This window comes from Cohnella sp. GbtcB17 (assembly GCF_019091135.1).
In the GTDB taxonomy this organism is placed as follows: domain Bacteria; phylum Bacillota; class Bacilli; order Paenibacillales; family Paenibacillaceae; genus Cohnella.
Map to the genome: position 1 here is coordinate 170556 of NZ_JAGXJW010000001.1, position 57671 is coordinate 228226.

Annotated in this window: 43 protein-coding genes and 1 pseudogene (1 of these 44 only partly in view); 38 read left to right on the forward strand and 6 right to left on the reverse strand. The window is 52.9% G+C overall.

Translation table 11 applies throughout. The features are described 5' to 3' along the window. Both KVT38_RS00585 and KVT38_RS00590 read left to right on the forward strand, forming a co-directional pair. Positions 1-604, forward strand: the final stretch of a protein-coding gene (locus tag KVT38_RS00585; RefSeq protein ID WP_217591734.1) for an ABC transporter substrate-binding protein. It extends 692 nt beyond the left edge of the window; the window shows 604 of its 1296 coding nt (coding positions 693-1296); its start codon lies off the left edge, out of view; its stop codon occupies positions 602-604. A gap of 140 nt (positions 605-744) precedes the next feature. Then, positions 745-2340, forward strand: coding sequence for an ABC transporter substrate-binding protein (locus tag KVT38_RS00590; protein ID WP_217591735.1), 1596 nt, complete (start codon positions 745-747; stop codon positions 2338-2340). A 143-nt stretch (positions 2341-2483) separates the two neighbouring features. Here KVT38_RS00590 and KVT38_RS00595 read toward each other — a convergent pair whose 3' ends face one another. Both KVT38_RS00595 and KVT38_RS00600 read right to left on the reverse strand, forming a co-directional pair. Next, positions 2484-3842 (reverse strand): glycoside hydrolase family 28 protein, encoded by a 1359-nt coding sequence (locus KVT38_RS00595; protein ID WP_217591736.1) that lies wholly within the window; start codon positions 3840-3842, stop codon positions 2484-2486. 159 nt (positions 3843-4001) lie between these two features. Next, complete coding sequence (locus tag KVT38_RS00600) at positions 4002-4793, reverse strand: alpha/beta fold hydrolase (RefSeq protein ID WP_217591737.1); 792 nt, start codon at positions 4791-4793, stop codon at positions 4002-4004. Positions 4794-5008: 215 nt separating this feature from the next. Here KVT38_RS00600 and KVT38_RS00605 point away from each other — a divergent pair, with 215 nt between their 5' ends. From KVT38_RS00605 to KVT38_RS00730, 27 genes are all read left to right on the forward strand, one after another. Beyond that, a complete protein-coding gene (locus tag KVT38_RS00605; protein WP_254638866.1) occupies positions 5009-6574 on the forward strand; it encodes a glycoside hydrolase family 43 protein in 1566 nt (521 codons plus the stop codon). A gap of 242 nt (positions 6575-6816) precedes the next feature. Continuing rightward, the gene (locus KVT38_RS00610) at positions 6817-7770 is read left to right on the forward strand and encodes an ABC transporter permease (protein ID WP_217591806.1); all 954 of its coding nucleotides are present in this window, start codon (positions 6817-6819) and stop codon (positions 7768-7770) included. Positions 7771-7794: 24 nt separating this feature from the next. Further along, positions 7795-8676 carry a carbohydrate ABC transporter permease gene (locus tag KVT38_RS00615; protein ID WP_217591738.1) on the forward strand — a complete coding sequence of 294 codons (882 nt, stop codon included), beginning with the start codon at positions 7795-7797 and terminating at the stop codon, positions 8674-8676. Between the two features lie 86 nt (positions 8677-8762). Further along, the gene (locus tag KVT38_RS00620) at positions 8763-10424 is read left to right on the forward strand and encodes an ABC transporter substrate-binding protein (RefSeq protein ID WP_217591739.1); all 1662 of its coding nucleotides are present in this window, start codon (positions 8763-8765) and stop codon (positions 10422-10424) included. A gap of 133 nt (positions 10425-10557) precedes the next feature. After that, on the forward strand, positions 10558-11616 hold the full coding sequence (locus KVT38_RS00625) for a dienelactone hydrolase family protein (protein WP_217591740.1): 1059 nt from the start codon (positions 10558-10560) through the stop codon (positions 11614-11616). Positions 11617-11635: 19 nt separating this feature from the next. Then, positions 11636-15142 carry a hypothetical protein gene (locus KVT38_RS00630; protein WP_217591741.1) on the forward strand — a complete coding sequence of 1169 codons (3507 nt, stop codon included), beginning with the start codon at positions 11636-11638 and terminating at the stop codon, positions 15140-15142. 292 nt (positions 15143-15434) lie between these two features. Next, complete coding sequence (locus tag KVT38_RS00635) at positions 15435-19229, forward strand: putative Ig domain-containing protein (RefSeq protein ID WP_217591742.1); 3795 nt, start codon at positions 15435-15437, stop codon at positions 19227-19229. 75 nt (positions 19230-19304) lie between these two features. Next, entirely contained in the window at positions 19305-21614 is a 2310-nt protein-coding gene (locus KVT38_RS00640; RefSeq protein ID WP_217591743.1) for an alginate lyase family protein, read from the forward strand. A gap of 176 nt (positions 21615-21790) precedes the next feature. Beyond that, on the forward strand, positions 21791-22576 hold the full coding sequence (locus KVT38_RS00645; protein WP_217591744.1) for a hypothetical protein: 786 nt from the start codon (positions 21791-21793) through the stop codon (positions 22574-22576). A 10-nt stretch (positions 22577-22586) separates the two neighbouring features. Next, complete coding sequence (locus tag KVT38_RS00650) at positions 22587-23732, forward strand: hypothetical protein (protein ID WP_217591745.1); 1146 nt, start codon at positions 22587-22589, stop codon at positions 23730-23732. Beyond that, on the forward strand, positions 23650-24246 hold the full coding sequence (locus KVT38_RS00655) for a hypothetical protein (RefSeq protein ID WP_217591746.1): 597 nt from the start codon (positions 23650-23652) through the stop codon (positions 24244-24246). Before KVT38_RS00650 ends, KVT38_RS00655 begins: the two co-directional genes overlap by 83 nt. A gap of 120 nt (positions 24247-24366) precedes the next feature. Further along, entirely contained in the window at positions 24367-26505 is a 2139-nt protein-coding gene (locus tag KVT38_RS00660) for a glycoside hydrolase family 36 protein (RefSeq protein WP_217591747.1), read from the forward strand. 50 nt (positions 26506-26555) lie between these two features. Continuing rightward, a complete protein-coding gene (locus KVT38_RS00665; RefSeq protein ID WP_217591748.1) occupies positions 26556-27713 on the forward strand; it encodes a glycoside hydrolase family 88 protein in 1158 nt (385 codons plus the stop codon). Positions 27714-27830: 117 nt separating this feature from the next. After that, positions 27831-28259: an RrF2 family transcriptional regulator gene (locus KVT38_RS00670; protein ID WP_217591749.1), complete on the forward strand. Its 429-nt coding sequence runs from the start codon at positions 27831-27833 to the stop codon at positions 28257-28259. Positions 28260-28422: 163 nt separating this feature from the next. Continuing rightward, on the forward strand, positions 28423-29106 hold the full coding sequence (locus KVT38_RS00675) for an SDR family NAD(P)-dependent oxidoreductase (protein ID WP_217591750.1): 684 nt from the start codon (positions 28423-28425) through the stop codon (positions 29104-29106). A gap of 28 nt (positions 29107-29134) precedes the next feature. After that, on the forward strand, positions 29135-30208 hold the full coding sequence (locus KVT38_RS00680; RefSeq protein WP_217591751.1) for an LLM class flavin-dependent oxidoreductase: 1074 nt from the start codon (positions 29135-29137) through the stop codon (positions 30206-30208). Positions 30209-30732: 524 nt separating this feature from the next. After that, entirely contained in the window at positions 30733-33024 is a 2292-nt protein-coding gene (locus KVT38_RS00685; protein WP_217591752.1) for a helix-turn-helix transcriptional regulator, read from the forward strand. A 242-nt stretch (positions 33025-33266) separates the two neighbouring features. Then, the gene (locus tag KVT38_RS00690) at positions 33267-34214 is read left to right on the forward strand and encodes an ABC transporter permease (protein WP_254638867.1); all 948 of its coding nucleotides are present in this window, start codon (positions 33267-33269) and stop codon (positions 34212-34214) included. 16 nt (positions 34215-34230) lie between these two features. Next, positions 34231-35109, forward strand: a complete 879-nt coding sequence (locus KVT38_RS00695; protein WP_217591753.1) for a carbohydrate ABC transporter permease — start codon at positions 34231-34233, stop codon at positions 35107-35109. Positions 35110-35327: 218 nt separating this feature from the next. Continuing rightward, positions 35328-36680: an extracellular solute-binding protein gene (locus tag KVT38_RS00700; protein ID WP_217591754.1), complete on the forward strand. Its 1353-nt coding sequence runs from the start codon at positions 35328-35330 to the stop codon at positions 36678-36680. A gap of 72 nt (positions 36681-36752) precedes the next feature. Then, the gene (locus KVT38_RS00705; protein ID WP_217591755.1) at positions 36753-37634 is read left to right on the forward strand and encodes a family 43 glycosylhydrolase; all 882 of its coding nucleotides are present in this window, start codon (positions 36753-36755) and stop codon (positions 37632-37634) included. A 6-nt stretch (positions 37635-37640) separates the two neighbouring features. Then, positions 37641-40127 carry a family 43 glycosylhydrolase gene (locus tag KVT38_RS35305; protein ID WP_306795275.1) on the forward strand — a complete coding sequence of 829 codons (2487 nt, stop codon included), beginning with the start codon at positions 37641-37643 and terminating at the stop codon, positions 40125-40127. A 30-nt stretch (positions 40128-40157) separates the two neighbouring features. Beyond that, positions 40158-43397: an alpha-mannosidase gene (locus tag KVT38_RS00715; protein WP_217591756.1), complete on the forward strand. Its 3240-nt coding sequence runs from the start codon at positions 40158-40160 to the stop codon at positions 43395-43397. Between the two features lie 252 nt (positions 43398-43649). Continuing rightward, positions 43650-44108 (forward strand): hypothetical protein, encoded by a 459-nt coding sequence (locus tag KVT38_RS00720; RefSeq protein WP_217591757.1) that lies wholly within the window; start codon positions 43650-43652, stop codon positions 44106-44108. Between the two features lie 4 nt (positions 44109-44112). Then, positions 44113-44697: a glycosyl hydrolase family 95 catalytic domain-containing protein gene (locus KVT38_RS00725; RefSeq protein WP_217591758.1), complete on the forward strand. Its 585-nt coding sequence runs from the start codon at positions 44113-44115 to the stop codon at positions 44695-44697. Further along, positions 44588-44863 (forward strand): glycosyl hydrolase family 95 catalytic domain-containing protein, encoded by a 276-nt coding sequence (locus KVT38_RS35845; RefSeq protein WP_483298150.1) that lies wholly within the window; start codon positions 44588-44590, stop codon positions 44861-44863. The genes KVT38_RS00725 and KVT38_RS35845 overlap by 110 nt, the downstream gene beginning before the upstream one ends. A 138-nt stretch (positions 44864-45001) precedes the next feature. Beyond that, the gene (locus tag KVT38_RS00730; RefSeq protein ID WP_217591759.1) at positions 45002-45442 is read left to right on the forward strand and encodes a glycoside hydrolase family 95-like protein; all 441 of its coding nucleotides are present in this window, start codon (positions 45002-45004) and stop codon (positions 45440-45442) included. Between the two features lie 169 nt (positions 45443-45611). On the opposite strand, the gene KVT38_RS35480 is transcribed toward KVT38_RS00730, so the two are convergent. Further along, positions 45612-45722, reverse strand: coding sequence for a tyrosine-type recombinase/integrase (locus KVT38_RS35480; RefSeq protein ID WP_368859038.1), 111 nt, complete (start codon positions 45720-45722; stop codon positions 45612-45614). 317 nt (positions 45723-46039) lie between these two features. Between KVT38_RS35480 and KVT38_RS35485 the strand changes: the two are divergent. The 3 genes and pseudogenes from KVT38_RS35485 to KVT38_RS00750 all read left to right on the forward strand — a co-directional run. Further along, positions 46040-46222, forward strand: a pseudogene (locus tag KVT38_RS35485) (alpha-L-rhamnosidase C-terminal domain-containing protein); the annotation flags it as partial. A 202-nt stretch (positions 46223-46424) separates the two neighbouring features. Next, positions 46425-48248 (forward strand): ATP-dependent nuclease, encoded by a 1824-nt coding sequence (locus KVT38_RS00745; RefSeq protein WP_217591761.1) that lies wholly within the window; start codon positions 46425-46427, stop codon positions 48246-48248. Between the two features lie 225 nt (positions 48249-48473). Continuing rightward, positions 48474-49541: a hypothetical protein gene (locus KVT38_RS00750; RefSeq protein WP_217591762.1), complete on the forward strand. Its 1068-nt coding sequence runs from the start codon at positions 48474-48476 to the stop codon at positions 49539-49541. Positions 49542-50701: 1160 nt separating this feature from the next. Here the strand turns inward: KVT38_RS00750 and KVT38_RS00755 are convergent. The 3 genes from KVT38_RS00755 to KVT38_RS00765 all read right to left on the reverse strand — a co-directional run bounded on the left by KVT38_RS00755 (position 50702) and on the right by KVT38_RS00765 (position 52040). Then, entirely contained in the window at positions 50702-51415 is a 714-nt protein-coding gene (locus KVT38_RS00755) for a hypothetical protein (protein WP_217591763.1), read from the reverse strand. 6 nt (positions 51416-51421) lie between these two features. Next, complete coding sequence (locus KVT38_RS00760) at positions 51422-51721, reverse strand: hypothetical protein (RefSeq protein WP_217591764.1); 300 nt, start codon at positions 51719-51721, stop codon at positions 51422-51424. Between the two features lie 124 nt (positions 51722-51845). Next, entirely contained in the window at positions 51846-52040 is a 195-nt protein-coding gene (locus KVT38_RS00765) for a CopG family ribbon-helix-helix protein (protein ID WP_217591765.1), read from the reverse strand. 141 nt (positions 52041-52181) lie between these two features. On the opposite strand from KVT38_RS00765, the gene KVT38_RS00770 reads away from it, so the two are divergent. The 6 genes from KVT38_RS00770 to KVT38_RS00795 all read left to right on the forward strand — a co-directional run bounded on the left by KVT38_RS00770 (position 52182) and on the right by KVT38_RS00795 (position 57493). Beyond that, entirely contained in the window at positions 52182-52778 is a 597-nt protein-coding gene (locus KVT38_RS00770; RefSeq protein WP_217591766.1) for a TetR/AcrR family transcriptional regulator, read from the forward strand. A gap of 144 nt (positions 52779-52922) precedes the next feature. Further along, a complete protein-coding gene (locus KVT38_RS00775; protein WP_217591767.1) occupies positions 52923-53567 on the forward strand; it encodes a hypothetical protein in 645 nt (214 codons plus the stop codon). Then, positions 53560-54720, forward strand: coding sequence for a helix-turn-helix domain-containing protein (locus KVT38_RS00780; protein WP_217591768.1), 1161 nt, complete (start codon positions 53560-53562; stop codon positions 54718-54720). The genes KVT38_RS00775 and KVT38_RS00780 overlap by 8 nt, the downstream gene beginning before the upstream one ends. A gap of 479 nt (positions 54721-55199) precedes the next feature. Continuing rightward, positions 55200-55835, forward strand: a complete 636-nt coding sequence (locus KVT38_RS00785) for a hypothetical protein (protein WP_217591769.1) — start codon at positions 55200-55202, stop codon at positions 55833-55835. Between the two features lie 337 nt (positions 55836-56172). Then, positions 56173-56931 (forward strand): MBL fold metallo-hydrolase, encoded by a 759-nt coding sequence (locus tag KVT38_RS00790; RefSeq protein ID WP_217591770.1) that lies wholly within the window; start codon positions 56173-56175, stop codon positions 56929-56931. Beyond that, positions 56909-57493: a TetR/AcrR family transcriptional regulator gene (locus KVT38_RS00795; RefSeq protein WP_217591771.1), complete on the forward strand. Its 585-nt coding sequence runs from the start codon at positions 56909-56911 to the stop codon at positions 57491-57493. The genes KVT38_RS00790 and KVT38_RS00795 overlap by 23 nt, the downstream gene beginning before the upstream one ends. Positions 57494-57671: the final 178 nt, after the last annotated feature.

A 57671-nucleotide genomic window follows, 5' to 3' on the forward strand; every position in this document is an offset into this window, starting at 1 on the left:
GCTGGAGCGACTTGCGCTGCTGTGGAAACAGGGCGACGTCGCGCCCGGTTATATGGATACGGCGGACAATCAGACCGTTGCCTCACTGCTGTCGGGTCAGGCGGCGATGCTCTACACGGGTCCGTGGATGTTCAACCAGATCAAGGCGGCGGACCCGACGTTCGAATTCGGCTTTTTCGCGCTACCCGACGCGAACGGCAAGGTGAATCTATCGAGCATGGCTGCGCCGATCGGCTGGTCGATCTCGGCCGCCGCCGCCCGAGACCCGGGCAAGCTGGAGGTTCTGAAGCAGTTTCTTCAGTTTTTTTACAGCAGCGAGGAATATTCCAAATACCTGCAAACCGTTAACGGCATTCCGGCGACGCAGCAATCCGCCGCGGTCGTATCCACCCCGCTGCTGCAGGGGATCCTGGACCTGATGGACGATCCGAGTACGGGCCAGTCCGCCTTCATGAACAATTTTTGGGGAGACAATGCGCTGCCCGCGGGCTTTCGCGATTGGTTTTACCGGCGGGTGCAGGATTGGCTCAACGGTAAAACGACGCTGAACGAGCTTACGGCCGCCGCCGACAGGGAATGGGACAGGGCGAAGTCGGGCGGATGAACAGTAGAGGCGAGGCACGCGGAATTCCTTAAGGAATTGCGGTATACGCTTAAATTTGTGACATACCCGGCGTCATTCGGGCATGCTACTGTAAAGTTAAACGCTTTCAAAATTTCGCAGCGGGAGAGGGTGGCCGGTGGATGAAGCGTATTAAAGCGTTGCTGCTGCTTATCTTGCTGCCTTTGATGATATGCGGCTGCGACCGGCTCTTTTCCGCGAGCGGCCAAACAAGCGGGGATTCTTCGGATGCTCCCCCGCCCGTTACGCTTCTTTTTCAGTTTTTCGGAGACAAGCCGACCGATCTGGATCTCGTGATCCAAGAGTTCGAGAAGCGCACCGCGGATTCGCTTCGCGTGAAGCTCGAGACCGAGTGGGACGCACCCGAAGAGTACAAGCAAAAGATCAAGCTTAAGCTGGCGGCGGGCGAATCCGTCGATGCCGTCTTCGATGCCTCTTGGATGAATCTCAATCAGAACGTGGCGCAGGGCTATTATCAAGTGCTGGATAAGTATTTTAACAATGACGACTACCCCGGGCTAAAAAAAGCGTTTCCCGCCGATTATTTGGACGCGAACCGAATGAACGGCCATATTTACGCCTTGCCGCTGACGCAATTGTTTCACGATATCGAACTCGTCTTTATCCGCAAGGATCTGCGGGAGAAATACGGCATGCAGCCGATTCGCTCAATGGCGGGCCTGGAAGAGTATCTGGAGCGTGTCCGCCGGGAAGAGCCGAGCATGATACCGCTGGCGCTTAAGGGAGAACGCGGGTTTTACCGGATGTTCGAGAACCAGGCCAAGCAGACAAATTTTCGTGCTTCGCCGACGGCGCTATCCGGCACGGGCATCGCTTTTAACGTCGTGCTGTCAAATGACGGAAAACAAGTGCTCGGCGCGGCCACCTACGGGGACCCCTCCTCCGAGTACGCCAAATTCCCGGCGCCGCTGAACCAGCCCGATTATTTTACGCAAGTGTTCGATCAGAACGCAGCCTGGAACCGGTTTGTGCAGACCGACGTGCTGAACGAACGGAATGCCTTGCTGCTGCTCGAATCCGGGAAGGCCGCCGCAGCCGAGGGGACGGTCAACGATTGGGCGTCTGCGAGGCAGAAGCTGAAAACTGCCGTGCCGGGCGCCGATCTGGAAGGCTTCGTCTACATCGATTGTCAGCGCAACCGCGAGGCCGGATGCATCGGAACCGATTATCGGGCCTGGAACGATCTCGCCATTCCTGTGACGTCCAAGCATGCGGACGATACGATGCGGTTCCTGGACTGGTTGTTCCAGAGCCAGGAAAACCATGATTTGTTCGAGCTGGGCATCAAGGGCAAGCATTGGACCGAGGGGGCGGAAGGCACTTATCATACCACGTCAGAGTCGTCCGATTATGCCTTCCCGGCCTTCGAGTTGACCTGGAACCCCTATCTGTCCCGTATCGGTGCCGACGCACAGCCGGAAATTCAGGATTTGCTCGCGTATGAAGCCGATCCCGCCAGTTATTACCGCCTGCCCCTGTCGGGATTCCTGTTCGATCCGACCCCCGTCAAAACCGAGATCGCGAAGGTTCAGCCGCTGGCCAATCAGACGATGCAGGTTCTGAACAGCGGCTTGGACCCGAATTGGCGCGATAGCCTGGCGGCCTTGAACAAAAAGCTGAGAGGCTTGGGGCTGGAGAAGATTAGGGCGGAGCTGGTTCGTCAGATTCAAGCCTATCTGGATCAAGGAGGCGCGTAAGGGCATGATCCTGGCGCTAAAACGACTCAGGACGCGTGGCCATTAGAAGCGCTGCTAATATTGAAGGGGCAGGACCTCTAACTGTGGCAATAGGCAAACGATGCGGCCCCGTGGGCCGCATCGTTTGCCAGTGTTGTCGTCCGCTACGAATAAACGATAATATCTTCCTTATGGATGCCACAGTTCTCAATGATATACGGAGCTCTTGTATCTTCTTGCAGGGCATGAAACTTCAGCCCTTCCAACGCGAGACGCTCAACGTTTCTGACATCCATAAAGGTGGTCCGGCTCCAGGTCGGATAATAATTTTCGGATACCTTCGGAGGATGATCGAATCGCATATCCCAAACCTTAGGGTATTCTGCGGGAATATCTTCTTTCTTTACGCCTCCCACAAATGTATAGGTCATATTTTTAATCGTTAAATCGCGAATTGGATAGCTGTCGCAGGCATCGACCCGAATGCCGTTAAAGGAAGGACAGCCCATCACATCATCGGTGAAGCGATAATGCGTGTTCATCATTTCATCGTCATCCGTCGCGATAATGTCCGACAACATGATCCGCGCCATGATGCCGATTTCCGGCATATCGTTCAGGCCGATGGAAGATCCGATCTCGTCCAACCGATTGTTCAAGAGGATAAAGATCGGCCGCGAGACATTTCGCATCAACAGGCCTTGGGCGACAATGTCGGTTATGCTGCCGCCCTCCGAACATTCAATCTTGATTCCTTCACGCCATACATTCTCAAAAGTACAGTTTTGGATCGCTACGTTCGAGATATCGCCTACGGACTTGAGCCCGATCCGGATGCCCGCGCAGATGGACGTAAAATGACAATTCGTAATATGCACGTTTTTCATCGGATAGTCTTTGCTACTTGCTTGCAAGCATAGATTGTCATCCGTCCCGAGGATTTTGCAATTGGAAATAAAGACGTTTCGGCAGCCGTCGTAATCCAGCCCGTCCCCGTTATATCTTCTGTCGTTGCGGATGTCCAAGTCTTCGCACCATATATTTTCGCTGTCCAGGAAGGCGGTTGTCCATGCCGTCGAATTGTAGAGCCGCAGCCCTTTGACGTGAATATTTTTGCACCGCAGGAACCGCATCATCATCGGACGGTAGATGCTGCCCTCGTTCGGAAAACGTTCAGCATTCCCGTTGATCTCACCCTCTCCGACAATACCGATGTTGGAAGCATCCTCTGCATAAATGAAGCATTTGTCCATGTCTGTCTCATTGGTATATCGGTTGTAGTGCGTCCCGTCCGGGTAGTCGCCGATGTCCGGATTGGCCAGCAGAATTGCCGACGGATTCACCTGCAAGTATACATTGGACTTCATAAAGATCGTTCCCGAGACAAAGGTGCCGCCCGAGAGCACGACATAACCGCCGCCGGCGTCAAAACAAGCGTCAATCGCCTTTTGAATGGCTCGCGTGTCGATCGTAGAGCCATCGCCTTTAGCGCCATATTTCTTAACGTCAAATACATCCGACATCTCTCATTTCCTCCAATCCGATGGTCTTCACACGCTATTACGTTGAGCATGTCCAGTTTATTACGTGCCTTGACGGATGGGAATGCGAATTCTTAAGTGGAAAGTATTCTTTTTTATGGACTTGACGGGGACCACGCAAACGAAGCTGTTCGCTGTTCGCTAAGAGCAAGCGCTGCGCAAGAAGGCTAACAACTCCCGGTTGTAGGCAGAGGCATTTTCCAGATTGCAAAAATGGCCTGCGTGCGGAATCGTTTTGAATAGGGCCTGTCTCAGCAGGGATGTCAAGGCCAGACAGGACGCCCGACTGCCGTCCGAGTCCAACTCTCCGAAGAGGACGAGCGCAGGCGTATTGGAGAATCTGGCTTCGGTCAGTCTCTGAGCCGTAGCGGCCCCGCCGATGGGCAAATACGTCTCAAAGCGAGGCTGCCAGCCGGACCAGGACATCACCATCTCCGACAGCTTTTCCCGAAAGGTCTCATCCTCGCCATTGCAGCACGACAACAGGTCCTTCAGCCAGTCGGCCTTGAAAGCTGTCATATCGATCTCCCGGCCTTCAGGCGGGAGATGCTTCGCTGGAAGCTCGGTAGGTCCGTCGAACAGAGCGCCGCTGGACACGACGACGGACAGCGTCCGTTCGGGATGAAGGGCAAGCATGTCCAGCGCCACGAATGAACCGAGCGACAGCCCGACCAGATGCGCGTTGGCGATGCCCATTCGGTCCATCAGACGCTTCAAATCCTCCGCGTGCCCAAACCGCGCGCCAGGAACGGGCATATCGGACAGCCCGTAGCCTCTCATATCGTATCGAACCACATCGTATTCTTGCGCCAATAGCTTGAATTGAAAATCCCACATGCGGCGGTCCACCGAATGGGCATGAATGAGGACGACCGACTCGCCCGAGCCTTCCCGCTCCGCGTATAATTCCGCTTCTTCGACAGAATAGCGCATGCCGTTTCACCTCGCGTTTTCAATATCTCTAAGCCTAACAAATCGTTCCGAACGACGGAACGCAGAAATTGAAGAGGAATTGGCAAGTTTTTAGGCAAACATTGACCGCCTCAAAAGATGTTAAAAAACTGAACATCTGACTAAAGAACCTTCACTCTCGACGAGCTGCAGCGATGATAAGCTGAAGTCAAGAAAAGTTCGAAAGGAGTCTGACGATGATTCGCAATCCCGTGCTGACAGGCTTTAATCCCGATCCGTCCATCATTCGGGTCGAGGACGACTATTATATGGCGGTGTCCACCTTCGAGTGGTTCCCGGGCGTCGGTATCTACCATTCCCGAGATCTGGCGAATTGGCGCCTTCTCACATACCCCCTGAACCGCATATCCCAGCTCGACCTGAGAGGGGATCCCAGCTCCGGCGGCGTCTGGGCGCCGGCGCTCTCCTATCATGACGGTGTTTTCTATTTGCTGTATACGGATGTCAAAGCCAGGAGAGGCGCTTTTAAGGATCTGCATAATTATGTGGTGACAGCCAATAACATCGAAGGGCCGTGGTCGGAGCCGGCCTATCTGCATGCGCGGGGCTTCGACCCGTTCCTGTACCATGACGACGACGGCCGCAAATGGGTCGCGAATATGCGCTGGGACTACAGACCGGGGCGCAGTCGCTTCGCCGGCATTGAGCTGCAGGAATTTTTGCCGGCCGAACGCAAACTGATCGGTCCCGTTAACCTGATCGCAATGGGTTCCCCGATCGGCGTGTCGGAGGGACCGCAGCTGCTGAAGCGGGACGGATGGTATTATCTGCTGCTCGCCGAAGGAGGCACCGGTTATAATCATGCGGCTACGATCGCTCGCTCACGCAGTCTGCTTGGTCCCTATGAATACGATCCGCACTCGCCGCTTATGACGACCGTGAACGATCCGGCGCATCCGCTGCAGAAGGCCGGGCACGGCTCGCTTGTCGAGACGCAGAGCGGCGAATGGTACATGGCGCATATTTGCGCGAGGCCGTTGCCGGGAAGACGCCTGAGTCCATTGGGCAGAGAAACCGCCATCCAGCGCGTGGAATGGACGGATCAAGGCTGGCTTAGACTGGCGGGAGAGGGCAAGCTTCCGGCGCTCGAGGTACCTGCGCCGCGTATGGCGCCTCATCCTTGGCCGGCGAAGCCGGTCAAAGACGACTTCGATACGCAGAAGCTGGGCATCGACTTCCAAAGCCTTCGTATTCCGACGGACAATGTCTGGCTCAGCCTGTCCGAGCGTCCGGGCTATTTAAGACTGCGTGGACAAGAATCGCTGGCTTCCTGGAATCGTCAGAGCCTGATCGCACGTCGCCTGCAGCATTTTAGCGCTGAGGCCGAGACCTGCCTTGAGTTTGAGCCGAATCACTTCAATCAATGCGCGGGACTGGTCTGCTACAGCGACGAGTCGGACTATTTTTATTTGCGGATCGGCTATGACGAGACGAACGGCAGACATGCCCGGGTAGTAACCTGTAAATCAGGCAACTACGAGGAGGCGGAGGACAGCGTTCCTCTTGCAGATCGCCGCTGTTATTTAAAGGCCGTATTCGATCACGACCGTCTGCAATTCAAGATATCCCTCGATGGAGCAGCATGGACAGATATAGGTCCCGAGCTCGACGCGGGACAGCTCGCAGACGACTACGAGGGCAAGCTAGGCTTCGCGGGCACGATGATCGGCATGTGCGCGCAGGACCTGTCCGGCACGATGAAGCATGCGGACTTTGATTATTTCTCATACAGAGAGATCTAAACTAAAGGGGCCTTGCGCCTTCCATTTTAAAGAAGACATCGGCCGAAGGTGTGGGGCGGATGTCTTCTTTAAGTTTATCTCGCTGCCGCAGCTGCATGTGCCATGCGCCTTAAAAAACCGCGATCTAAGCTTAAAAAGCTTCATTCAAGGCGCTTCCGCCGCATGGTAGAGTTAACGCATGCCAACGAAAAGCACCACAATAACTGGAAAAAGGAGGAAGCGCCTTGAAAGAATCTGCACTCATCCAGGCTCCGGCTGCCACGGCCGCGACCGAGAAAAAAAGAGGCACTTTCCGAACCGAGATTCGCAGAAACGGGCTGCTGTACCTGCTGACGCTGCCCGGAATCTTGCTCATATTCGTGTTCTCTTACTTGCCGATGGGCGGCATCGTCGTCGCTTTCCAGAACTTCAACGCAATCAAGGGAATCACGGGCAGCGAATTCGTCGGCTTCAAAAACTTCTCGTTTTTCGTCGAATCGCGCGAAGTGCTCCATGTCATCTTCAATACGCTGTATCTGAACGCGCTTTTCATTTTGTGCGGCACGCTGGCTTCCGTCGGAATTGCCGTCATGTTTTCGGAGCTTGGCGGCAAGTGGTTCAAACGAATCGTTCAGTCGCTGGTCACGCTTCCGAATTTTCTCTCGTGGACGGTCATCGCGATGTTCGTGACCGCGCTACTGTCAAGCGACAACGGCATGTTGAACAAGTGGCTCGAGGCATTCGGCATCGCCCCGATCGCTTATTTTAACGAGCCTCATATGTGGCCGTGGATCCTCGTGCTGATCAAGGTATGGCAGGGGGCGGGCTTCGGATCGATCGTATACCTCGCGACGATCACGGGCATCAACCCTGACATTTACGAATCAGCTTCGATCGACGGCGCGAGCCGCTGGGAGAAAATCCGCTTCATCACGCTGCCGCTGCTGAAGCCGACGATCATCCTCATGATCCTGCTTGCCATGGGCGGCATCTTCTACGGCGACTTCGGCATGATCTACGCGCTGGTCGGCCGGAACGTCATGCTGTACCCGACGACCGATGTCATCGACACATATGTCTACCGGGCGTTGATGGATCTGGGCGATATGGGCATGGCGGCCGCGGTAGGCGTCTTCCAATCCGTCATCGGCTTCATCCTTGTCGTCACGGTCAATCAACTCGCGCGCAGATTCAGTCCCGATTCGGCGCTCTTCTAATCTTCGACGAAAGCTGGTGCAGCCTTGATCAAGGAAAGCCAAGGAGACAGAATTCTCAAAGCCGTCATGTACGTCATTCTGACTGTGTTCGCCGTCTATTGCGTAACACCTTTTCTATCCGTCATCAGCAGCTCGCTGACGTCGGAGGGATCCATCTTGCGCGACGGATACTCCATCATCCCGCGAGCGTTCACGCTGGACGCCTACAAGCTGATCTTTAAGGACGCGACGATCTATCGTGCCTACGGCGTGACGGTGTTCGTGACGATCGTCGGCACCGCGCTTGCGATGCTTGTCACCTGCGCGCTGGCCTACCCGCTGTCGATCCGCGCCCTGAAGTACCGCAACGGCATTAACTTTTACGTGTACTTCACGATGCTGTTCCACGGCGGTCTCGTCGCCAATTACCTGCTCATCTCCAAATACCTCGGCATGCGGGATTCGATCTGGGTGCTGATCATCCCGGCGCTGGTCAGTCCGTGGAATATGTTCCTCATGCGGAATTTCTTCAAATCCGTCGACGAGTCCCTTGCTGAGTCCGCGAAGATCGACGGCGCGAACGACTTGTATATCTTTTTCAAGATCGTGCTGCCGATCTCGCTTCCCGCGCTGGCCACGGTCGGACTCTTCTACGCCATGGGATTTTGGAACAAGTGGTTCGAGGCCATGCTGTTCATCTCGGACGAGCATAAATTCCCGCTGCAATATCTGATCATGCGCATCATGAACAATGCGGAATTCGCCAATCAGCTGTCCTCGCAGATCTCGCTGCCCAACTACGTCGTTCCGACGTTGACGACGCGGCTTGCGACGACGGTCGTGACGATCGGACCGATCATTTTCATCTATCCGTTCCTGCAGAAGTACTTCGTCAAGGGCCTCATGGTGGGCGCCGTTAAAGGTTGATTCCGGCTAAATTCGCCGTCTCACGGCGGCGGTTTGGTATAGATGCACGACAATAAAAGGCACGACAATACAAGGGAGGTAACAAAATGAAAGGCAATCGAACAAGCAAGGTGAAAGGGCTTTCATTGCTGGCGCTGTCCACGGCGCTGACAGCTTCGCTAGCCGCCTGCGGCAACGACGGCAACAACGGCAACGGAAACAATGCCGGCCCGAGCGGGTCCGGATCGAGCGCGTCCAGCAGCGCGGCGACCCAGGCGGCAGGCGGCGTGGATACGTCCAAACCCGTCACGCTAAAGGTCATGCTGTTCGGCGACAAGCCGGTCGACATGGACAAGGTGCTGCAGAAATTCGAAGCCGATACGAAGGATACGATCAATACGAAGCTCGATATCGAGTGGAATCCCAACGCGGACCACAAGCAGAAGCTCACGCTCAAAATGACTTCCGGCGAAGCGGTCGATGCCGCGTTCGACGCGCCGTGGATGTCACTCAACCAGAACGTGACGCTCGGCTATTATCAGCAGCTCGACAAATACTTCAACAACGACGAGTACCCGGGGTTGAAGAAAGCTTTCTCCGAGGATTTCCTGAACGCGAACAAAATCAACGGGCATATCTATTCCATTCCGCTCACCAATGCTTTCTACGATATCGACGTCGTTTACATCCGCAAGGATCTGCGCGAGAAATACGGCATGGAGCCGATCCAGAGCTACGAGGACCTGCAAAAATACCTGGACAACGTCCAGCAGAACGAGAAGGGCATGATCCCGTTTGCTTTGAAGGGAGACCGCGGTTTCTACAAGCTGTTTAATCTCGAGGACAAGATCACGAACGCCAAATTGATCGCCGGCACGAGTCCCGGATTCTACGTCTATCTGTCCGAAGACGGCAAGAAGGTCATCGGCGCCACGACGCTCGGCGACGACGCGTCCAAGTACGCGAATCTGCCGGCTCCTTACACGGATCCGTACTACTTCTATCCGCAATACGACAAGGCGGTGGAGTGGAACAAATACGTGCAGAAGGACGTGCTCTCCGAGAAGGATCCTTCCATCCTGTTTGTCGGCGGCAAGTCGGCAGCCAACGAAAGTACGATCAATGGCGCGGCGCAGATTCGCCAACGACTGAAGTCCGCTTTGCCAAACGCCGATATTGAGGCATTTGTTTACAATTCGCGAATGCGCAACATGGAGCCCGGCGCCATTGGCACGGATTATAAAGCCTGGAACGACATCGTGATTCCGGTCACCTCGAAAAACGCGGACCGGACGATGAAGTTCTTCGACTGGCTGTTCAGCAGCCAGGAAAACCATGACCTGCTTGAATTGGGCATCCAGGGCGAGCATTGGACGCCGGACGGCGACCGCTACTACAAGATGACGGACAAGACGTCGAACTACATCTTCCCGACGTACGAGATGACCTGGACGCCGACGATGTCCCGCATCAACGGCGACAACGACGAAGCGACGCTGAAGCTGCTGGATTATCAATCGAAGGAAGATACGTACTATCTGCAGCCGCTGTCGGGCTTCACGTTCAACGTCGAGCCGGTCAAGTCGGAGCTTGCAAAGCTGTCGCCTATCGCCGCCCAGTTCGACCCGGTATTCAAGAGCGGTCTCTCCAAAGACTGGAAGGAAACGGCGACGAAAATGAACAAGCAAATGGCATCCTCGGGTCTTGAGAAGGTCCGCCAGGAACTGATCAATCAGGTTCAGGCGTTCCTGGATGCCGGTGGTAAGTAATAATCAAGTCAAAGCACGGAATATCGAGGCCGCCGGACACCGTTCCGGCGGCTTTCCGATCGCCAGACAGGCGACCTGCATGAAATATCCTGCTGGGTGATTTTAAGACAGTCCTGGAAATGAGGAGACGACCATGACGCAAGCGGATGCTTATTTGGATAGGATGTACGAGCAAGCCTTGGCGCGGCATCAACAGCGAGCCGAAGGAGAGCATGCCGAAGTCCGCAGAATGAGGCTCCGCGGCTTTTTGCGCGACGCGATCGGTTCGTTCCCGCGAAGCGCCGGCGCCGAGCCGTCGCTGCTCGAGCGCGTCGACTGCGGCAGCTACGTACGGGAGCGGGTGCTGCTGTCCGGCGTGGATGGCATGGATTTCGCCGCCTATGTGCTCGTCCCGAAGGAGCTTAAGGGCAGGGCGCCTGCGGTGCTCGCCATCCACGGCCACGGGTACGGAAGCCGGGAGATCGTCGGGCTGACGCCAGACGGCTCGCCGGATGACGGCGAGCCGACTTGCCACCGCCGCTTCGCCCTGCCGCTCGTGGAGCGGGGGCTGATCGTGATCGCGCCGGACGTGCTCGGATTCGGCGAACGGCGTCTCGCCGAAGACATGGACAAGGATCCCCGCGCGAGCAGCTCCTGCTACAAGCTGTCTACCTCGCTGATGATGTACGGGAAGACGTTGACCGGCCTCCGCGCGGCGGAGCTGGCGGCCTCGCTCGATTACTTGGCGTCGCGCGCGGACGTCGACCCGCACAGCATTGGCGCGATGGGCTTCTCCGGCGGGGCGCTGCTCGCCTGGACTTGCGCAGCGCTTGACGAAAGGCTGCGCGCCGTTCTGCTCACCGGGTTCCCCGGCACCTACAAAGGAACGATCCTGTCGGTCTTTCACTGCGTGGACAACTTTACGCCCGGCATGCTCGCGGAGGCCGAGCTGCCCGAGTGGATCGGGCTGCTCGCCCCGAGGCCGCTCTTCATCGAGTCCGGTTCGGACGATCCGATCTTCCCTTCCACGTCGGCGCTCGAAGCGGTCGCCGAATTGGAGCTTCTGTACCGCAGGGCGGGGGCCGAAGAGCGGCTGGCCTGGGACGTATTCCCCGGCGTCCATGAAGTGAGCGGCCGGCTCGCATACGATTGGCTGCACACGACGCTGTTCGCCCTGTCGGACCCTGTCGCTTCCGATTCCTCGCAGTCCTAACAAGGAGGATCTTCGTTTCATGAACACGTATGCTCACGAAAAAGAGAGTGCAATCGATCTGCTGGATTGGATGCAACGTTCCTTCAGAACGGGGGCTCCGTCCGAAGGAGCGGCGTTCGGGCTGGCTGACGGGATCGAGCTGCATTATCCCGGCGCCGCCGGTCCGAACCACTGGTATTTGCATGGCTTTGTGCCGTGCAACGACTTTTCGGCCGACCTAAGGGACTGGGCGTTCGTCACGATGGATATACATTCGCCGTCCGAGATTCAACTCGTCTTGACCGTAGATATCGGATATCTGGTCGACCGCAGCCCGCAGCCGGAGGAGGTCCGATGGATGTTCGCGCAGGTGTATGTCGTTTGCCGCGGCGACAAGCGCGTATCCATACCGCTTCGCGCGTTCGACGATCTGGCTGCGCAGTCGGGCCATTGGAAATTCATACGGGCCGTTCGCGTCCGCGGCGAGGCGGAGGACGGAGATGCATCCGCCGTCCAATTGCAAGGCTTCCGGTTCGAACGCCGGCAGGGCCTGCTCCTCACCGCGCCCGTCCGTTCGCGTTCGGCCGACGCCGGCAGCGCAGCCGAATACGAATTAACGGTCATCAACTGCGCGGACGAAGCGCAGGGAGTCGTCTTGTCGCAGAAAAAAGAGGGATGGGAAAAGATGACGGCGAACCTGGCGCCAGACCGCTTCATCTTGGGGCCTGGCGAGAGCCGCAGCGTACGTCTCGCGGTAACAGTGCCCGAACGGATCGCGCCGGGCGGCTACGAGATGCAGACCATTATCGCGCTGGGCAACGGCGGCGCGGACGCTGCCGAAGAGGTCGCGTTTACGACGGCGCGCAGTCTTCCGCATCCTTATATCTTGATGACGGAGCCGGAATGGGAGGACGCGCGGAGGAGAATTCAGGCGGACAGCCGCGCGCAGGCACTGCTCGGGCGCTATATCGAGCGGGCGGAGCAATGGACCGTACCGCCCGTCCATCCCGGGCGCTATATGTTCGAGACGCACCATTCCCATGAAGCGCAAAACGCGGCAATCGTCTGGAAGCTGACGGGCGAGCGCCGGTATGCGGAAAAAGCCGCCTTATTCCTGCGCAGGCTGACTGATCCGCTCGACGGATACGAACGGCGGATGAAGGCTTGCAGCCAGGAACTCGTGCACGAGGGCGAGTTTTTCAAGCATACGGCAGCCGTCTATGACTTGCTCTGCGAGTCGGATCTGCTGGACGCGGACGACCGTGCGCGGATCGAGAAGGCATTTCGTCTGTATATGGATCTCATCGACTGGGTGCTGCGCGACGGCCGGATCTCGAACTGGTCATTGGCCGAGCTGGCAGGCGCCGTCTTCTGCGCGCTGGCGCTGCAGGATCTCGAACGAATGAACCGGTTCGTCTTCGGCAGCGGCGGCGCGCTGGAGCATCTGGCCAAGGGAACGCTCGACGACGGCTGGTGGTACGAATGCTCGGTCGGTTACAACCTGATGGCAGCCGGCTTGCTGACCGAATTGGCCCAAAGCCTGCGTCCCTGGGGCATCAATCTGATAGATGCATGGGTGCCCGCAAGCTATTACGATCGGGTATCCGCTGGCGACAAGCCGGAGATCGACGGGCTCGCGCTGGATATCTGGGGACCGAACAAGCGGAATTATCGATCGATCGCCCAGCTGTGGGACAGCCTGCTGCCCTTCGCCGATTATCGCGGCATCGTCTTCGGCATCAACGATTCGGCGGAGACGAATATGCCGGGCATAGCGCCGAGGGGCTATCTGGATGCCCGCTTCGATCTAGCCTTCTATTTGTACCGCAAGCCGGAGTACGCCGAACTGCTCGGCAAGTGTCCGCTCGAGGACCGGGACCTGCTGTTCATGCTCCCCGACGAGCCGTCCGAGGAGCCCTACAAGCCGTATCTCGCTTCCGCGTACGCGGACAATGCCGGCGTCGCGGTCTTGCGCTCGCAGACCGAAGGCCGGCCGCCGCGCGAACGAATCCAGGCCGCCGTCAAATACGGCTCGCACGGCGGGGCGCACGGCCAGTACGACCGGACCGGACTGGTGTCGCTCATGCGGTACGGGCGCAGTTTGTTCAACCCGGAGAATATTTGGTACAACTATCACACGTTCATGTACAAGTTTTACGTGCAAAATTCGATCACGCACAACATGGTGACCGTCGACCTGAAGCTGCAGGACCCTACTGAAGGCAGAGGGCTGCTGTTCCATGCCGGCAGTCTGTTCCAGGCGTTCGCCGCAGAAAATGAGGCGCGATGGTCGAACCCGCCGTACGGCGGCTGGCGGGTGAACGGCGACCGGACGTTCGCGGAGCGTACGTGGAACGAAGGGCGGTACGTGCCGATCCCGCCGGACGCTCCTGCTTATTCCAGCCGCTCGGACTTCACGGAGCCCGTCCTTCAGCGGCGCCTGACCGTCGTGACGGACGATTATGTCGCGCTCTTCGACTACGCCAGGGGCGACCGGGAGCACGCGTACGATTGCCTGTTCCATTTCAAGGGACTCGCGGCGATCGAGGCGCCGGTCCGGCGCGATCTCGGACATACCGCGCAGCTGACGGAAGACCCGCTGAGCAGCGCCCAGTTCGTCACGGACTGCCGTTGGTACGCGGTCGAAGGGACGACGCGCACCCGCTTCGAGACCGGCTTCGGAGACGGCTACGACAACCGGGCGAACCGGACGGCGTTCAACGAGGACGGTCCGCTTCATCTGGACTTGTACGCCGCGTGGCCGCCTGCGCGCACGCTGATCGTCGGGACGGAGCCCGAATATCTTCAGGTGGAAAAGCAGCTTGGGTACGAGGTGAGGGGCGACGGCGGCGAAGCGCTCGCGAGCGGGCAGTTCGGCGCATGGGTGCTCGGCCGGGACGATCTTGACCTGTCCGTAGCAGGCGTGAACCGGCTGGAGCTTCGCGTACGCGTCGCCGCGGTGCAGGGCGAGCATGGCTTCCCGAAGACGACGGAGAAGTCGGTTTTCTGGGGCGATCCGTATCTGGTCACGGCAAGCGGGGAAAAGCGGTACCTGGCCGACCTGCCGCTCGAATGCGACAATGTCGATCCCGGGCACGGCGTCGGCGTCGATTATTTCGGCGGTCCGGTGAAGATCGCGGGAGAACGGTTCGACCGAGCGATCCCCGCCAATCCCGCCGATCTCGGTCGGGAGGCCGTCATCGCCGTCGACCTGTCCGGTCTGGACGCCGTCCGGCTGGTCGCCTCAGTCGGAGGGGACTTCCCGCTCGGCGACGAAACAGCCCGCCGCAAGCTAGTCAGTGCGAGGACGGAAGGCAAGCAGGCGCGATTCGTGCATGTCTTGGAGCCGTTCGAGAAGGACGTCGCGATCGAATCCGTCGAAGCCAAAGATGCGGACGCGCTCGAGGTCCGGTTAAAGGACGGCCGGATTCAGGTGATTCGGGTCGCCGGGATCGAGGATAACGGTAACGATCTTCGGGTGGACATGGTCGAGTACGACTCGGCCGGCATGCAGATTCGCCGGGAGTCGGCACGAACGAGCGGCTGAATCGACGGCTAACAATGAACCGAAGGCTAAGATGCGAGTCTGGCAGGCTGGGGAAGATGCAGCCTGCTTTTCTTTGCGCGGGCACGGCCGGCCAGGCGGCGATCGTCTTAAAATAGTGCGATCATCGCTTAAACTTGCCGCATATGGCTGACGCGGAGGACATGATAGCATGAAGAAGCCCAAGGAAGGAGGGAATGCAGCCAGAATAGAAAGCGCTACCAACGCCGGAAAGCTTGAAGCCTACTGTGGATTGGCAAGCCCATTTGAAATCGACAAGGAGGAAAAGTATCGTATGCATTCGATTCGAAGGAAAATCCCGTATCGCTATTTGATGGCATGGCTCTTGATCGTCATGATGACTTCGGCTCCGGTCCAGGCGACCGCGTTCGCGGAGAAGTCAGAGGGATCCAAAGGCGGCTCGCCTGCGGCAGCGGACGCAGTGCTGGACACCGTCTCGTTCGGTCTTGCGGCCTCGGAGCGGGCGCACAAGCTGAAGGAGAGCAATACGGCAGCGGGCATCGACGACCGGAAGGAGCCGGAGACGACCGGCGCCGACGGCTTGCTGACCGGCGGCGGGCTCGGCGAACGTCTGCCTTATCGCTACATCCGTCCGTCGGAGACGGAGACGATCGGGGGTTGGCTGGAATTCACCCTGAAGGCAGACCCGTATGCGCAGAACTACCTCACGGTACAGCTCAACGGCACGCAGCAGGGCAGAGGCGATTTGTACCTGAAAGGGCCGGGCGGCGACACGTCCATCCTGCGGCCCGCGAACGGCACGGTCTATCCCGAGCTCGATAACGGCTATGAGCCGGGCGCGCCGTTCCTGGGACGGTACTATTATGCCACCTATCTCATCCCGAACGAACTCGTCGATCTGAAGACGAAGACGATCACGCTGCAGCTGTCCAGCATCGGCGTGTACGATGCGTACGGGACGGGCAAAAACGTCAAGCAGACGCAGAACAGCAAGTTCATCTATGGCGCTTCGACCCATACCGATCCTTTTTACCCCGTGGCGAAAAACGCGCCGGACGGCACCGTCCCAAGCGGTAAGCCGACGGTATCGGACAAGGACGGCTACGAGACGGTCGTCAATCAGGCCATGACCGTACTGAAGGAAGTCCTGTCCTGGCAGCTGTACGGCGATACGTTCGACCGGATCAGCGGCGGCGACCATACGAACAACGGGTTTCTTGAAGGCGCCATCGTGACCCGGCTGAACAAGAACGAGCCTGCGCATCCGGAGTATACGAAGCAGCAGTGGGCGAGCAAGTACTTGGCCCAGGCCGTCAACTTTCAGAACTGGAGCCCCATGATGGGCGTGGAGATTTTTGCGAACGCTTACCTAAACGAATGGTCCGGTGAGTATTATCATAACCCGGAAATGCTGGACCGCATCTTCAAGCTCCTCGACTTTTACGCGAGAGCCCAGGACAGCACAGGCGGCTGGTGCGTGCCGACATCGGGCTCTGTCGCCTATACGTGGATCGGGGCGGACCTGAACGGCTCGGGCAAGCGGGGCAAAGGCGAGCGCTGGCCGCTCCTCAGCAACGGGACCGACTCGATGCTTGCCGGCTTCGTCAAGCTGTACAACGGTATCGCAAGCGGCAGCGACGAGCAAGCGAAGAAGCTGCTCGGCGATTATCTGGAAGAGAAGGTCGACAACGACATGACCGGGGACAAGTCGGTCACGCGCCGGATGTCGTATATCGAGATGTTCGGCATGCTTCAGAAATATTTCGACGCGTCGTCCGCGGGCAAAGATTTCTACGATCCCGCCTCGCGGGCCGGCACGGCCAATCAGGACGTCGGCTTTCCCTATGCGACGAATCGGTCGCTGCAGCTGCTCGTGAAGTCCATGGATGCCAGCGCGATCGACGTCCCGGGTATCATGGAGACGCCGAGATACAAGCCTTTCGCGCCAGAATACGACGACCGTATCTACGACATGATCAAATACAAGCTCGGCGGCGAGATGGTCGACGGCGAAAAGTGGATGTCAGAGAACGCCCAGATCCTAGAAGCGGGTGCAAGCCACGGCGGTTATGCCGGCGATTATGGCCCGCGCATGCTGCTCTGGTTCGAGAGCTACGCCGAGCTGACCGAAGGCGATGCCAAGGTTCACGGACTGATCGTCGATCTGGCCAAGCGGAGCCTGAAGGCGTTCGCCCCTTATATGAACGAGTTGGTGGCCGCGGACGGGACGAATGTCCTCGTGACGGAGAATACGGCTTCCGCGCGCAAAAATACGTACGGGCTCCATGCCGCTTACCTGATGCTGCCGTATCTCGCGCTGGAGGCGGGGAGCGAAGAGGCGCTCAACTGGGGCATGAAGTACGTCGAGGACGGCCGCGTATTCGCGCTGGACGCGATTCACGAGAATCTCGAGACGACGACCCCCCATATATACACGAATCTGATCGATCTCGAGCAAGCGGCCCGAAGCTATAAGACGTTCGCCGCCGAGCTGGCCAAGCGGGTGAAAAGCTGTAAAAGCTGCGTAGCCTTTCCTATGGAGGACGCGCATAAGGACTTCGTCTTTGCCGATCTTGATTCCCAATCGGTCGTATTCAAGCATAACGGAGAGAAGGTGTATGTCACCTTCAACTGGAGGCGCGACAACTGGGCCTATACTGATCAGGCTCGGATACACTATACGACCGCTACGGTCGATCGCATCGCCAACGTCGCTGCGTCCCATCAAGGAGGCGTATTTACTTTTACGGACAGCACCGCGAACTATCGTCACGACGGCGCGGCCGGGGCTGCGTTCACGCATACCCGGTACGACGGTTTGAATCAGACCCGGTACGGCAAGTACGTCATCGGCATGAATCTGTCCCGGCATGATGCAGCCGTCGGCCAGCAAGGAACCGTATACCGGCTGGAGGTGCCTGGCGTCAGCAAAGCCAAGGATCTGATCAGCGGCAAGACGTACAGCTCGAAGGAGGGAGAGCTGCTCACGGTGCCGGTTCAGCCGCGGCAGACGGTCATCCTCGAGGCGTTGAAAGAAAGCGATAATCCGGCCGCGGTAAAAATCGTGCGCGCGACGGACGACAAAGTCATCTCGTTCGAAACCGTCTATGCGAAGATCGGCCAAAACTACACGGCCAAAGCCGATTCGATAGAGGGCTACAAGCTGGAGGATAAAGCCGACAAGAAAATCAAGGTCAACCGGGACGCTTCGCGTAATGTGATCCTGTTCCGCTATTCGGAAAACGCCGCACCCGTATTCCATGCCTCCGTTCTGGATACGTACAGGGACTGGGAAGTCGCGAATCTGGCCGGCGCTGCGGGGGAAGTGCGGTTCGATGAACGAGGCAGTCCCGCCGAGATCGCGACGACAGGCGTCGCCGGCCGGGACGACGCCCTGACGTTCATCTACCGGAAGCTGATCGGCGACGGCTCCGTCACGATGAAGGTGGACGGATTCGACCGGACCGCCGATCCGAAGACGTACGCGTCGGTCATGATGATGCAGCAGCTCGATTACAACGCGCCGAACGTTCAATTCCGACTGTTCTCCAACGGGGACGGCGTCCTGCTGACGCACCGAAGCGAAGCCGATAATACCCAGAAGGCGTCCTGGACGCTGGACCAGAATAAAAACGCGGCTCCGATCTATATCCGACTGGAGCGGAAGGGGAACATCTTCTTCACCTCTTTTTCGAAAGACGGGAAGAATTGGACGTATGCGACCAAGTCCTCTTACGAGCTGGACACCGGGAGCGTTATGTACGTCGGGCTGTCGCTGACCGACAACGACGATTATAACGGCTCGAATACCGTGCATGTCTCGCAGGTCGACTTCCAGGGAAAAACCGTCATTACGGGCAAAGTCGGCGAGACGATCGAGCTGGACCTGATGGCGGAAGATCGCGAGCAAGATCCGATCGAGTACAAGACGTCCGGCTTGCCTGAAGGGGCGACGCTGGACGAAGCGTCTCGTCTGCTCACCTGGACGCCGCAGCAAGCAGGCCTGTATACGATCAAGGCGCTGGCCTTCGATCCGTATCACCGAATTCCGGTCGAAAATACGATCGTGCTGGAAATCGGGGACGCCGGGCTCTCGTCGGCCAATTGATGTCGGAGTCCGCGCTACGCGGCTTGCGCCAAGAAAAACAACCGCTTGATCCTAGCGAGTGAAGGAGGAATTTTCTTGAAGACAATTCGGAACATTTCGATCTTCTTGACCATCATGCTGTTCCTTGGGAGCGTCAGTCTGCCGAAGAGCCTGTCGAATACAGCTTCCGCTGCGCCATTCCAGCTCGATACAACCAACTTGAAGGCCGGCTATTACGGCTGGGCGGTCGAGGGACACTCCGCAGTGGAGTTCGCGACGAGCGCCGCCAATATATCTTCCATTACCTATGCCACGTCCGCTTTGTTCGACGGCAATACGAGCTCAAGCACCAATCTTAATAAAGACGTCTATTTATACCTCGACCTAGGCACAAGCGCCGTGACGCTTTCCAAGATCGCCCTGACGATGAAGGCAGGAGGAGCGATCTCGGGAAATTGGAAAATATACGGCTCTAACACGTTGTCCGCGTCCGCTGCCGGTTGGACGGCCATCGCGACGCCGGCCGGACTTAGCGCAGGGACGACGACGGAGTTCGCAGTCGCGTCTTCCTATCGTTATCTGCTGATGGGCGGATCCGACACGGCGCTCAATTCCTGGGTCCACACGTGGGATCAGCTGTCCGAGATCGAGCTGTACGGTACCGGCACGATCACTGCCGCCGCGACCGCATTCACGCACCCGGGCATTCTGCAGACGGCCTCGGGCATCCGGACCATGAAGAGCAAGGTCGCCTCCCAGACGGAGCCTTGGCAATCTACGTATTCGACGCTCGTCAGCACGGTCGCCTCCTACGGAACGATTTCTGCGGCGGATTACACGCTGACGTCCATCACCCGCAGCAACAGCGGCGGTTATAACGAGATGAGGCTGGCCGCCACGAAGGCGTACAATCTTGCCCTGCTCTATACGCTCTCGGGGAACAGCACGTATGCCGCCGGTTCCCGCACGATCATGATGAAGTATGCTTCCATATTCAACGGCGTGGGCACAAGCGGCGACACAAGCTCCGTCTACGACACGAATCTGGATGTCGGCGTCGTCGCGCTGAAGTTCAGCGCAGCGGCAGAACTGCTTCGCTACAGCTATGACGGCTGGTCGGTCGCAGACACGAACGCGCTCATTGCGATGTTCGGCAAACATGCGGGAGGCACGGCGATCAGCATGTACCAGTTGCTGTCCAACGATCCGGTCCTGTCGACCTACGATATGGACAATATCGCTCACGGGCACGCGGCCATGCTCCGGGAGGGTTCGATGGCGTATGCGATATTCGCCGAGGACTCGGCCTTGTATAATCTCGTGAGGAACGACTTCAAGGCGAACAGTACAGCGTATTTTACGAATCAGGGAGCGGAGGATTGGCAGAAGAAGCCGGATAAGAGTCAGGGCGCGAACGGTTACAGCCTGCTGTACAACTATAACGCGACGACCGGCCAGAGCAAGGAAAGCGATCGGGATCAAGCCCATGCCTTGGTCAATCTGTCTTCGTTCATCAGCATCGCTCACATGGCGTGGATGCAGGGCGACAGCAGCTTGTACGAGTTCAACGGCCGGCTGCTCCTCAAGGCAACAGACTTCAGCGCCAGGTATAATCTGGGCTATGACGTCGCTTCCTATACGACAGCCTATCCATGGAACCATCACAGCGACAGCGGAATCACGACCTACGACCGGGGAAAGGCGACGGAAAATTCATATGCGGCAGCTTACAATTATTACAAGTTCTCCTCTTCTGCGGCTGCGAGCGAGTATGTCTACCTTTCCAAGTTCGTCAACAATCCGATCTACGCGGCTGACCGCAACAGCTACGACGTCGCCGGCTTCGGCGCACTGACGGCTTCTGCAACGGCACGGGCGACGGATTATGCGAACAACGTGACACCGGTCAACAACGCGGTACATTGGACGGATGCCGGGGTCGCCAGCATGCTGAACGGCGCATATCCCGTCTATGGCGAATATGCGACCGGTTTTGTGAGCGGCAGCTCGAGAGATTCCAGCAAATTGAGGCTGACCGGCACAAATGCGATTGCGGCGCTCCCTTATACCTTCTTCAGCAATGTGACGAAGGCAAATGTCAGTTACTCGAGCACGGGTACGGGGACGCTGGAGATTCGCACGGCAAGCCGTGCAGGGACCCTTAAGGGCCAGCCGGAAGCGTACGCCGACGGCGCCGGCAACGGCGACAGGGGCACCCTGCTCGCTACAATTCCGATCGCCAACACGGGCAGCCTGACAACCTATACGACGACTTCGCTCGCGGGCAACATCTTGACGACCGCCGGCTTGACGGGCGGCAGCGTCACGGGGAACTACACGATCTTTATCGTGTTCAAGGGCGTTAATGCAAACGCCAGCATGAATCTGAACGATTTGACCTTTTGAATAACCTTAAGTCGCACCGCCCCGGCAGAGCTGCCGGGGTTCTTTTTGACCTCAAACTATAAAAATCGGAGTTTTGTCTATAAAAGCCGCATTCAAACGCTTGGCCGACGCGTGCTAAAGTGATATTCAAAACCATTTCGACGAGGCGAATGAAATAAAGAAGGAGCCGTTCACGCATGGATGCTTCAAGACTGAGATTCCTCTCCCTCTGGGCGATCAATGGCGATCTGGATACGGATAGACTCAAAAGACAGCTGAAGGAATTAAAGGATACGGGCCTTGAAGGCATCGTTTTCCACTCTCGCTTTTACCCGGGCAACCCGCCTTACATGAGCGATACGTATCTGGACATCGTCTCCGATCTGATCCTCTATGCCCGCGAATTGAATATGGAGTTCTGGATCTACGACGAGAACGGCTGGCCTTCCGGCACGGCAGGCGGGCAGGTCATCGCTCGCTTGCCGGATTCGCGCTGCGAATGGATCGAATGGAGGAGCGGCGCGGACGGGATCGGAGAGATCGTCCTCCTCTCAAAGCCCGCTGTATCGTCCTTCGATCGCCGCGCGACGGAGACGTTTATCGCGCTCACGCACGAAAGGTACCGGGATGGCTTGCATGCCGAGGCGTTCGACTACGTGACCGGCTTTTTTACCGACGAAGTCGGCTTCCTCGACGGACACGGCGTCTCGGTGTCCAAGGGGGGCATCCCGTGGCACAGCAGCTTGCCCGAGGCTTATCGGATCAGGCATGACGAGGCGCTTGCGCCGCTGCTGCCTCTGTTGTTCGAATCCGGTGAAGACAGCGGAGTCGTAAGGGCTCGCTACTGGGAACTGCTCACTGAAGCGCTCGTAGAGGGCTTCTACAGCCGATCCAGGCTTGGTGCGAGGCGCACGGCAAGCTGTTCACCGGCCATTTCCGTTTTTTCAGCTCTCTTACAGCGGCTCCTGCTTTCAGGTGCTTAAGGGACTGACGATGCCCGCGATCGACGCGCTTGAGCGGCATCCCGGCAACAACTTCTATCCGCGCATCGTTCACTCCCTCGCCATGCAGACGGGCAGAGAGGGCTGCCTGGTCGAGGCGCACGGCGGCAGCGGATGGGGCGCTTCGCCGGAATCGTTTACCGAATATGTGTTGTGGCTCGCGAGCCACGGCATCGAGCGGTTCGTGCTCTACCTGTCGCAGTACGCGCTCAGCTCACGCGCGGTTCACGATTGGCCGCCTTCGATGCCGCTGCACCTGACGTGGAAGGAAGCTTTCCCCTCCGTGCTCGAAGGGATTCGCAAGCAAGCCGAGCACCTGCCCTATCTGCGGCTTGAACGACCCGATCTGCTGATCGTTACGCCGACGCGCGGCGTCATGGCGGCGTTCGATCCGCGCGACGCGCTCGCGATCAATGAGCACAACGGCGACGGCGTGCCGGACGATACGGAGAGCGGGAGGATCAGCAACCGGTTCATGGCGCTCGTCGAAGCTTGCCATGCCGCAGGTATCAGATACGAGCTGTCCGAGGAGCGAGCCGTCGAAGAGGACGGGACCATCGAAGACGGCAGACTCGTTCTGGGACAGCGATCTTACGGCCGCGTGCTGCTGCCGGACGGCTGTGTCTGGCATGCGGATTCGGAGGGGCATACGGCGCCGGATCGTCTGCGCGCGGCTGGCGTCACGGTATGGGCGGCAAGGGAGGCGGAGTCCGCTGCTTGGCTCGGTTTGTCCGAACGCATGCTACTTCCCCATAGCGCCCCGGCCACCCACGGGGAAGCATTCGTCCCAAGGCAGAACGCTTGGCAAGCGGTCGCGCCAGCCTCGAATCGTATGCTGCTGGATTGGTACCGCGAGGGGAAGGAAGGGCGTCTTGTATCGGCCGTGCGCGCAGATTCGGAGGCAGCGTTCAAAGATGCTTCGCTCGTCCTTTTGGACCGGCCCCGCAGCTTGCGATTGAACGGGAAGACGCTTATCCCGGCTCCTTTCTCGGGCGAACTCTGTCATCGCTATCCCCTGTCTGAAGCAGATCGAAGTAGGGACTGGAGGCTCGAACTTGAACCGCAGCCGGACGCCGATCCCCCTGCCCGTAGCCTGGATCGAAGGCGCGTTCCTGGTACTGAGCGAGAGCGGTTATAGCCCGAAGAGCGATCGTCAGGTCAAGACAAGGGGGCCGTTCCTGCTGAGCGCCGTGCACGAGCCGGAAGCCTCCGATTTGATCGCCTCAGGCTGGCCTTATTACGGCGGCATGGTAGAGATTCATAAGCGACTCGAGTTGGATCAAGACACCGGCCCCGTCATCCTCAAGCTGTCCGGACTCGCGGGGGACGCCGTATGCGTTTATATCGACGGCACGACGCTCGGTTGGATCTGGGGGCCGCAATGGGAGGCGGAGTTGCCGGACGGACTGGCGGCGTGGTTACGAGAGCTTGGCGTTCGAATCGTGCCCAGCACTTACAATGTATTCGGTCCTCATCGGCACATCGACGGGGATCGCCATCTGACGAGCCCGAATCAATATTCCGGCGTTCGCAACTTTGCGGATGATCCCGAAGCGCCGGCGTCGACTAAGTCGGAGGACTATCATTTTGTGCGCTTGGGCCTCGCCGGCGAAGTAATGCTGCTGAAGCGGCTTGAAGCGTCGCGGGATTGAAGGAGCTCCTTCGGATTTCGATTAAAAAAGCAGACTTTTGGCTGAAAAAATGGCATCGAGTTTGCCGCCGCCGGATGATAGGCTAGAGTCTATCATCCGTGAGAAAGGAAGGCAGGTCACTTGAACCAGACTATCGAGATCAACGAAGGCGGCCTTCAAGTCGTCATCGAGATATCGGACACGGGCGACGTCCGCCTGCTGCATTTCTCTTCGCTGCCGTTCGCGCGAGAGACGTTGAAGGGGGACGAGCAAGCGCCCAAGTTCCGTCTCTTCGAGCTGCAGTTCGCGGGAGAAAATAAAGACGCGCACCACGGCGTCAAGCATATTGAATCACTGCCGGGCAAGCGAATGGTCTACCGATCGCACAGCCTGGAACCGCATGATGAAGGTACGCGGCTGTCGGTCGTAGCGACAGATCCGGTGACGGGCGTGGAGGCGATGGCGAACCTGCAGTTTCATCGGGACATTCCTATCGCAACGGTCTGGACCGTCGTGACCAATCGCGGCGCAGAGCCGATCGGTCTCGAATATGCATCCACCTTCGCCTTGAACGGGCTGGCGAAGGAAGGCCCCGGAAGCTGGGGCGACAAGATGCGTCTCCATCTGCCGCATAACTCCTGGTACGGGGAGCTGCAATGGCGTTCCGCCTTGCTTCCTGAGCTCGGACTCTCGCCTGTCAACCGGTTTACGCTCAAGCGGGTCGGCGCGTCGAGTCTCGGATCCTGGTCCTCCGCTGAATACCTGCCGATGGGCTGTCTGGAGAACGAAGCGACGGGAACCTCTCTCTTCTGGCAGATCGAGCACAACGGCTCCTGGCATTGGGAGATCGGAGATCACTTCTATAGGTCAATCGACGATGCTTCGACTGATGAGGGACATTTGTACCTGCGCCTCGGAGGACCGACAGAGCAGGAGAGCCATTGGTTCAAGCGGCTTGCGCCCGGCGAATCGTTCGAGACCGTGCCGGCAGCCGTGGGCGCCGCCCCCGGGGACCTGACCGATGCGGCTCGGTACTTAACTGAATACCGGCGGAAGATCGTGCGTCCGCATGAGGATCATGAGCGGCTTTCGGTCATTTTTAACGACTTCATGAACTGCCTGTTCGGAGACCCGACGTCGGACAAAATTATGCCGCTCGTCGATGCGGCCGCCGAAGCCGGCTGCGAAATTTATTGCATCGATGCGGGCTGGTACGCGGACGGAGAATGGTGGGACGGCGTTGGCGAGTGGCTGCCTTCTCAGGCGCGATTTCCAAATGGAATCGAGGAGGTCATTGCAAGGATACGCGAGCGGGGGATGATTCCCGGCCTGTGGCTCGAGTTGGAGGTCATGGGCGTCAACTGTCCGCTTGCCGCGACCGTGCCGGACGACTGGTTCTTTTGCCGCCACGGGCGCAGAGCGATCGACAACGGCCGCTATCAACTCGATTATCGCCATCCCGCTGTGCGGGCTTATGCCTCCGGCGTCGTCCGCCGCCTCGTGGAGACTTACGGCGTGGGCTACATCAAGATGGACTACAACATCAACATCGGGGTCGGCAACGAAACGAATGCAGACAGCTTCGGGGACGGTCTGCTCCAACATAATCGGGCTTATCTGGCCTGGCTCGAAGAGACGATGGACGCTTATCCGCAGCTCGTCATCGAGCACTGCAGCAGCGGCGGCATGCGGCTCGATTATGCCATGCTGCGACGGCATCCCGTCGCATCGGTCAGCGATCAGACCGATGCGCGCAAGCTGGCGGTGATCGCTGCCGCATCGCCTACTGCGCTCCTCCCTGTACAGGCGGCGATTTGGTCGTATCCGCTCATGGCAGGCGACCGGGAAGAGACGATTTTTAATATGGCCAACGCCATGCTGCTGCGTATTCATCAAAGCGGACACCTGGCCGAGCTGGATTCGGAGCGCAAAGCGCTGGTAGCCGAAGGCATCGCCGTCTACAAGACGATTCGTTCCGAACTGCGCCGCGCGACGCCGTTCTGGCCTCTTGGGATTCCTCGCTTCGGCGACGGATGGATTGCCCTCGGCATGCGGAGCGGGCACCGGGCTTTCATGACAGTATGGCGACTGAACGGCCCTTACGACACCGCCGATCTGCCGCTTGCGGAGCTCGGGGGCGATGCGGCTTCGGTCCGCTGTCTCTATCCGGCGGCCGAGGCCGTCCCGTTGGAACTTGACGTCAACCGGCGGCAGCTTCGAGTTACGCTGTGCCGGCCGTACACGGCCAGAGTGCTGGAATTTGAACTGGCCGGCGAATAACGGCGGCGGTGAACGCGATCAAACTTACAATAAAGAAGGCGGGATAACAAATGCTACTGCAAGGCGAAGATCGACAATGGCTGAATGAAGTCGTCGGCAAGCTCAGAACGAAAATGGATCTGGTCAGTGAAAGGTCCAAATTCAAAATTCCGTATACGACGAATGGCGGTACGCACGACAACCGAATCACGGATAATCCCTCGGGTACGGAGACGGACGGCATTTATTGGTGGACGAACGGGTTCTGGGGCGGCATGATGTGGCAGATGTATCACGAGACCGGCGACGAGAAGTACAAGGAGATTGCGAACTTTTCCGAGGAACAGCTGGACGCATGCTTTAGCGGCTACTACGGCCTTCATCATGATGTCGGCTTCATGTGGCTGCCGACCAGCGTCGCCAATTACAAGGTGACGGGCAATCCCGAGTCCCGCAAGCGCGCGCTGCACGCCGCCAACCTGCTGGCGGGCCGCTTCAATCTCGCCGGCGGATTCATCCGCGCCTGGAACGATCTTGAGGGCGAAGATACGCGGGGCTGGGCGATCGTCGACTGCATGTTCAATATCCCGCTGCTGTATTGGGCGTCAGAGGAGACCGGCGATCCACGCTTCAAGCAGATCGCGATGAGGCACGCGGACACGGCGATGACCGCCTTCGTACGGCCTGACGGCTCGGTCAATCATATCGTCGAGTTCGATCCCGAGCACGGCGGAGTCGTCCGTACTTACGGCGGCCAGGGCTACGAAGAAGGCTCGTCCTGGACGCGCGGGCAGACCTGGGCGCTGTACGGCTTCATGATGAGCTACATCCATACAGGCAAAGAAGAATACTTGAATACCGCGAAGCGAATCGCTCACTACTTCATGTCCAACATCCCGGAGAGCGGCCTTATTCCGATCGACTTCCGGCAGCCCAAGGAGCCCGCATACGAAGACTCGACCGCGGCGGCGATCGCAGCTTGCGGTTTGATCGAGATCGCCAAGGCGGTCGGCCCGCTCGAAAAGGATGTCTACATCCGGGCCGCGCTGAAACTCCTGAAGACGCTGGACGAAGCGCGCAGCGATTGGTCGACGGAATCGGACTGCATCCTGATCAACGGATCGGCAGCCTATCACAGCGGAAAGCGTCATACGGCGATCATTTACGGCGATTATTATTTCCTGGAGGCCGTTTTTAAGCTCAAGGGCGACGATTTGTATTTGTGGTAAAGGTGAAAAGGGCGCGAAGCAGGGAATGCTTCGCGCCTTTTTGCTTGCGGACATGTCGTCGCTTGACTTATGATCTTTGTATGAAAGATCGTATGAGGAAAGGGCAGATGAAACAAAATGAGCTCAGCCTCCAAGGGCATACCCGTCGGACCTCCGCATTTTAAAATTGCCGTTCATGCTCTCGTTTGGTTATCGAAGAGCAAGAACGTATTATCGAGTGCCATGATCGCGTCGCAAGTCGATACTCACGCCACTTTCATGAGAAGAGTCATGCAGTCATTAACTATAGCAGGCATTGTTGAGTCAAGAGGAGGGCGTGAGGGCGGATACATCTTGAATAAGCCCGCACATCTTATCTCTTTAGGAGAGGTTTACTCGGCCGTTAATACAGGACCGGAGCCCGAATTAAACGTAGACTGCGGAGCGGCGGGCGAGCAGCTCGATTTGGAACTGGAGAAGATTCTGTTTGAGTCCGAACAGAGAACGATCGAATATTTAAAACAATTTTCTATTTTGGATCTAAGCAATAAAATCAATCATTTTTAGTGAGATCTCATTCAACTGTGAAATGCAGATATTCATCCTTTTAATGTGTTACTTCTTTAGTTGCAATTAATCGAAAGGTGTGAGAATATTGGTTTCATTATACTGTGCCTAATACAAGCACATATTAGGAATCGCCATCATTAACAAATAAGGAGTGGGTTGCATGAAAAAAACGATCGCGATCATAGGTGCCGGGCCGGGACTAGGCTTGTCCATTGCACGCAAGTTTGGTTCACAAGGCTTTCGAGTTGCGCTAATATCCAGAAATCAAGAAAAGCTTGATGGGTTGGCAGCGCAATTAGCTTCAGAAAATATTGAAGCGGCCGGATTCGCTGCCGACTTGTACGACAAAGAACAATTGGCCGCGGCGATTCAAGCTGTTAAAGACCGGTTCGGATTCATTGATGTCGTGGAATTCAGTCCGACTGTTGGCCAGTATCCGCCGACTCCCGCATGGCAAGTCACGGATGAGAATGCTTTAGATAGCTTTACTGGATTTACGCTGGGGGCGATTCGTGCCGTTCAGACGGTGCTGCCGGATATGCTGGAAAGAGGCACGGGGGCATTATTGTTTACGACAGGCCTGTCCGCCGTCTATCCAATGCAAATGATGGGCAATCAAGGGATTGCCATGAGCGGGCTGCGCAACTATCTAACCAATCTGCACAAGGATTTGGCTCCTAAGGGGATTTACGTTGGTCATCTTTCTTTGGGGGTATCTATCAAACCGGGCACCCAAACGGATCCTTCGTATATCGCGGATGCTTGGTTCGCCCTTTATTCGAAGCAAGATAAAGCCGAAGAGACATTCCCGGTAGGGGTTACTCCGGAGACTATCATTTGGTAATTCATATTTTGGGCAAGGAGGTCTCCCGATGACGCCGCCTGAGAATTTGCAATCGTTCTCTGAATTTGAATTCGGAATTTACTCTTTGGGCGAGCTATTGCCCGATTCAACCGGCCAAGCTCCAAGTGGTTATTCGCGCGTACAGGATATAATCGCTTCGGCTAAGATGGCAGACGAGGCGGGCCTTGATTTGTTCGGCATAGGCGAACATCATCGATTGGACTTTGTCACCTCGTCCTATGCGATGATCTTGTCCGCGATTGCGCAGGCTACTGAGAAAATTCGGGTCATTAGCACGCTATCGGTGCTTAGCACTGCCGATCCGGTTCGGGTATATGAAGATTTCGCTACGCTGGATTTAATCTCGAGCGGAAGAGCGGAGCTGATCGCAGGAAGAGGAGCATTCCTTGAATCCTTCGAACTGTTCGGGGCGGATCTTCGCCAGTATGACACGTTATTCGATGAGAAAATTAACCTGTTGCTCAAGTTGAATCAGAAAGAAGAGATAAGCTGGTCTGGGAAGTTCCGCCCCCCGTTAAGGGAGGCAAGCATCGCGCCTCGACCGTATCAGCCCGCATTGCCGATCTGGATCGGGGTAGGGGGAACTCCGGAGAGCGCTGTGCGCGCAGGGAAGTTGGGAGTGGGCATGGCCCTGGGAATCTTAAGCGGAGATCCCCGGCGGATCAAACCGCTTGTCGATCTCTATCGAGAGGCCGGGATCGCTGCTGGTCACGATCCTTCCAGGCTGCGGGTATCGGTCAACGGCCACTCGTATGTTGCAGCTACAACGGAGCAAGCTGTCGAAGAGTTCCAGCCTCATTATGTGAATTACTTTTCTTATTTCATGAAAGAACGAGGTCATTCTTTCAATATATCTAAATCGGAGCTGTACCCGATGACCAAATTTAATGACGTCCTTGCAGTTGGAAGCCCCGATCAATTAGTGGAGAAGATCCTTTATCAGCATGAGTTGTTCGGCCATAGCCGGTTTATGGGTCAACTGGATATGGGAGGACAACCTCTATCAAGGGTAGCCAGCGCTATCGAACTTCTGGCGACGAAGGTCGCCCCCGTGGTCCGCAGAGAACTGAAGAAGAAATAGGGATAATTACAGGAGGCACAAAACATGGTTTAAGGGAAACGGCCAGCGTAGCGGCCGACTTTAATTGAAGGAAATACAATCAACGCTTATAGTTGACTTAATAATCCATTTAGATTCTTGGTTTGGCTTGGTCAATAAAAGTCTGATGCAGGCAATGTCCTGATCGGGCTTTTTTAGTTTATTTAAGTGATTGACATATACACTGTCAAAAACAACTTCTCTACCGAGGCAGAATGAACGCTAACAAGGACACGAGTACTCGTCACATAGTCGAGTGTTCCAGAGTAGTAGGTCCCGGCGAAAGGTCGAGCACAAACTTTAGCCCCGTAAATTGGATTGATTATCGAACCTGCTCTAATGATTATTTCCCCCTGAGGTGCCATGTCCTGCTGCAAGGATTATAGTAAGGAAATGTATATCCCCTTATCCTAAGGGAGGGGTGAAGTCCGCTTTGCATATTACGTCACCGATTTTGTTATAATCGGAAAATAGGTATTCAGATCGGGAAGAGGAAGGGTGGACCCATGTTACGACCTCTGTACACAAACTTCATGGTCAGGCTCCTTCTACTTACCCTAGTGATCGGGACCATTCCGGTTATGGCACTCGGAAGTCTTTCGTATTTTCGGGCAAAGACCAGCTTGCAAGAAAAAGTGAACGAAAGTAATGCTCTAATTTTGCAGCAAACCCAATTGAACGTAGAGCAGGTTCTCCAGTTGTTCGAGAACCTGATGACCCAATACGTTTCGACTTCCACGGTAAACGCAGCCTTACAAACTTCAATTACGCCAAGTCAGTTTACGCTGCTGAATGAACTGGCTGGAGGCCTCAATAAAATGCAGCCGTACGAGCTTGGGGTCAAGAATGTTTATTTGGTAAACCTTAATCATAAGTGGGTGTTATCCAATCAAGGGTATGAGGGCCTAGATGCCTCGCTAATGAAGAACAATATAATTGAATTCGCCAATGCGGAGCTCAGGTCATTTTGGCAAGCGGCGACAGCGCTTTCAACAGGAAGCTCTCCAGACGCAGCTACAGGCGTCTATTTGGTCAAGAAGCTGCCGCTCAACATGACCGCCACTTCAGGCTTAATTATTGGCGAATTTCCCCGGACGAAATTGGAGAAGCTGATCTACAACGAATCCGAAGACCGGCAAACCGTTATTTTGGATGCGTCGTTGCAGCCTATAACCGAAGCGTCAGGCAGTGTCCTGACTTCGGAACCGGAACTCCAACAATTACTTAAGAAGATGAAACGGATACCTGATAAAAACGGCGGATTTTTCACGATCAAGATGAACAGGGAGACAATCGGGGTGAATTTTACGAGGTCGGATTATAACGGATGGTACTATCTATCCGTCTCCTCGTTGAGCGACATTACGCGGGACTCCCGCTCTATTGGTTGGTATACGGTTTATATCTCTATGGGAACCTTCGTACTCATTTTGATCATGGCATGGATCGGCTCCACTCGGATGTACAGGCCGATCCGGCGCATTTTCTCTGCAGCTGTGGGCCAAGACCCGGCGGTAAAGCGACTCGCGCAGGACGAGTTTAAGGTGATCGGGGAACATATTCAATTACTCCAGTCCTCTCAGACCAATCTCAAGGGCCAGCTTAGGATCCACTCCAGGCAGCTCGAGACATTTTTCATTCGCCGATTGCTGCAGGGAGAGATTCGGTCGAGCGAAACGAGAGAACGCTGGACGCAGTTCGGCTACGGATCCGAATCCGCTTTTTTTGCAATCATGACGATTCAGGTGGACACGCTCGACCGAACGAGATACGGCGAACAAGACATGGACCTCCTGATGTTTGCGATCCACAATATTACGAGTGAACTCATACCGGCGGACGAGAGGCTTGAGCCTGTTGTCATGGTCGATAATCAGGTGACCGTCTGTCGTAGCCCGGGGACACTCGCGATCGAGACGGAGTTTGATCAACATCTTTATCGGACCGCCGAACTCGTCCAGAACAAAGTGCACGAAATACTGGGACTCAAAGTAAGTATAGGCATCAGTAAACCTTATACCAATATAGATTTTACCCATCAGGCCTACTCGGAGAGCCTTGAATCGCTAAAGTACCGAGTGCGGTTCGGAGAGCAGGCGATCCTGCCGTTCACCGAGGTGCTGCCGGATACAACGATCGCCGCAGCTTACCCGGAGTGGCTCGAGAAGAAGCTCATCGATGCGATCAAGATGGAGGAAAGGGAGCAGGCTAAAGAATTGCTCTCCGAATTCATCCAACAGGCCATCGACGACAACCCTCGTTATCACGATTTGCAGATGATGTTGACTCGGCTATTAATCGATCTTGTACGTGTCTGGCAGGAGGTCGGGGAAGCTGCGAATCCTTTACAAGCCGGAGGCAAAGGGATCCAGGAACATCTCTCGAAGCTTAGGACCGCAGTGGAGATCGAGAATTGGTTCTATCGTCAGGTCGTTGAGCCGATGATCGATTCGCTTCGCCACAAGTGGGAAACCCAGAACAAGAAAATATCCGACCTGATGCTTGAGATGATTCACGATCAGTTCGATACTAACCTTACACTTGAGCTATGCGCCACCCGACTGAATTACAATCCGAATTACATTCGGACCGTGTTCCGCAAAGAGACGGGCAGCAACTTCAGCGATTACCTGTCGCAATACCGGCTCTCCGTGGCTAAGCGGTGGCTGGTGGAGACAGATCTCAAGATAAGCGAAATCGCCGAAAAGCTGCAGTATCAGAATTCGCAAAACTTCATCCGCTACTTCCGGAAGCAGGAGGATATGACCCCGGGCCAATATCGGGAGAAGCATCGGTAAACCCAAGGCTGTCCCTATGCAGAGCATCTGCAGACGGGGCGGCCTTTCATTCATTTTCAAATGATTATTAGATATGCCCATGTGATTATCAGGGTCCGAAAAAGCAGTCAAAATGCGCGTATTTGCTTAGATCGAGCAGGTTATGCGGTCAGGATTATCGACTTGAACGACGGTTCCCCGGTACAGTGAGAGCAAGCCTACAGACAACCGAGGATTGGGCAAGAAGGAGGAGAGTATCCGGTATGGATATGGTCAAGCAGACGGGAGCTTTGCAGAAGCAGAGGCGCGCATCGTTCTGGCAGCGTGTAAAGCGTCACCGCTGGTTTTATATCATGCTACTTCCCGGAATGATTTATTTTTTCATTTACAAGTACTTGCCGATGTGGGGGATCTTGATCGCCTTCCAGGACTACCAGCCATTCAAGGGGTTCTCGGGAAGCCAGTGGGTCGGGTTCAAGCATTTCGAAACGTTTTTCCAAGACGAGATGTTCTGGAACTTGTTTCGGAACACTTTCGTGCTGGCCATCTACAATATCGTCTTCTTCTTCCCGATGCCCATCATCATTGCGCTCATGCTGAATGAAGTGCGCAAGGAATCTTTTAAGCGAATCATTCAGACATTAATTTATGTCCCCCATTTCGTATCCTGGGTCGTCGTCGTGGGGATCAGTTTTCTCTTCTTCTCTACGGAAAACGGTATTGTCAACCAGATGCTGTCAAGCGCAGGTAAAGAGCCTGTCAATTTCCTGCTCAGCGCGGAATGGTTCCGGACGATGATCACCTCACAGGTCATCTGGAAGGAAACCGGTTGGGGCACGATCATCTTCCTGGCAGCGCTGGCCGGCATTGACCCGCAGCTCTATGAAGCGGCTCGTATGGATGGGGCCGGACGGTGGAGACAGCTATGGCACATTACGGTGCCGGCGATCCGCAGCACCATTATCATTCTGCTTATTCTGAGGATAGGCACTTTCCTCGACACCGGCTTCGAGCAGATCTTCCTCATGGTGAACCCGTTGAACCGCGATGTGGGCGAGGTATTCGATACGTACGTATACAGTTCGGGCATTACGCAAGGCAAATTTAGCTACAGCACGGCTGTCGGGGTATTTAAATCAATTATCGGACTTGTTCTTGTCATGGGGGCCAACCGGTTAGCCAAACGTTTTGGAGAAGACGGTATTTACTAAGAGAGGAGGTGTCACGATGGTAGATCGAAGCTTGCCAAGCAGGATTTGGGATGGAATCATCATTGTGCTTCTGCTTATTATAGCCGCAGCTTGCATATTGCCGTTCATCTATATTTTGGCGGCCTCTGTGACGGATCCCGCAGAGTTGATCAAGAAAGGGTTTGTCTTGTTCCCGACCAAGCTGTCGCTTATCGGTTACAAGTACATTCTATCGACGCATGTGATCACGTCGAGCCTGGGCGTATCTATTTCGATCACGGTGATCGGTACGCTGGCAAATCTGTTCTTCACGGCGTTGATGGCCTACCCCCTTGCGCAGAGAGAGCTGATGGGCGTAAGCGTGATTATGAGGCTGGTCGTTTTCTCGATGCTATTCAGCGGTGGAATGATTCCGACGTATCTGGTCGTGAAGGAGACCGGACTGCTCGACAGTCCGGCCTCGCTCATCATTCCAGGCTTGATCAGCGCGTTTAATCTGATTATTATGCGCAACTTTTTCCAGCAACTGCCGGATGGTCTGGAGGAGGCAGCTCGCATCGACGGGTGCTCCGATGTCGCGATACTGTTTCGAATCGTGCTTCCGTTGTCCGCCCCTGTACTGGCTTCGCTTGCGCTGTTCTATGCGGTCGGTCACTGGAACCAGTACTTCAATGCAATCCTCTACATTAACAATAATGCCTATTGGCCGATACAGGTGTGGCTGCGGCAGATTGTAATACTCTCTCAAGGAGGAATCGGCGACTCTAGTCAATTCGGCCAGGACTTCGTTCCTCCGCCGGCGGAAACAATCAAGATGGCGGTTATAGTGCTATCAACATTACCAATCTTGATTGTGTATCCGTTTCTTCAGAAGCATTTTGCCAAAGGTGCATTATTGGGGTCAGTGAAAGGCTAAACTAAACAATCAAGTAGAGGAGAATGGTTATGAATTCGAATTCTAACGTATCCGGAAAATCCGCGAAATTTTTCAAGGTCATCTGTTTAGCTTGCTTGACGACATCGCTTCTGGCTGCTTGCTCGTCAGCTAAGGAAGATGCGTCCGCTTCTTCGGCTCAGCCATCATCGTCCTCGGCTGCATCTACAGCGTCGACTAAGCCTCTCGAGCTTAACGTGATGATGATCCAGCAGTTGGCGGAGCCGCCTAAGGCGGACAGCCCGTTCCTGAAGGCCATTCAGGCGTATACGAATACAAAGCTGGATATCTCCTGGATTCCGGGAGCCGGCACGGCTTACGACGATAAAGTCAGCGCCACGATCGCTTCCGGATCGCTTCCCGACGTGATTCTGATTCGCAGAACGAAAGAGTCTCCAAACCTTAATGCGCAGATGTCGGGTGTATTCTGGGAACTGACACCCTATCTGAAGGACTACAAAAATCTGAGCAAGATGAGCGAGATCGCCGTCCAGAACGCCAGTATCAGCGGCAAGCTTTACGGACTACCTCGTGAGCGCGTATTGTCCCGTTACGGCATGATTTTCCGTAAGGATTGGCTGGACAATCTTGGCTTGCAGGAGCCAAAGACCGTAGACGATCTTTACAAAGTAGCCAAGGCATTCACGGAAAACGATCCCGACAAGGATGGCAAAAATAATACGTTCGGTATCCAGGAGGACGCCACCATGGAGCTTCTCAAGCAGCTCACGGTGTACAATGGCGGTCCGAACGGCTGGGGTCTTCAGGATGGCAAGGTCGTGCCGGACTTCGTGACGACGGAGTTCAAATCTGCGCTGGATCTCTATAAGAAAATGGTCAGCGAGAAGATCGTCAGCGAAGACTTCCCGATTGCTAAAAAATACGATTATTTCAATCAAGGGAAGGCGGGGATGTATTTCTCCGTTATCGATGACGCCACGACTCGTCACGTTGATATGATGAAGGCCGATCCGAAGGTGCAAGTGGATGTGGCAGAGAACTTCGACGGTCCGACAGGTCAGCACGTTCGGGCCACATTCGGCTATGATTCGCTTATCGCTATTCCCAAATCGAGCGTCAAGGACGAAGCGAAGCTTAAAGAGATACTCACCTTCCTCGATAAAATGGGCGATGACGCGATGCTCACGCTTATCAACGCCGGCGTAGAGGGCGTTGACTACAACGTAGAAGACGGTAAAGCGAAGAAGATCGCCGGCGCCAAGGGCTCTGAGGATTGGCAGAACTTCCGCTGGGGCAGTCAGTTCGGCGGCATCCAGATTGAGAAGACGCCGCTTGAAACGAAGGTCGAAACTTTGTTCAAAGGCAACTTCGATCTCGGCGTAGTCGATCTGAGCGCATCGCTTATGTCCGAAACCAATACGCAGAAGGGTGCCGATCTCAAAAAGGCGATCACCGATGCGGAAACGAAGTATGTGCTCGGTGCGCTGGACGAGAAGGGCTGGAATGACGCGGTGGAGAAGTGGCGTAAAGGCGGCGGCGACAAAATCATCGAGGAATACACCGCCGATTACAACAAGAACAGCGGCAAATAATAAGAAGGTAAAAGTGGAGGCCGCCGGTAAACGGCGAGCTTCCTCTTTTTATCCGAAAGGATGGGAAGGTTCTTGGGACAACAGCAGTTAGAGGCAGCGCCTCGCATCCTCTTCGATTATCCGCTACGCGATCCTTCGATTTGTCTGGGCCACGACGGCTATTACTACCTTACCGGTACGACCGGATCTCCAGACTGGTGGGCGGTGACGGGGGATCTGCAGATTTGGAAGTCGCCCGATCTGCTGGAGTGGACGTCGGTGATTACTGAGCCACGCAAGCGGTCGACGGTGTGGAACATTGATCGCGACGGCACGTGGCAGAGGGAGATCCGGCTGCGGGACGGAGCGCCATTTCGACCGCTTTGGGCGCCGGAGATACATTATATGAAGGGGACGTATTGGCTTACGTACTGTGTTCCCTGCCTGGGAAACGGGCTGCTTCGAAGCGTCAGCGGCCTTGCCGAGGGTCCGTACGTCGATCATATCCAAGGTGAGGCGCCGCTCAGCCCTTTTATTGACGCATCTTTGTTCAAGGATGAGGACGGTCAGGTATATTTTCTATGCGATAATGGTCGGATCGCGCGAATGAACGAGGATATGACGGCGCTGGCGGAGGAGCTTCGCGTGCTGCGTCCGGCGAACGCCGAGCACGTTGGCTTCGAAGGGACGTTCCTGTTCAAGGCGCATGGCCGTTATCATCTTGCGGGCGCGGAGTTCGTGGACGGCGATTATCATTGCTATGTCGCCAGCTCGGAGCAGCTGTACGGTCCGTATGGGGATCGGTATTTAGCCGTTCCGCACGGCGGACACAACATGTTTTTTCAAGATAAACAGGGTGCGTGGTGGAGCACGTTCTTCGGGAACAGCGCGAATGCGCCTTTCCGCGAGCGGCCGGGACTGGTCAGCGTAGCGTTTGACGAGCGGTTGAGGATAAGGCCTATAGGAGTGGAGTGAGTGGCTATGACAGGCGTTCATTTGAGAAACATCCCATCGCCAATTCTGCTTCAGGGCGGCGATCGGGTAGCATACCGCGATCCTACTGCGATTTATCATAATGGACTGTTCCGATTGTTCTATACCTTGACCGAGACGGAACCGGACGGCTCGATCTATATGTACACGGCAACGAGCCATAGCGAGGACTTGGTGAACTGGACGGAGCCGAGAAAGCTTACGCCAAGGGATCAAAGTCTTAACTTCTCCAGCCCGGGTAATATCATCCGATTCGGCGATAGATGGATTATGTGTCTTCAAACATACCCCCGGCAATATGGGGAGAAGTACGGTAACGCCTCCGCACGTATCTGGATCATGGAAAGCGACGATCTGGACGCATGGTCCGAGCCCGAGCTGCTGCGCTTGAAGGGCGACAACGTTCCGGTGGAGGACATGGGACGGATGATCGATCCTTACTTGATCGAAAGCAAGGACGAGCCGGGCAAATGGTTCTGCTTCTACAAGCAAAATGGCGTGAGCATGTCGTATTCGTACGACCTGAAGCGTTGGACGTACTACGGACACGAGCAGGCGGGGGAGAATGTGTGCATCCTGCCGTCCGGAGACGAGTATGTGATGTTCCATTCTCCGGAGAATGGGATCGGGATGAAACGATCCTCCGATCTGATGAACTGGACGGACGATGAGACGCTGCTTACATTGGGACAATCGGAATGGGAGTGGGCGCAAGGCCGGATTACGGCAGGCTTCGCGCTGGATTGCAGAGAGGTTCCGGGTATCGGGAAATATCTCATGTTTTACCATGGCAGCGGCCCAGAGGATGAGCAGACGCTTTTCGATACACAAGCTTGTATCGGCGTGGCTTGGAGTGACGATCTGACCAAGTGGGAGTGGCCGTCAAATACGAATGCCGGCGCTGTTTCCGTATGGAAGGCGGATCGGGGCGACGGCACTTATCGTAATCCGATTCTTTTTGCGGACTACTCTGATCTCGACGTTATTCGTGTAGAACACGATTTTTATATGGTAGCCTCCAGCTTCAACCATACGCCCGTCCTTCCCGTGCTGCATTCGCGTGACTTAGTCAATTGGACGATCATCGGTCACGTGGCGGAGAGAATTGAGGAGCCAGGGTTTGAGCGCGTTCGCCACGGGGAAGGCGTATGGGCCCCGAGCATTCGTTATCATGACGGCAAGTATTGGGTGTTTTTCGGCATGCCGGACGAAGGCCTCTTCATGTCCACGGCCGGGGATCCGCGCGGACCGTGGTCGCCGCTGCATTGCGTGAAGCGGGTCAAGGGCTGGATCGACTGCTGCCCGTACTGGGACGATGACGGGCAGGCTTATTTGATTCACGCGTACGCTGCGAGCCGCTGCGGCATCAAGGACAAACTGAACCTGTGCCGGATGGCGCCTGACGGTAGAGCGCTGCTTGACGAGGGGATCATCGTATTCGACGGAACGGAGCGTCATCCGACCCTCGAAGGGCCGAAGCTGTACAAGCGAGACGGCTGGTATTATATTTTCGCGCCGGCCGGAGGCGTCAAGACGGGCTGGCAAACGGTGTTGCGCTCGCGTTCGATTTACGGGCCTTATGAGGATCGGATCGTCCTGCACCAAGGCGAAAGTGCCTTTAACGGTCCGCATCAGGGCGGCTTCGTCGAGCTGGAATCCGGCGAGTCGTGGTTCCTCCACTTTCAGGATCGCGACGCTTACGGTCGTATCGTTCATCTGCAGCCGATGCGTTGGGTCGGCGGTTGGCCGGAGATGGGCGAGGACCGCAACGGGGACGGCATCGGCGAACCGGTGGAGGCGCACCGCAAGCCGAATGTCGGCCGGACCTATCCGGTTCAAGCGCCGCAAATGTCGGACGAATTTATGAAAAATCAGCTCGGGCTGCAGTGGCAATGGCAAGCGAACGTGCAGCCGGATTGGTATTCGCTGACGGCTGCTCCAGGCAGCCTTCGCTTATTTGCCGTATCGCTTCCGAAGGACAGCGGGGGGCGGCTGTACCGGGCGCCTAATATTCTTATGCAGAAGTTTCCGGCGGAAAGGTTCGTCGCAGATACGAAGCTGACGCTGACCGCACAGAATGAATCCGCACGTACCGGCCTTATCATTTTCGGTGAGGACTATGCATATTTGTCGGTATGCAAGGGAGAGAACGGTAGATACCGCTTGAGTTATGTGCAAGGGGCCGGAGGACGGAAAAGAGAAGAGTGGGAATGGACGGTGTCGGCGGTGGACCTGAACGGCCCTGACGTGTATCTTCGGGTATCGGTAAGCGAAGGCGCGATATGCCGGTTTGCTTACGCCCAGGACGGGTCGCAGTTTGTAGAGTTTGATGATACTTTCGCCGCGCAGCCGGGAGTTTGGGTCGGCGCTAAAGTAGGCTTGTTCGCCGTCAGCGCCGAAGAAGCCAAGCAGAATGCCGGTTATAGCGAGTTTGCGTATTTCCATATCTCCAAATCAGCTGTAATAGCTGGATGAGGCATTATTTTCGTATGGAGGAGTGTTTCCGTGTTCTGGACAATTGAGAAGCTCGAGGCCCGGCTGACGGAATTAGCGCCGCTTCGCTATCGGGATGCGTTGCCGTTAACCGCTCTTCGGATGAAAGTCGACGGATCGGGAGTGAACGGAGCGTACCCGGATGAGGAGGGGGATTGGTCGACCGTTCAATTAGGAGACCGCTGGGCTGGAAGAGACGTTTATAGATGGCTGGCCGCGGACGCGACAGTTCCTTCTGCGTGGGCAGATCGGTCCGTGCTTGCTCGCTTTGATCTGGGCACGACCGGCGGAGGCGGTAACAGCGGGTTTGAGTCGCTCTTGTTCCTGAACGGAAAGCCGTATCAAGGCGTCGACACGTACCATGACGAAGTGTTCCTGCCGGCGGAGCTGGCCGGTCAGCCGATAAGTATGCGCCTCAGGCTATGGTCTGGGCTGGGCGGCTATCAGCCTGCTGCTGTGCTCGAGCATCAGCTGCGCCGCGCGGAGGTCGTCTGGCTGGACGAGGCGGCCGACGACCTTTATTATACGGGAAAAGCGATGCTGGATACGGCGAAGCTGCTGCAGGAAAGCCAATCGGAACGTCACGAATTGCTCGCTGCGGTGGACCGCGCGTTCGGGCTGCTGGATTGGTCGCATCTCGGCTCTGCTTCCTTCTACGACTCCGTGCAGGAAGCAGTCCGGGTTCTTCGCAGCGAGCTGGCCAAGCAGCCCAAGCAGCACCGCGTAGAGATACAATGTATCGGTCATACGCATATCGACGTCGCTTGGCTCTGGCGGCTGACGCATACGCGCGAGAAGGTTGCCCGCTCATTCTCGACGGTGCTGCGGCTCATGGAGAAGTACCCGGACTATGTCTTCTTGCAGACGATGCCGCAGCTGTATGCCTATATCAAGTCGGATTATCCTGAAATCTACGAGCAAATCAAGGAGCGGGTCAAGGAAGGACGCTGGGAAGCCGGCGGGGCGATGTGGCTGGAGGCGGACTGCAACCTGACGTCGGGCGAATCGCTTGTTCGTCAGTTGCTGCACGGGACCCGTTTTTTCCGCGAGGAGTTTGGCGTAGAATGCAAGTACCTGTGGCTGCCCGACGTGTTTGGCTACAGCTGGGCGCTACCGCAAATCCTGCGGAAGGCGGGCATCGAGGCGTTCATGACGACGAAGATCAGCTGGAACCAGTACAACCGGATGCCTCACGATACTTTTGTTTGGCGCGGAATCGACGGTACGGACATTTTGACGCATTTTATTACGACACCGGAACCGGGACATAAGGAAGGCGCATTTTTCTATACGTATAATGGCGGGATAACGCCCTTCTCCATTAACGGGATCTGGGAGGCTTACCGGGATAAGGCGCTGAACCGGAAACTGCTGCTTGCCTACGGCTATGGAGACGGAGGGGGCGGAGTCAATCGGGAAATGCTCGAGATGCGCCGGCGTCTCGCGGAGATGCCAGGTTTGCCTAAAGTCACGACAGGGCGGGCCGATACGTTTTTTGAGGAGCTGAAGGAGCGGGTCGAGGACACGGATCAGTATGTTCATACGTGGGACGGCGAGCTTTACCTGGAGCTGCACAGGGGAACCTACACGAGTCAGGCGTACAACAAGCGAATGAACCGGAAGCTGGAGCTGGCGCTGCGGGAGACGGAGTGGATGAACGTTCTGTCGGCCGTGCGGAACGGTGTCTGGGATTCGTATCCGGGACAATCGCTTTATGAGGCCTGGCAGATTGTACTGCGCAATCAGTTTCACGATATTATTCCGGGCTCGTCCATCCGTGAGGTGTATGAAGACAGCCGAGCGGAATACAGTAAAGCGAAGAGGTTGGTCGATAGCGCCTGGGCGGGGGCGGCCCAGGTTTTCACGACAGGGAACGCCGAAGCAGCCGGGGGAATTGGGGAAAACGAGTCTATGGAGACGACCGGTGCTGCAACCCTAGAGGACAAAGCGGACGGCAGCGAGTCTCGGTTGGTTGTGTTCAACAGCGCAAGCTGGAAGCGAAGCGAACCGATTCGGGTAGTGTCAGGAACAAAGACGAACGAAAGCGGTGTATGGCGCAATGAGGCTGGGGAAGCCTTGCGGGCGCAGCAAACGCACGACGGGCATTGGCTTGTCGAGGCGAGGGATGTGCCTGCCATGGGCTTGGCAGCCATCCATACAAAGGCGACCCGAGAGGCCCCGGGCTCAGGAGGTGTTTCCGACATATTCCGATGGAAAGGGACTGGATTGCAGACTCCTTATTACGAATTAGCCTGGAACGAATATGGGCAACTGACCCGAATTTTTGATCGTACTGCCGGTCGATCTGTGCTGGCGTCTTCTGAGCTAGGTAATGTTCTGCAGGTGTTCGAGGACAAACCGAAGAGCCGGCATGAGGCTTGGGACATCGATATTTATTACATGCAAAAAATGAGAGAGGTCACCGATTTTGAAGGGGCCAGCCTTCTTGAAAATGGTGATTTACGTGCGGTTGTTCGATTCCGCTGGCGTTATATGAAATCTACCATTGAGCAGGATCTGGTCGTCTACAGTTCGAGCCGTCGAATCGACTTCGTTACTGAGGTGGACTGGCACGAGCGTCAGCAATTATTAAAGGTTGCATTCCCGGTTGACATTCGAGCCACAAATGCGACCTATGATATCCAGTTCGGCAATGTCAAAAGACCAACTCATTGGAACACGAGCTGGGACTACGCACGATTCGAGACAGTAGGTCATCAATGGGCTGATTTGTCCGAGAGAGGTTACGGCGTCAGTCTGCTCAACGACTGCAAGTACGGTTACGATATTAAGGAGAATGTATTGCGGTTAACGCTGATCAAGTCGGCGCTCGTTCCCGATAACACGGCTGACCAAGGGCTTCACGAGTTCACGTATGCCCTACTGCCTCATGTTGGCGATTGGCTCCAAGGCGATACGGTACGCGAAGCTTGGAGTTTGAATCAGCCGCTGGTCTGCGCGTTGAGCGATTCGACTATTAAGTCCTTCTCCCTAATCGACTGCTCCTCCGACCATGTGATGATCGATGCAGTCAAGAAGTCAGAGGATGAAGATGCCATTGTGATCAGACTGCATGAATTCGCTGGTTCGCGCGGCCAAGTGAAACTGGATTGCGGCATTCCCATTGACGCCTGGCAGGAATGCGACCTACTCGAGCGTCCAATCGCAGAGCCGCAAGACGGTAGCGTCCTTGAGTTCGAGATTAAGCCTTACGAGATTCGAACGTTCCTGATTCATTTATTCTGTGAATGACGCTGCTCCGTATGCCATACGTCGTTGGCCAACCATTCAAAAAATGACACATGAACGACCGGCTGGAGCCGCTCTTCCAGCCGTTTTTTTTATTCCACTTTTCGATCATCAAGTATAAAGCCAGGCGTCTACGCAAGCGATAAAAACAAAATGAAAGCGATCTTAAAAACGGACACCTGAATTCCGATGTATGATCAATTTTCAGGTTATGAAAACGGTTTTATAATTTAAAGCAACAGGAGGTGCCACACCATGAAAGATTCGAATGCCGTGTGGCAAGCAACCGTCGGTGCCGGCGTCGTGCCCAAACGGGAAACGCTGGGCCGCAGGTTTCGCAAGCAGATTTCGCTGCAAACCTTTGTTTTGTCAGGGATGGCTTTCCTGCTCGTGTTCTCGTTCGCGCCGCTTTTCGGCATCCTGATGGCGTTCAAGGATTACCGCATCAGTAGCGGCATCACGGGCATTTTCACGAGCGAATGGGGCGGGCTGCGTTATTTCCACGAATTGACCAACGACTATGTGTTCCCGACGCTCGTTCGGAATACGATCGCCATCAGCTTGCTGAAGCTGGTCTTCTCGTTCCCCGTTCCGATTCTGCTAGCGATCATGATCAACGAGATACGCCATTCATTCCTGAAGCGGTTCGTGCAGACGGTCAGCTATTTGCCCCACTTTATCTCGTGGGTCGGAGCCGCCTCCCGCGGACGATGAAGCTTTGTGGGAGGAGGCCAGACGCTCTGACAGCGCTTCTCCTGCGTTCATCGAGAAAATATTCAATGCCGGACGCTACGAGATTCTGTCCAGTTGCGGCGAGCACCCGCCGAATCTGCAAGGCGTATGGGCCGGCAGCTACCGCGTGCCCTGGTCGAGCGACTATACGCAAAACGGCAACGTTCAAACGGCGATCGCCGGTCTGTTGCCCTCGGGGGATTTTGAAAGCCTGCTGAGCTATTTCGATTACCAGGAAGCCAATCTGCCGCACTACCGCGAGAACAGCAGGAGACTGTACGGCTGCCGCGGCATTCATATTCCTTCCCGTACGAGCGGAAGCGGCTACGACATTCATTTTAGTACGGCCTACCCGATGCTGTTCTGGACAGCGGGCGCGGCGTGGTCCGCTCATTTTTATTACGACTACTGGCTCTATACGGGAGACGACGGCTTTTTCAAGACGCGTGTATTTGCCCTTCATGAAGGAAGCAGCCTTATTTTACGAAGACTTCCTGATCGAGGATGCGGACGGCCGCTGGCTGTTCAGTCCGTCCTATTCGCCCGAAAATACGCCTCTTCATCGGAATAGTCCGGCGACCGTCAATGCGACGATGGACATCGCCGTCGCCAAGGAGCTGTTCACGAACCTAATCGTCGGCTGCCGGACGCTTGGCCTCGACGATGAACCGGTAGGAAAGTGGGAGGCCATGCTGGCGAAGATGCGGCGTACCGGATCAATGAAGACGGGGCGCTGAAGGAATGGGGTTTCGCCGTACTACGAGGATCGCTACGACCATCGCCACGCTTCGCAGCTGTATATGTTGTATTACGATATCCCCGAAGAGATCAGAAGCGATCGTGCCTTGTATGAGGCTTGCGAGAAGGCGTACCGGTTGAAGCGGGAATTAAAAAAGAACGAGCAGGGGACGATGGCATTCGGGCTGGTTCAGATGGGAATGGCAGCCACGCATTTGCGGGACCCCGAGATGGTGGAGACGATGCTACAATCGATGGCGAAAAATAATTATTACGCCACATTCGCTTCCTCGCACGACTATGGCCCTTCTCTCTTCAATGCCGATATCAGCGGAGGCGTGCCGGCACTGATCCTCGAATCCATCGCCCAGTGCAGTCCAGCGACGGATGCAGAAGGCAGAATTACGGCGTACGACATCCGTCTTCTGCCGGCGCTGCCCGAGAGCATGGCAAGCGGCGAGCTTAAGGGCATGAGGCTGCGCGGTGGATTCATCCTGGACTTGAGCTGGCGACAAGGCAAAGTACTGGCGTACAACGTACACAATTTCCTAGACAAGCCGTATCGAATTGTTTCTTAATTTTACCTGTCTGGCCCGAAATCTCTTCCGGGCTCTTTTCTCGATTTATAGTTCTTCTACTTAAGGAATTAACAGTATTAAGTGAGTTTGTCAATTGTTGGGGACAACATTGCATTTAAAGTTTTCGCCGCAATTTGATCTGCATCCAACAAAGCATGACCGTATATATTCATTGTGTCCGAATATCTGCATGCCCTAGTCTGCCGGCGATTGTCTTTGCATGAACGCCTTGGTTTATAAGGAGTGTCGCTGAAGTATGTCTTAAATCATGGAATCGAATTGGTTTTAGCTTTTTTTCTTTTTAAAAACCGACGGAACCAGGTCCCTGGAACGGTATGATAATACGGCTTTCCATTCAAAGCGAAAAGACAAAGAAATGATCCCCTCCTGCCCAACGATCGGCCATTTGCTCTCTCTCACGGATGCATTGTGTCTTATACCGTTTAATATCTTCTACCAATACCTCTGGGATAGAAACTCTTCTGATGGAGCTTTTCGTTTTTGGGAATTTGATGATGTTTTTTCCTTTTACGTAGGTCAGAGATTGATTTACTTCGATAAGACGTTGTTCGAGGTCGACGGTTTTCCACTCTCAAGTGGGCGAAAGGCAGCGTGCCGTCGGCATATGGAATGGTGACGGTGGAATGGAAACTCAGTGGAAACAGCTTTGAACTTCTTGCTAAAGTTCCGGATGGTGTACCTGCGATGGTTATACTTCCAGACGGCAAGGAAAAAACGTTCAAGAGCGAGGGTAGATTTCAGCTTGTACTGTCCCAATAAACTCATGCTTTGCTGCACAAACTGCAATCCGATTACCGGATTGCGGGTTAATTATATGTGCACGCTCGCAAATACCTTGTCCTATGGACGAGGTATTTGCTTTGGCCAACACAACTTTAAATTGCTGTATCGACAAATTTCATGTAAAAAGATATCCTTATTTATAGTGGATAAATTTAACATTTGCTGAGGCGGGACTCTTATGAAACTGTCAAAATTAACAATTCGGAATTTTAGAGGTATTAGGGAACTTGAAGTTAGTCTGGAGAACATCAGTATCATTATAGGCCCAAATAACTGCAGTAAGAGTACAGTCTTACAGGCAATCAAACAGTTTGGAAGTAAAGAAAAACGGCTGGAAGCTTCTGATTATTATAAATACGACACGACACAACCGATATCCTTTCATGCTACTTTCACTGACATCACCAGTGAAGAGGCTGACATGAGAGGAATAAGAGCCTCAATGCATGAAGATACAAATACCTTCATTGTCCGCGCGATCTATCAATTCGGTACAGACGTTGAGCGATTGTCTAAAAAGACAGGCGAAGCGATCCATGATCTGGAGCCGGAAGGTTGGACTGGTCGTTTAGGTGGGGGTGCGAATGGTTCTCATTTCTTGAATGTATTCCCAGATGTGCTCTATGTACCGGCAGTGAAGGATGCAGGTGACGAAATAAAAAACAACTCTGAAAATGTGAAAATGCTTTCTTCTTTATATAAAGACATCATCCAAGGTATTGAAGAATATAATCATGCTCTTGAAAACACTAGGGAACTGCAAAGGAAGATAAATACACATGAAAATGAAAGGATAAATTTCTTTCAACAAGAAGTTCAATCTTTTTTAAATGAGGTTACTACTGCTTCGGTGAATTTTCGGATTAATTTCAAGCCATTAGACGATTTTATCAGTTCTTCAATAAATGCGGTATTTCATTATAATGGTATGGAAACAGACGTTAGCTCACAAGGCAGCGGCGTTCAAAGGACTTTTATAGTATCTATGTTAAAGGGATATAAGAAATATCAAAGTCGCTTCACTGAAGAAGAAATTGCTGCTCGGCGACCTATTATTTTCGCAATCGAAGAGCCTGAGTTATATCTTCATCCACATATTGCACGTGTATTTAAAGATACATTGTATCAACTTGCTGATGATCCGCTTTTTCAAGTAATAGCTACATCTCATTCTGCTAATTTCATTGACTTATCGAAGCCGAATAGAACTTTAATTCGGTTTGCATTGAATCCCGAACAAAATGTGTTTTCACATCAAGTTTCATCTGATGTTTACGGAATGCCTGATGAAGAAAGGGATAAATTCCAAGCGTTACTTAAATTTAATCCTCATGTTAATGAAGTATTCTTTGCAAAACGTGCAATCCTAGTAGAAGGTGACACGGAGGTTGTTGCTTTTAAATATATTGGTGAAAAGCTTGTAGAGGATGGGCTCTTATCACCGGAAGACTACTACAGAACAACAGTTGTAAATTGCGCTGGAAAGCCAACCATGTATGTCATTTTAAATGTATTAAATAGCTTTGGTATACCATACACGGTTGTTCACGACTGCGATATTACAGAGCTTGGAAAAGACAACAACCGCAGAAGCATTTCAACTTTAAAGCAAGCCATTACGATAAATTATAAGTTAGAGCAACTTGCTGATGTGAGAGGAAATCAAAAGTACGTTTTGCAACATACTTTTGAAGCTGAAATGCCTGATACATATGAGAAGGGGACCTCAAAATCATATGCGGCATATGAATATTTTAAGAATAAACAATTGGACGAGCTTCCAATCCGCTTACTAAATATAATAAAAACAGCATACGGACTCACATTAGAAGTTCCGCTTCAACATCGTATTCAAGAGTTGATTGAGTATTATTTATTGGAAAAGCCAGAGTGGAATGAGCTTCGAGAAGCATTTTCTAGTTGGAACATCCCCGAAGTAGATATTCAACGAGTGTGGCATTCTAGCAGTTTCCAACAAGTAGCTGCAGCAGAGGAACACTAGCTCCAGTTGGAGTGTCGATTACAACGATATTTCAGTCCCCAATCTCTGTAGCTCAGGTGCGCTCAATTGGATACTCTAATTTGTCACTATGAAAAAGAAGCCAGCCGGTCGTAATAGCCGGCTAGTGCTAAAGCCATTTTTTTAAAAAAATATCTGTTTTAAATTTTACACATATCTTTGCTTGCCATTCTCTTCTAACTTATAAACGATGAAAAGGTGAATCTTATGCCGACAATATCGTCTGCTGTCATACCATTCCCTAAAAGTTGGGATGAATTTGAAGAAATCACACGTGACAGTTTAAAGTTGAAATGGAATAGTCCTAACTTACAAAGGAATGGAAGGCAGGGACAATCTCAACAAGGTGTCGATATATATGGAGAAGATGATTTAGGACGCTTGGTAGGTGTGCAATGCAAGCTTACGGATTATGAAATTGACTTAAACACTATTCTATCTGAAATAACAAAAGCTAATTCCTTCGCTCCCTCTCTTGAAGCATATTACATTGCTACCACGTCACCACAAGATGCAAAAATCCAGAGAGAACTTCGAGTTTTATCAAAAGATAGGCTTCAAAAAGGTGAATTCCCGATTGGTATTATATTCTGGAATGATATAGTTCAAGAATTGTTAAATGACGAAAAAGTGTTTCATAAACATTATCCTCAAATGTCCCTTACTAATAATGTTGAATTGATAAAGGAAAATAGGCTTATATCTCTTTATGATGCGGCATACCTAGGGATTTACATCGACGAGACACTTGGTTGGTTATTTGGCTCATTTCCAACACAAGAAGGTCCAAAGGAATTTAAGCGATTAGTTATTAACTTAGACTCCATTTTTCAAGTTATATTTAAAGGTGAAAAGCAAGTAGAACTGAGAAACAAGCTTAAAGAATTATTTGATTATGTACTCCCTTATGTTTTAGGCGAAGAAGAACGTCCGAACGGTTGGTCACTTGCTAAGGAATTAGCGGAACATATTCAATCACACATACAAAGTTTAGAGTATAGTCTGATTGGAAAAGAGCTTACGGCTTTCAAGTTAGGTCAATATTTAGGTGCTTGGAACAATCGGGAAGCTAATTCGTTAGAAAAATTGAGCAAAGAAACCGAACTGGTAATATTGAGATTAATATCCTCTCTAACGTATGAGGAACAACCACCTCGTCAAATTATTGATCTTTTTGATGAATATAGAGCTTCAGAAAGCATTTCCGTAATTCACATTCCTCATCGGATATATAATAAGGCTCGTGTAATTATGATGTTTAATGATCAAAATTAGTTCATGAAAAATAGAAAACGAACGTTGAGTAAACTACTTCAACAATTCAAAGACTACTGTTGTGATTCCGCGGGGGAAGAGCCTGTGGGAACCAAAAAAGAAAAAACTGTAATGGTAACCTTCTCGGCGGTTCTCAAATGGGATCAGTAACCGATGCGCCGTTTCGGTCAGCCTGCAGATTGCTCAGCAGGCTGCTCTGGCTCTTCGATGCTGCGTCCGGCTTCGTCGGCGGATTCAATATGTGATATAACAAGAAAAGCCCAGCAGGATGGGGGGCGAAGCGGATTATTCTGCTCCGACCCCTATTCTGCTGGGCTCTTTTATATCTTCCAATGTTGTCCGTATATTAGCCATGGAAACGGATAACACAGGTAATATTAAGTTTTAAAATAGTTTATTTGGAAGGTGGACGAAGATTCATGATTAATTGGAGACAGGAATGGCAAAGGCCCTATGAGTCCATATGGTCAATAATTGAGAAAATAAAAATTGCAAATATGATTACTGGAAACGAGCTACTTGGAAGTATTGATCCCGAATTTTATGGGAAACTTTCGAGAAGAAACATTAATAAATTGTCCAATGAGTCTAGACATCAGTTCGAGGCACTAACAGGTATTGATCTGAATAAAATAATGAACAGCATGTACAAACTCTTGATTAAGGATACCCACCTCCTTAGAGACCCGATGCATGTATTTCACTCTCATTTAAGATATTGTAAGTCTTGTATTAGCTTTAATTACCATAGTTATTTGCATCAGTATAAATTAATAGATGAATGTCCATATCATTTAGAAGAGCTTTTAGAGTGTTGTCATATATGTAAGACACAGATTTACTTTCATAATATAGCGGTACCTGTACCCTATACGTGCCAATGTGGAATGCAGCTTTATCGGACAGATCAAAGCCCCTTTTGGCACAATTGGTCAGATTTCGAGCCCAATATTGTAATCAACAATAGTATCAATGTCCTTAAAGTCTCTATTGATGAACTTGCTGTATGCTACTAACGCACACGGTGTCGTGTATGGCTGTAACACGATTACCATTAAGCCCTACGTGATAAGATAAAGGATACACTCCTAGTATACCCCTATGAAATAAACACGACAAATATGTCAGAGGGCAAGTCGCGTATAGTGCGGCTGCTTTTTTTAGCAATCTGAGCCAATACACATTTCTGCATCATTTCTAGTTCCAAATCTAATGATAAACTGTAATGGGTTGCTCATAGTAATTAAACTCGGTATAAAAAAATAAGAATTTTTAATTCGATTAAATGTGGATGAATCCATTGAGATCCACTTAGTGATTATTTCGTCATTTATTGTTAAGTCTAATTGCCAATCTGACATAGAAGTAAACTTCGGTTTAGTGTAGTAATTTGAGCAGGAGCATTGAAAACCGGCTTTACTGTAATGATCGTGTCTATCACATGAGGGAGAGTTTCCGCAATTCCTACAGGTATTTCTTAAAGGGCTCAGATGAAATGGGCATTTTGTAGCAAAAACGAACTGATGTAATAGGCTGTGGTAGCCCATTGAAAGACAGTCATCGCAAAAATAAAGTTCTTTGTTGATAAGATAATCTGTACCACTTTCAGGAAACATTCCGACCATTTTATTAAGATACAACTCTGAATGCTTGCTGTAATCCGTACCTATGGATTGAGATAATAGCGAATGGTCAATACCATTAAACTTTAACAAACCGTTCCACTGATTTACCAGCTTGCCACCTGAACTTCTTGTTCCATATTTACGAATCAAGTCTCGTGCAGTTATGGCATTTGAATATTTTATTTTTTCGATAATTGACCAAGGTGATTCAAACGGATTAACCCATAATGGGTTCCACGTCAGATTCAATTAATTTCAGCTCCTATCATTCTTTATAGATCCTTTTTCTAATTTGAGCTGATTAAGCTTGACGAAGTATTCCTCTCGCTCATTCGTAGTGTATTTTTTGGTTGAAGATATTATTGATAATGTGATGCTTTCTCCTGATTCTAAAACTATGTATAACAAATCATCTTTGACTTGGACGTCTAACTCCAGCATGAGATAAGCGCTCGCTTGGTCAAACCATTGTTCTGAAATAGCTCTCCAGCAGGTGTAGTAATGGTTCTGATAGAGAATACCCTGAGAGGTTACAACGGCCACCGTGTTCCTCATTACGCCTTCTCCTTTGTTAAGTGATGTTACATACCTGTGTTCCCTATAAACACAAATTGTATTCAAAAATGAACACAGTCCGATGATAAAAAAGATGACTCCCGTTTAGGTAAGGGAGTCATCTTTATTCGCTGGTTCGTTCTATAAACTTTGCGTTCTTCATTGCATATTCGAGTGCTAAGTTAATTAATTCGTTTCTTGAACGATTACTTATTTTTGAAAGGTGATCGAATTTTTCTTGCAATGCTTTATCTACTCGTATAGTAATCGTGACCGATTTATCCTCTTTTGGAGTGATGATAAAGTCATCATCATTCATTAAAATCACCTCTACACCTTAGTATAGAAGCAATTACACATTCAAAAATATAACACAAATTGTGTTCAATGATGAATACAATAATAAAACATGGATATTCTGTTATTAAATTTGTAGATATCTTGTAAATGAGGTGATTCGATGTATTACGGCAATGATCAAGCGAGTATGAAGATCCTAATCGCTGCTAAAAAGCTATTCGCTAAAAATGGATTCTACAATACCACTATTTACGAAATATGCAAAGAAGCAGGTGTCCATGTCATGATGCTTAAATATAATTTCCGACTCAAAGAAAATGTTTTAATCTCTTTGTTTCAAGTATTTATGCCGTTATCACTTATTAGAATAAATGATGATAAAAGTCTGGTGGATCCTGTTGCACGGTTGAAAAGCATAGTTAGTGAAGTTATTAACGTTCAGATAAATGATCCAGAAATGATTCTGATATTACAACATGAAATTTCGTTACCCAGACCTCGTGATGAAATCATTCAATTCTTAGTTAACCCATTGTGGACGGAATTAAGAAAAATCCTCATCCAGGGTAAAAGTAAAGGTTTATTCAGATTTGATTCATTAGATTCAACAATGATCTTTATAACAAGTTTAATTCTTATGTCCCGTCCATGGGAGTTTTTTTTAGGAGTTATTCGAGATCCGATGCTTAGCAGTGATCTTATGTCTGAACAACTGTGTGTATTTATTCTTGAGGCCTTGAAATGTTCGGCTGAATAGGTTTCGGATGAAGGAAGCACCTTCGCTTGGCACCGTTCTCAGCAGCCTGAAAAAACAGGTTGCTTTTTATTTGCTATATTTGGTTGCGGATTTTTTTGTTTTTTAGTAAAATGGTTGCAACGATGGTTGTCAAGGAGAGGTTTTATGGAAATTTATACACCGCCTCACGCTTCTTCATTAATAAAAAGCGAAATCTCCATTCAAGCACGATCGCAAATGGTGTCCATAGTTGAACGCGGATACAAACTCGCATCAGAGTCTCTGAGGCATCTCTCTCTTCTAGATTGGGAAATTGGACATCATCACGAAGGGTATCTTAGGCCGATAGCTATAAGCTACCTATTTGCGCAAGAAATTGATCAAGGAAGATTGCCGTTGCGATACTCGATCGAAGAGACCGTTAAGGGTAGATACAAGTACTTAATGCTTCATTCCAATTCTGCAAAAATTACCTTAAGCCAAGTGGCAACTCCATATGTAGTAGCCCGTCCTGCATTTTTTAGAAAAAAGCTGCAATTCGCAAACCAAGGAATTCTTTTATTCGATGGTGAAGAAAACATTCAATTTAATGATGAAATATATCTTTTGCTAACATACAGTAGCGGCGGTGATTCACCTCGGTTTGTCAATCTCGGGATGCCAAACCACTGGAATGATCGGATTAATTTATTGAACGAGCCTAGGCTTGTCGGAATTAACTCCACTGAATTGGAACAAGAAGAGAAAATTGAAAAAGAACAATTAGTTGGATTTAGGAAATTTGTTTCAGAGGTGGAGAAAAGTGAATAGCGTTACCCGGATTGCAAATTTTGAACCCTTGAGATTGACCGAGGCTAGAGAAGCCAGGGGAATGTCGACTGTAGAATTAGCATCGTTGATTGGTATTTCACATCAAGCGATATCAAAATTTGAATCCGGAAAAAGTGCTCCCGGTTATGAAACTCTGGAAAGGCTGTCTGAAATTCTAAAATTACCAGTACAATTCTTTATAAAATCTCCAAGCAAGAATACCATCACAGAAGCGGATGTTGTATTTTTTAGAAGTCGAGCTGCAGCTACCGTTAAATCAAAAAAGGTACACAGCACAAGTTTAAAATGGCTGAATGAAATACATGAATACCTTGAAGAAATTTTGGAGTTTCCAAATGTAGATATTCCTCAATTAATTTCAAACGAGAAGTATGAACCTTTAGAATTTGGAGATATCGATTCCTTATCGTCGCAAGTGAGAAAACATTGGGGTCTTGGAAATGGCCCCATTAGTGATCTCGTGCTACTCCTTGAAAAAAAAGGAGTAGTGGCTGCAAGGGATACATTTAGTAGCATGTCCATAGATGCATGTTCTGTATGGTCAAAGAAATCACGACCATTGCTTTTGCTTAGTAACGATAAAACAGCGTCTCGTTCAAGGTTCGACGCCGCTCATGAACTAGGTCATTGGGTCTTGCATTCTCACTTAAAACCAAATGAATTTTTTTGGAAGGAAAATTACAAAAGTATTGAGAAGGAAGCCAATCGGTTCGCCTCTTCATTTTTACTTCCTGCAGCCAGCTTTGGCAATGAAGTATATTCAACTTCAATGGATCACCTTATAGCATTAAAAAAGCGTTGGAAGGTATCCATCGCTGCAATAGCTTATAGAGCGAACAAACTAGGTGTTTTTAGCGAGTTCCAGCATGTTAATGTGCGTCAGAAACTAGCCAAAAACAATTGGCTGAAATCAGAACCTTTAGACGATGAATTGCCTTTTGAAGAGCCTACCTTGCTTAAACAATCAGTCGAATTAATTATCCAGCATGCAGTTAAGTCGAAGCATGACATTATAAACGACTTAAAGTTGAGCAGGGAAGAAATCGAGGCATTGACAAACGTTGGGAATGGTTTCCTTCTGGAGGAGTCTAATGTTGGAAACATTGTTTCCTTTAAGCCTAGAAAGGGGTGAGCTCAATGAGCAAAAATGAATGCCAATGTTCGAATTGCGGCAAGAAAGTTGAATTTCTTGTTGATGATGGCATCTGCGAAGAATGCTTCAAAAACAAAGAGTAGTATGAACAATCCCCACTTACAATTGATGTGGGGATTTTGTTCATTCATACATAAATCCAAGCCAAGCCAGCACGGATATAGTTATCCGCAAGCTGTGGTATGCGACGGCTGTGCAGGCTGTGTGGTCGAAGCGCTACCGGTACGCCAGCGGCATGTTTTTTGGCGATCTGCCGAGTGGCCGGAGCCGCGCGTATGTGAACCCGCGGCTCCGAGCCGGATCCAAATTTCAACAAGGACGGGCTCGTTTCGACGGCGTGGATCAGGTCAAGAAGAACAACAATTTTACCCGGAAAAGGACTGAGTATTCTGAGTTATAAATCGTTTGTCTATTGGGCTGTGGCGATATTTGTATTATGGATTGGTTCCGGATATTTAATGACTGAGTGGTGGGGGCCTCAACGTGGCACAGCGGGAGATATGTTTGGTGCTATTAATTCACTATTTTCTGGCTTAGCATTCGCCGGCATTATTTTCACAATCTCAATGCAACGAAAAGATTTAAGTTTGCAGTTGGAAGCTATTAAAATGCAAACTGAAGAATTAAAGCTTCAGAGAGAAGAAACAGCCCGATCAGCAGACCAGCTTGAAAGTCAAAAGAACCTTTTGAATTTTCAAATTGCTCTTAGTGCATTGGTTGAAATGATAAAAACGAAGGAGAAAAGATTATCTTCGGTAAAATATAAAAGCAATGATGAGTTAATGCAAGGTGTTGCTGCGCTTAGAGAGATGTATCGAGTAAAACGCAGTATTCAGGCTTCAATGGTTAATTATCAAATACTAAGCGGTTTTTTTAACTCGTTCTTTTTTATGCTCCGTTTTATTAAAGAATCCGATTTAACAGATTCACAAAAAAAAGTTCTTGCTGGATTTCTTTATAGCGATACTTCCGATATCGAAATTATATTTATATTCGAGAACCATAAAGATAAGGAAGAAGAATTAGCACTGTTGAGTCAATTCGACTTCCATGTTATGTATGAGAAGGTAATGAAGGCATTTAAAAATCAATAATTGAATGATTACAAACTATCCAGGGAAGTAAGTATCGAGCAGGATTCCTGATAAAAAAATCGGACGTTTTGCTGGCTGCGAAATACAGTGAAGTCCTAATTCATAATTGAGGGATTAGAGAATGACTGGCCAAGTAAATAGACTAATCACTAATAAAAGGGATTTTCTTGTCGTGGAATTAACCTTTAACTATTATTGGGGTACTTTCTTGTCGCTAATGAGTGTATTTTCTTGTCGTTGTACTGAAGTCGCGCGGAAAATTTAGGCTTGCAAAAACTAATGATATTAGTTATATTAAAACTAATAAGATTAGTTTTGCAAAACGGAGGTTAAAAACATGAGAATGACGACACGCACGAACGTGCAACAACTATCCTTCATGCCACGTTTTTTTCCGGTCAATGCGTATTTCGTGGAGGAGCTGGACGGTTTGACTTTGATCGACGCAGCGCTTCCTTACAGCGCAAAAGGAATCATCGACGCGGCGGCCCGCTTAGGCAAGCCGATCCGCCGCATCCTGCTGACGCATGCGCACGGCGACCATATCGGCGCGCTCGACCGGCTGAAGTCGGCGCTGCCCGATGCCGAGGTTCTCATCTCCGCGCGGGATGCCAGACTGCTCGCTGGAGACAAGTCGCTGGATGCGAGCGAGATCCAATCTCCGATCCGCGGCGACGTGCCGAAGCCTGACGCCATACGTACCCGGCCGGATACGCTGCTTGCCGACGGCGACCGCGTAGGCTCGCTGCTCGCGGTAGCGACGCCCGGCCACACGCCCGGCTCGATGTCTTTTCTGGATACGCGCACGGGCGCCTTAATCGCGGGAGACGCCTTCCAGGTACGCGGCGGCATGGCCGTGTCGGGGAAGATGCAGCCGCTGTTCCCTTTCCCGGCGATGGCGACCTGGAGCGCAGCCGAGGCGCTCCGTTCCGCCAAGCGGCTCGTCGGACTGAAGCCGACGCTGCTCGCGGTCGGGCACGGCGGGATGATCGCGGACCCGCTAGAGGCGATGAACGTTGCAGTGCGCGCCGCGGAGCGCAGCCTGGAAGCGCGAGGCAAGGGAGGGGCCAGCCATGTCACCGCGAATCGGCCTTGACCGGGCGACGCTGCTGCAGGCTGCCACGGAGATGGCCGACGAGCACGGCCTGGAGTCCGTGACACTGGCATCGCTCGCGCAAAAGCTGAAGATCCGCTCGCCTTCTCTGTACAATCACGTGAACGGATTGCCCGATTTGCGGCGTGAGCTGGCACTGTCGGGACTCGCCAAGATGGAGGCCCGCTTTAAAACCGTATTGCCCGGAGCTTCGGGCGACGAAGTCTTGCACGCTTTTAGCCGCGCTTATCTCGACTTCGCTCGCCAACATCCGGGCTTGTACGAAGCGGTACAGCGGGCTCCCGATCCCGAAGACCTCGAGCTGAGCGAAGCCGGCGGCCGGGTCGTCTCCCTTGTCGTCCGCGTCATCGAGACCTATGGCCTAAACGGAGACGCGGCCATTCACGCCGTGCGCGGCATTCGCAGCGTCCTGCACGGCTTCGTCTCGATCGAGCGTCAAGGCGGCTTCGGCATGCCGCTGGATCTGGACGTCACGTTTCGCCTGCTGGTGGATACGTTCATTGCCGGCATTAAGACGCTGAGAGCACAGGATAGGCTTGATTGATTTTGAACAAGTGCCGCTTGCACCGGCAGAGGCGGCAGAAGAGCCGCCCTGCCCGAACAAAAGGCTTCATTTTTACCGTTTTAACAATATCCCCTTCAAACAGTAAAACTGCTCGGCCACACCCTTATCCACGATCCTATCCTTATCCATGTCCTACCTCTGCCGTTCAGTTGCTCCA

Excerpts from the sequence above, each read along its gene's own strand:
- KVT38_RS00590 (WP_217591735.1), top strand. The coding sequence starts at position 745 with ATGAAGCGTATTAAAGCGTTGCTGCTGCTTATCTTGCTGCCTTTGATG.
- KVT38_RS00595 (WP_217591736.1), bottom strand. The coding sequence starts at position 3,842 with ATGTCGGATGTATTTGACGTTAAGAAATATGGCGCTAAAGGCGATGGC.
- KVT38_RS00600 (WP_217591737.1), bottom strand. The coding sequence starts at position 4,793 with ATGCGCTATTCTGTCGAAGAAGCGGAATTATACGCGGAGCGGGAAGGC.
- KVT38_RS00605 (WP_254638866.1), top strand. The coding sequence starts at position 5,009 with ATGATTCGCAATCCCGTGCTGACAGGCTTTAATCCCGATCCGTCCATC.
- KVT38_RS00620 (WP_217591739.1), top strand. The coding sequence starts at position 8,763 with ATGAAAGGCAATCGAACAAGCAAGGTGAAAGGGCTTTCATTGCTGGCG.
- KVT38_RS00625 (WP_217591740.1), top strand. The coding sequence starts at position 10,558 with ATGACGCAAGCGGATGCTTATTTGGATAGGATGTACGAGCAAGCCTTG.
- KVT38_RS00630 (WP_217591741.1), top strand. The coding sequence starts at position 11,636 with ATGAACACGTATGCTCACGAAAAAGAGAGTGCAATCGATCTGCTGGAT.
- KVT38_RS00635 (WP_217591742.1), top strand. The coding sequence starts at position 15,435 with ATGCATTCGATTCGAAGGAAAATCCCGTATCGCTATTTGATGGCATGG.
- KVT38_RS00645 (WP_217591744.1), top strand. The coding sequence starts at position 21,791 with ATGGATGCTTCAAGACTGAGATTCCTCTCCCTCTGGGCGATCAATGGC.
- KVT38_RS00650 (WP_217591745.1), top strand. The coding sequence starts at position 22,587 with ATGCCCGCGATCGACGCGCTTGAGCGGCATCCCGGCAACAACTTCTAT.
- KVT38_RS00665 (WP_217591748.1), top strand. The coding sequence starts at position 26,556 with ATGCTACTGCAAGGCGAAGATCGACAATGGCTGAATGAAGTCGTCGGC.
- KVT38_RS00670 (WP_217591749.1), top strand. The coding sequence starts at position 27,831 with ATGAGCTCAGCCTCCAAGGGCATACCCGTCGGACCTCCGCATTTTAAA.
- KVT38_RS00675 (WP_217591750.1), top strand. The coding sequence starts at position 28,423 with ATGAAAAAAACGATCGCGATCATAGGTGCCGGGCCGGGACTAGGCTTG.
- KVT38_RS00680 (WP_217591751.1), top strand. The coding sequence starts at position 29,135 with ATGACGCCGCCTGAGAATTTGCAATCGTTCTCTGAATTTGAATTCGGA.
- KVT38_RS00685 (WP_217591752.1), top strand. The coding sequence starts at position 30,733 with ATGTTACGACCTCTGTACACAAACTTCATGGTCAGGCTCCTTCTACTT.
- KVT38_RS00690 (WP_254638867.1), top strand. The coding sequence starts at position 33,267 with ATGGATATGGTCAAGCAGACGGGAGCTTTGCAGAAGCAGAGGCGCGCA.
- KVT38_RS00695 (WP_217591753.1), top strand. The coding sequence starts at position 34,231 with ATGGTAGATCGAAGCTTGCCAAGCAGGATTTGGGATGGAATCATCATT.
- KVT38_RS00700 (WP_217591754.1), top strand. The coding sequence starts at position 35,328 with ATGATGATCCAGCAGTTGGCGGAGCCGCCTAAGGCGGACAGCCCGTTC.
- KVT38_RS35305 (WP_306795275.1), top strand. The coding sequence starts at position 37,641 with ATGACAGGCGTTCATTTGAGAAACATCCCATCGCCAATTCTGCTTCAG.
- KVT38_RS00720 (WP_217591757.1), top strand. The coding sequence starts at position 43,650 with ATGAAAGATTCGAATGCCGTGTGGCAAGCAACCGTCGGTGCCGGCGTC.
- KVT38_RS35845 (WP_483298150.1), top strand. The coding sequence starts at position 44,588 with ATGAAGGAAGCAGCCTTATTTTACGAAGACTTCCTGATCGAGGATGCG.
- KVT38_RS00745 (WP_217591761.1), top strand. The coding sequence starts at position 46,425 with ATGAAACTGTCAAAATTAACAATTCGGAATTTTAGAGGTATTAGGGAA.
- KVT38_RS00750 (WP_217591762.1), top strand. The coding sequence starts at position 48,474 with ATGCCGACAATATCGTCTGCTGTCATACCATTCCCTAAAAGTTGGGAT.
- KVT38_RS00760 (WP_217591764.1), bottom strand. The coding sequence starts at position 51,721 with ATGAGGAACACGGTGGCCGTTGTAACCTCTCAGGGTATTCTCTATCAG.
- KVT38_RS00765 (WP_217591765.1), bottom strand. The coding sequence starts at position 52,040 with ATGAATGATGATGACTTTATCATCACTCCAAAAGAGGATAAATCGGTC.
- KVT38_RS00770 (WP_217591766.1), top strand. The coding sequence starts at position 52,182 with ATGTATTACGGCAATGATCAAGCGAGTATGAAGATCCTAATCGCTGCT.
- KVT38_RS00775 (WP_217591767.1), top strand. The coding sequence starts at position 52,923 with ATGGAAATTTATACACCGCCTCACGCTTCTTCATTAATAAAAAGCGAA.
- KVT38_RS00785 (WP_217591769.1), top strand. The coding sequence starts at position 55,200 with ATGACTGAGTGGTGGGGGCCTCAACGTGGCACAGCGGGAGATATGTTT.
- KVT38_RS00790 (WP_217591770.1), top strand. The coding sequence starts at position 56,173 with ATGAGAATGACGACACGCACGAACGTGCAACAACTATCCTTCATGCCA.
- KVT38_RS00795 (WP_217591771.1), top strand. The coding sequence starts at position 56,909 with ATGTCACCGCGAATCGGCCTTGACCGGGCGACGCTGCTGCAGGCTGCC.